This is a genomic window from Burkholderia pseudomultivorans, assembly GCF_902499075.1.
GTDB lineage: Bacteria > Pseudomonadota > Gammaproteobacteria > Burkholderiales > Burkholderiaceae > Burkholderia > Burkholderia pseudomultivorans.
The window spans coordinates 56,233-111,998 of record NZ_CABVPP010000013.1 but is presented as its reverse complement, the minus strand read 5'-3'; the positions used below and the strand labels follow the sequence as shown (position 1 = coordinate 111,998).

Here is a 55,766-nt window from a genome sequence, read left to right as displayed (position 1 = left end):
ATCCCCGCGTCGAGCAGGAAATCGCGACCGTAGACGGCCTTCGTCGCCATCCCGATCACCGGCAGATGAACCGCCGCGGCCATGTCCGCGAGGCCGAACGACTCGCCCAGCACGTACGGCGCGAACTTCGTCATCCGCTTGAATGCGTCGATCGCGCGCGGCAGGCGCTTCTCGACGTGCGCCTTCATCCCGTCGCTGACCTTGCCGCCGAAGAACGCTTCCGTATAGATCTCGCGCGCGGTCCATTCGAGATACAGCTCGAGCGTCTCGACGAGCTCGCGCACCTTCGCGGCCGCGAACGGCCCCGCCGGGAAAATGGCTTTCTCGGGATAGCGCGCCGCCAGGTACTCGATGATCACCTGCGACTCGAACAGCGCGCCTTCGTCGGTCTTCAGATACGGAATCTTGCCGAGCGGGGAATCGGCGAGCAGCGCCGGATCGCTGATCGGCAGGCTGCACGACCGCTCTTCGAACGGAATGTCGTGCTCGAGCAGCACGAACTTCACCTTGTTGTAATAGTTGGACAACGGAATACCGCACAGCTGTAGCATCGGAGTCTCCTTCCTTGCTGAAGCGCGGCCGCGACAGCGTCGGCCGCATCGGGATTCGTCGCGCTGAAAAGCACGTTCGTGCTAGTCTAAAACAGTTTCACGTCCGTCATGACAACATAGCATCCGCTGCGACGGCAGCCTCGCATGTCCGCGCATGACATGCGGCGCCACCGCCTCGCCAACCGCTGGAGACACACCGCATGAGCGCCGAACTGCTGGCCAGCCGCCCGCCCGAGAGCGAATCGACCCTCGTCCTCACGATATCCAATCCCGGCGCACGCAACGCGCTGCATCCCGACATGTATGCGGCCGGCGTCGAAGCGCTCGCCACCGCCGAGCGCGATCCGTCGATTCGCGCGGTCGTGCTCACCGGCGCCGATCGCTTCTTCTGCGCGGGCGGCAACCTGAACCGGCTGCTCGACAATCGCGCGAAGGATCCGTCGTACCAGGCCGACAGCGTCGACCAGCTCGGCGCGTGGGTCGCGGCGATCCGCGCATCGACCAAGCCCGTGATCGCGGCGGTCGAAGGTGCCGCAGCCGGCGCGGGCTTCTCGCTCGCGCTGGCCTGCGACCTGATCGTCGCCGCGCACGACGTGAAGTTCGTGATGTCGTATGCGCGCGTCGGCCTGACGCCCGACGGCGGCGGCTCGTGGTTCCTCGCCCGCGCGCTGCCGCGCGCGCTCGCGGCCGAGATCCTGTTCGAAGGCAAGCCCGTCGCGGCCGAGCGCCTGCATGCGCTCGGCGTCGTCAACCGCGTGACCGCACCCGGCGCCGCGCTGAGCGAGGCGCTCGCGTGGGCCGACACGCTCGCCGGCATCTCGCCGAACGCGCTCACGCGCATCAAGTCGCTGCTCGACGACGCGGTTGCGCAGCCGCTCGATACGCACCTCGTCACCGAGCGCAATCATTTCGTCGCGTCGCTGCATCACGCCGACGGTCTCGAAGGCATCACCGCGTTTCTCGAGAAGCGCCAACCCCGCTACAAGCGCTGACCCGCCATGCCCGCTTTCGACCTGCCCCGCCGGCGCCGCCTCTATCTGATGCGCCACGGCGACGTCACCTATTTCGACGACTCCGGACGCGCGATCGATCCCGACACCGTGCCGCTCAATGCACGCGGGCGCGAGCAGGCGAGCGCTGCGGGCCGCGTGTTCGCCGCGCAGCAGATCCGTTTCGATCGCGTGATCGCGAGCGGCCTGCCGCGCACGATCGAGACCGCGCAGCGCGTGCTCGCGGAAACCGGGCAGCGCATCGACATCGAAATCGAGCCGGCGTGGCGCGAGATTCGGGGCGGCCACCTGGCCGACATTCCGCCCGAGCAGCATCGCGACGCATTCCTGCGCGTGCTCGACGGCATCGTCCCCGAATCGACGCGCTTTCTCGGCGGCGAAACGATCGGTGAACTGATCGATCGCGTGCTGCCGCCGCTCGACGCGCTGCGCGCCGACCGCACCTGGGATACCGCGCTGCTGGTGCTGCACGGCGGCGTCAACTGCGCGCTGCTGTCGCACGCGACGGTGCCGGGCCAGCGCCTGTTCATCGGCCACCTGTCGCAGGAGACCGGCTGCATCAACGCGCTCGACGTCGGCGACGCGCCGCACGACTGGGTGATCCGCCTGCTCAACTATTCGCCGCCCGCGGCGCTGCATCGCGACACGCGCAACACGACGATGGAAGTGCTGTACCACCAGTATCTGCAGTCCGTCCGGCGCTGAGTGCCGGCGTCTGCAGCCTGCGTCGATCCATGCTCTAATGACCGCCTGTCGCGGCGCGCCGCCTGCGCCGCTTTCGCGCATGCAACGAAGGAGTGACGATGATCGACGTCTATAGCTGGGCGACCCCGAACGGCCACAAGGTCCACATCATGCTCGAGGAAACGGGCCTCGCGTATCGCGCGCATCCGATCGATATCGGCGCGGGCGACCAGTTCAAGCCCGAATTCCTGAAGATCAGCCCGAACAACAAGATCCCCGCGATCGTCGATCCGGACGGCCCCGGCGGCAAGCCGATCTCGCTGTTCGAATCGGGTGCGATCCTGATCTACCTCGCCGAGAAAACCGGCCGGTTCCTGCCGACCGACCCGGCCGCGCGCTATGCGACGCTCGAGTGGCTGATGTTCCAGATGGGCGGCGTCGGCCCGATGCTCGGGCAGGCGCACCACTTCCGCCTCTATGCGCCGGAGAAGATCGAGTACGCGGTCAACCGCTACACGAACGAGGCGAAGCGCCTGTACAACGTGATGGAAAAGCGCCTCGGCGAATCCGAGTATCTGGCCGGCGACACGTACACGATCGCGGACATCGCGACGTTCCCGTGGACGCGTTCGTGGCAGAACCAGGGCATCGTGCTCGACGAACTGCCGAACGTGAAGCGCTGGCACGAAGCGATCGCCGCGCGGCCGGCCGTGCAGCGCGGCGTCGAGGTGCTCGCGTCGTTGCGCAAGGCGCTGCAGGACGACAAGGCGCGCGAGGTGCTGTTCGGCGCGACGCAATACGCGAAGCACTGACGGAGCGGCCGGAGGGCGACGCGGCATCCGCCTCCGGCCCGCGCTTCAGAAGTAGTGCAGCGTGATGAACTCCGCCGCGCACACGAGCAGCGGCGCGCCGGGACGCTCGGCCTGGACCGACACCGACCACGTGACCTGCACGCCGCCCTGCGCGGCATCCGCCGTTTCCTTCACCGCGAACAGCGCGCGCACGCGCGCGCCGACCGGCACCGGCTTCAGGAAGCGCACGCGGTTCAGCCCGTAGTTCACGCCCATCTTCTGTTCGAAACGCATCGCGCCGTCCATCAGCGCGGGAATCAGCGACAGCGTCAGGAAGCCGTGCGCGATCGGGCCGCCGAACGGCGACTCGCGCCGCGCCCGCTCGGGATCGACGTGAATCCACTGGTGATCGTCGGTCGCGTCGGCGAAACCGTCGACGCGACGCTGGTCGATCGCGATCCAGCCGCTTTCGAGCGGCGCCTCGCCGACGCGCGCGTGCAGCGCCTGCGCCGACGCGATCAGCGGCAGCGTGACGTCCGTCATGCGCGCGCCCCATCCGGATCACGCAGCCCGAAGATCACCTTGGTCCGCACCGTGATCACCGTCTCGCCGCGATCGTTGGTGCCGATCCACTCGGTCGACACGATTCCGCGGTCGGGCTTGCTCGCCGATACGCGCTTGTCGTGGATCTTCTGGTGCATCGTGATCGTGTCGCCGGCGCGCACCGGCTTGATCCAGCGAATCTCGTCGATGCCGGGCGAGCCCATGCTGGTCGAGTCGGAGCCGAGATGACGCACCAGCAGGCTCATGAACACCGAACAGGTATGCCAGCCGCTCGCGACGAGGCCGCCGAACGGCGACGCCTTCGCGGCTTCTTCGTCGACGTGGAACGGCTGCGGGTCGTAGCGCCCGGCGAATGCCTTGATGTCGTCGGCCTCGAACGTATAGCGACCCACTTCGGTGGTGCTGCCGACCACCAGGTCTTCGTAACTGATGCTCACATGCGTCTCCTCGATGGGCGCGCGCGGATGCGCGGCGCCGTCATGCTGCGTCGGCCTGCGCGAAATCGGGCAGCGCCGCGATACGGGCCAGATGATGATCGGTGTCGCCAAGCGTCGTCTCGATGATCGACAGCCGCTTGAACAGATGGGCAGCCGCGACTTCGTTGGTCACGCCCATCCCGCCGTGCAGCTGCACGGCCTGCTGGCCGACGAAGCGCGCGGCCGCGCCGACCCGCGCCTTCGCGGCGGACACGGCCTTGCGGCGCGCATCGGCGTCGCCGCTCGCATAGCGCACCGCCGCCAGATACGTCAGCGAACGCGCCTGCTCGGCGTGGATCAGCATGTCGACCATCCGGTGCTGCAGCGCCTGGAAACGCGCGATCGGCACGCCGAACTGCTCGCGCGTCTTCGTGTATTCGACCGTCGCGCGGTTCAGCTCGTCGAGCGCGCCGACCGCTTCCGCGCACAACAGGAAGGTCGCGTAATCGGCGATCTGCTCGAGCGCGGCCGCATCGCGCGCGCCGCCGGTCAGCAGGCGCGCGGGCGTCGCGTCGAAGCCGATCGTCGCGGCACGCTGGCCGTCGATCGTCCGGTAGTCGGCGAGCGTCACGCCTGCCGCATCGCGCTCGACGACGAACAGGCCGATGCCTCCGCCGTCGACGCGCGCGGGTACGATCCACGCATCGGCCTGCGCGCCGTGCTGCACGACCGACTTGGTGCCGGTCAGCCGGTGCGCGTCGCCCTGCCCGCTTGCATGCGTATCGAGTTCGAACAGGTCGTAGCGCGCGTGCGGCTCGTGAAACGCGACCGCCACACGCTTCTGCCCTTGCGCGATTGCCTCCAGCAGCGCGGCATCGTCGCCCGCACCGGAACCGGCAATGCGCAGCGCCTCCGCGCCGACCGCCGTCGCCCAGTACGGCTCGACGACCAGCGCGCGGCCCAGCTCCTGCATGACGACCAGCATGTCGACCGGGCCGCCGCCGAAGCCGCCCTGCGCATCCGGCACGGGCAGCGCGGTCAGTCCGAGTTCCGTGAACGCGCTCCATTGCGCGTCCGACACGCCCGTGTCGCTGCGCACGATCGCCTGACGCGCATCGAATCCGTATTGCTCGCCGAGATAACGACGCAGCGCGTCGGCGAACTGCTGCTGCTCATCGGTAAAGGTGAAATCCATGCTTGTCTCCGATCCCGTTCCCGGTGCTCACAGCCCGAGAATCATCTGCGCGATGATGTTCTTCTGAATTTCGTTCGAGCCGCCGTAGATCGACGTCTTCCGATAATTGAAGTAGTACGCGGCCAGCGGCGCCGCGTCGTCGTCGCCCGCGCTGCTGTGCGCATGCTCGCCTTCGAGGAACGGCACGTCGAACGGCGCCGCGAGCGGGCCGATCGCCTCGAACATCAGCTCGGTCAGCGCCTGCTGCACCTCGGTGCCCTTGATCTTCAGCATCGACGCCTCGGGGCCCGGCCCCTTGCCGCTGGTCTCGCGGCTGACGACGCGCAGCACCGTCACCTCGAGCGCCATCAGCTCGACTTCGAGCGCCGCGACTTTCGCGGCAAACACCGGATCGGCGAGCAGCGGCTTGCCGTTCTTGCGCTGATTCGACGCGACGCGCTTCAGGAACGCGAGCTCGCGCTTCGACGCGCCGACGCGCGCGATGCCCGTGCGCTCATGGCCGAGCAGGTATTTCGCATAGGTCCAGCCGCGGTTCTCGTCGCCGACGAGATTCTCGACGGGCACCTTCACGTCCTCGAAGAACACCTCGTTGACTTCATGATCCTCGTCGAGCGTGATGATCGGGCGCACCGTGATGCCGGGCGTCCTCATGTCGATCAGCAGGAACGAGATGCCCTCCTGCTTCTTCGCGGCCGGGTCGGTGCGCACCAGGCAGAACATCATGTCGGCGTACTGGCCGAGCGTCGTCCAGGTCTTCTGGCCGTTCACGACGTAGTGATCGCCGTGGCGCTCGGCGCGCGTGCGCAGCGACGCGAGATCGGATCCGGAGCCCGGCTCCGAATAGCCCTGGCACCACCAGTCGGTGCCGTCGAGAATGCGCGGCAGATAGTGACGCTTCTGCGCTTCGCTGCCGTATTTCATCAGCACCGGCGCGACCATCGACACGCCGAACGGCAGGACGGTCGGCGCGCCGATCCGCGCGCATTCCTCGTCCCAGATATGCCGCTGCGTCGCGTTCCATCCGGGGCCGCCGTATTCGGTCGGCCATGCGGGCGCGGACCAGCCGCGCTGGCCGAGAATCCGGTGCCAGCTCGCGTAGTCGTCGCGGTCGAGACGTTTGTGATCGAGAACCTTGGCGCGCAGCGCCCGAGGCAGGTTGGCCTCGAGCCAGGCGCGAATGTCGGCGCGGAATGCGTCGTCGGCGGGGGAATAATCCAGATCCATGCGCTGTGTCTCCTGTCGACCAGAGTTATCGCTTTAGCGATTACTCTGGTCCCATGCTTCGCGATCGACCGGAGTGAGCGCTTCAGCGCCTGCTCCGGCCCCATGGCTTGCCGCGGCCCTCCGGCCGCGACAGGGAGACACGCTGCGCAGCTTATTGCAGCGGTTCTTTCAGCGCGGCAGGAATCGGCAGCGGCATCACGTCGATGCCTTCTTCGACCAGGGCTTGCGCATCCTGCGGCGTCGTGACGCCACGAATGCTGCGCGCGGGCGCCTCGTTGTAATGAATGCGCCGCGCTTCCTCGGCGAAGCGCTCGCCCACGTTCTCGGTCTTCTCCAGTACCTCGCGCAGCGCACGCATGACCTGCGCCTGCAGCGCATGCGGATCGGCCGGCTGCGCCTGCGTCGCACCCGACAGGTTCAGGCGCGGCGCGGACGGCATACGGCTGATCTCGGTCGCCCCGCATACCGGACATTCGACCAGCTTGCGGGACAACTGCGCTTCGAATTCATCGGCGGAAGCGAACCAGCCTTCGAACCGATGACCATGCGGGCACTGTAAATCGAGGACCTTCATGCTGAATCAGGGCGTGTGACGAGTGTAGCGCAAAAAGCGGTTTTGTGAACGATCGTGCTAAATCCGGTCGGGCGCGCAGCGGCGCCGCCGCGTGTCACCGGATTGTAACGCGGCGTTCCGCCCGCCGCCGGCGCTGCCTTCAGGGCGTCAGGACCGGGCCGAGCGGCCATGCGCCGGACAGCACGCGGTCCAGCCACATCGTGCCGATGATGGTCTTTACGTCGCTGATCTGGCCGGTGCGCACCCATTCGAGCAGGTCGGGCAGCGTCGCCGTGAAGGTTTCGAGGAATTCGCCTTCGTCGAGCTTGCGCTCGCCGGCGGTCAGGCCGCGCGCGAGATACAGGTCGATGAATTCGGTCGAGTAGGAAATGATCGGGTGAATCCGGGCCAGGAACACATATTCGCGGGCCGTGTAGCCGGTTTCCTCGCGCAGTTCGCGCACCGCGCAGGCGAGTGCGCCTTCGTCCGGGTCGAGCTTGCCGGCCGGGAATTCGGCCATCACCTTGCCGATCGGATAGCGGTACTGGTTTTCCATCAGCACGCGGCCGTCGTCGAACAGCGGGATCACCATCACCGCGCCCGGGTGCTGGACGTATTCGCGCGTGGCCTGCTTGCCGTCAGGCAGGCGGACGGTATCGCGCTTGAGCTTGAGGAACGAGCCTTCGAAGATCGCTTCGCTTTCGAGGCAGGTTTCGGTCAGTGCGGCGTCGTGATTGGGCAATTCGGCCATCGGCGGCTCCTGGATGAGCGTGACGGCCGAAGCCGTCAGCGTCGTTTGACGAGATACTGGAACGTGAAGCCGGGAAACGCGAACACGACGAAGAGACTGAAGGTGATCGCGTAAAACTGCCAGCCCTGTTCGAAGCGGTTGCCGGCGCGCGACTCGAGCCAGAAGCCGAGCGCGCCGACGATGAAATACAGCACGATCAGTTCGCCGATCCGGATCCACGCGCCCTTCTTCGCCGCGCCGATCGGCACGACGGCGAACAGGCGCTGGTTCAGGAACGGCAGGTTGGCGCCGACGAGCGCCAACAGCACGATAAACCAGCCCGCGGCCGACATTACAGCGTCGGCAGCGAGTGACGGATCGCGTCGAGGCAAACCGTCAGCAGCGGGCTCGGGATCAGGCCGAGCACGACGACCGCGAGGCCGTTCAGCACGAGGATCGTGCGCTTGCAGAAATCGCCGCCGATCGGCGTGGAATCCTGCGGTGCGTCGAAGTAGATCAGCTTGACGATGCGCAGATAGTAGAACGCGCCGAACAGCGAGGTGATCACGGCCAGCACGGCCAGCCACGTGAGGCCCGCGTTGACGGTCGCCTCGAGCACCGCGAGCTTCGCGTAGAAGCCGACGGTCGGCGGAATGCCGGCCAGCGAGAACATCATGACCATCATCACGAACGCGAACACCGGGCTGCGCTTGTTGAGGCCCTTGAAGTCGTCGATCGTTTCCGCTTCGAAGTCGCGGCGGGCGAGCAGCATCACCACGCCGAACGAGCCGAGCGTCGTGATCAGGTAGACGATCGCGTAGAACATCGCCGAGCTGTAGGCGTTCGCCGGCGCTGCCGCGTCGCCCTTCACGATGCCCGCGAGCAGGCCGAGCAGCACGAAGCCCATGTTCGAGATCGCCGAATACGCGAGCATCCGCTTGATGTTGCGCTGGACGATACCGGTGATGTTGCCGACGATCAGCGACAGCGCGGCGAGAATCACCAGCGCGGTCTGCCAGTTCTGCGCGAGCGGCAGCAGGCCCATCACCAGGAAACGCAGGCCCCACGCGAATGCGGCCACCTTCGGGCCGCCGCCGACGAACAGCGTCATCGCGGTCGGCGCGCCCTGGTAGACGTCCGGCACCCACATGTGGAACGGCACGGCGCCGAGCTTGAACGCGATACCGGCGACGATGAAGATCACGCCGAACATCAGCACCGCATCCTCGGTGCCGCCGCTGCTGACCGCCTTGTACACCTCGCCGAGTTCGAGCGAACCCGAGGTCGCGCCGTAGAGCATCGAGATGCCGTACAGCACGAAGCCCGACGCGAGCGCGCCCAGCACGTAGTACTTCATCGCAGCTTCGCTCGACACGGTGCCGTCGCGACGCAGCGCGATGACCGCGTACAGCGACAGCGACATCAGTTCCAGGCCGAGATACAGCGTCAGGAAGTTGTTGCCCGAGATCATCACGAGCTGGCCGAGCAGCGAGAACATGCCGAGCAGGAACACGTCGCCGCGAAACAGGTCGCGATCTTCGAGGTAGCGGCGCGAGTAGACGAGCGACACCGCGAAGCCGAGCGCCACCACCGCCTTCATCGCGCTGGCGAACGAGTCGACGACGACCATCCGCGAGAAGAAGTAGTAATGCTGCGGATCGAGCGCCTGCACCGCGAACCAGACGCCGGCGACCACCGACGAGATCACCGCGATCAGGTAAGTGAGGCGGCGGCCGGAGGCGCCGGTAAAGGTGTCGTTCAGCCATGCGACGATGATGGCGGCCATCACCAGCGCGTCAGGCAACAGGACATTCATAGGAGCGTTCATGATCTTGAGTTCCTCCGCTCGCGATTACTGGGCCAGCGGCAGCTTCGACTGCGCGACATGGGAGAGGAGGTTTTCCACGGAAACGTGCATCACGTCGGTGAAGGGCTTCGGATATAGGCCCATCAGCAGCGTGAACGCGGCAAGCACGGCCAGCATCAGGAATTCGCGGCGGCCGATGTCCTTCAGCTTCGCGACGTGGTCGTTCGCGACCGCGCCGAAGTACACGCGCTTGTACATCCACAGCGTGTAGGCTGCGCCGAGGATCAGCGTGAACGCCGCGCCGAATGCGATCCAGAAGTTGTACTGGACGGCCGCGAGAATCACCATGAACTCGCCGACGAAACCGGACGTACCCGGCAGGCCGCAGTTGGCCATCGAGAACAGCATCGCGAACGCCGCGAACTTCGGCATCACGTTGACGACGCCGCCGTAGTCGGCGATCTGGCGCGAGTGCACGCGGTCGTACAGCACGCCGATACAGAGGAACATCGCGCCCGACACGAAGCCGTGCGAGATCATCTGCACGATCGCGCCTTCGACGCCGAGCTGATTGAAGATGAAGAAGCCGAGCGTGACGAAGCCCATATGCGCGATCGACGAATACGCGACCAGCTTCTTCATGTCGGCCTGCACCATCGCGACGAGACCGATGTAGATCACCGCGATCAGCGACAGCGTGATCACGACGGGCGCCAGGAAGTGGCTCGCGTCAGGCGTGATCGGCAGCGAAAAGCGCAGGAAACCGTATGCGCCGAGCTTCAGCATGATCGCGGCCAGCACGACCGAGCCGCCCGTCGGCGCTTCCACGTGCGCGTCCGGCAGCCAGGTGTGCACCGGCCACATCGGCACCTTCACCGCGAACGCAAGGAAGAACGCAATGAACAGCAGGATCTGCGGCGTCATCGCGATCTTCGCGTTCTGCCACGTCGCGAGGTCGAACGAATGCGTCTGCGTGTACAGGTAGATCAGCGCGACCAGCATCAGCAGCGAGCCGGCCAGCGTGTACAGGAAGAACTTGAACGCTGCGTACACGCGGTTCGGGCCGCCCCACACGCCGATGATGATGTACATCGGAATCAGGGTTGCCTCGAAGAACACGTAGAACAGCAGGCCGTCGGCCGCCGAGAACACGCCGATCATGATCCCGGACAGGATCAGGAATGCGGCGAGGTACTGCGCGACGTTCTCGGTGATCACTTCCCATGCGGCGATCACGACGATCACCGTGATCAGCGCGGTCAGCACGACGAACCACATCGAGATGCCGTCGACGCCGAGGTGATACGAGATGTCGAAGCGCTCGATCCAGGTCGAATGCTCGACGAACTGCAGCGCGGCCGTGCTCGAGTCGAAGCCCGTGATCAGCGGGATCGTGACCGCGAGCCCGAGCAGCGAGCCGATCAGCGCGACCCAGCGCGCCGTCCCCGGATTTTTGTCGTTACCCACCGCGAGCACGAGGAGGCCGAAAACGATCGGCAGCCAGATCGCGGTACTGAGAATCGGAAAAGCGTGCATTAGTTTTGTCCCCCCGCCTTATTTGCCGCCGAGCGTTACAAACAGGGTCAGGAGCCCCAGCATGCCGATGATCATGGCGAACGCGTAGTGATAGATGTAACCGGATTGGAGGAAGCGGATCACACCGGCGAACCAGCCGATGAACTTGGCGCTGCCGTTGACGAGGCCGTCGATCACCACGACGTCGCCCTCCTTCCACAGGCCGCGGCCGATCGCCACCGAACCGCGGGCGAACACCACTTCGTTGATCTTGTCCATGTAGTACTTGTTGTCCAGCAGCGTGTAGATCGGGCCGAACGCGCGGCGGATCGACGCCGGCAGATCCGGACGCTTCAGGTACAGGAACCACGCGACGACGACGCCGGCGAGCGCGAGCCAGACCGGCAGGCCCGACACCGAGTGCAGGCCCATGCCGACCCAGCCGTGGAACTCCTCGGCCATCTCGGCGAGCGCCGGATGGTTGTCGCCGATGAAGATCACCTTGTCGAACGCAACGCCGTGCTGGAAGAAGTCGCCGAACAGCATCGGGCCGATCGCGATCGCACCGATGATCACCGACGGAATCGCCAGCAGGACCAGCGGCACCCACACGACCCACGGGGTCTCGTGCGGCTCGTGCGCGTGGTCGTCATGGCCGTGGCCATGGCCGTGATCGTCGTGGCCGTGTGCGGCCGCCATGCCCATCGGCGATTCCGGATGCTTCGGCTTGCGGAAGCGCTCCTCGCCGTGGAACACCAGGAAGTACATGCGGAACGAGTACAGCGCCGTGACGAACACGCTCGCGACGACCGCGAAGTACGCAAAGCCCGAACCCGGCAGGTGCGACAGCTTCACCGCGTCGATGATCGAGTCCTTCGAGTAGAAACCCGAGAAGAACGGCGTGCCGATCAGCGCGAGCGAGCCGACCAGCGACGTGATCCAGGTAATCGGCATGTACTTGCGCAGGCCGCCCATGTTGCGCATGTCCTGATCGTGGTGCATGCCGATGATCACCGAGCCTGCGCCGAGGAACAGCAGTGCCTTGAAGAACGCGTGCGTCATCAGGTGGAACACGGCGACCGGGTACGCGGACACGCCGAGCGCGACGGTCATGTAGCCGAGCTGCGACAGCGTCGAATAAGCGACGACGCGCTTGATGTCGTTCTGGACGATCCCGAGGAAGCCCATGAACAGCGCCGTGATCGCGCCGATCACCGTGATGAACGACAGCGCGGTGTCCGACAGCTCGAACAGCGGCGACATGCGCGACACCATGAAGATGCCGGCCGTCACCATCGTCGCCGCGTGAATCAGCGCCGAGATCGGCGTCGGGCCTTCCATCGAGTCAGGCAGCCACACGTGCAGCGGGAACTGCGCCGACTTGCCCATCGCGCCGATGAACAGGCAGATACAGGCAACGGTCAGCAGGCCCCAGTCGGTGCCCGGGAAGTGCAGGCTCGCGAGTTCCGCGCGCTTCGCGAACACTTCGCCGTAGTTCATCGAGCCGGCGAACGCGAGCAGCAGGCCGATGCCGAGCAGGAAGCCGAAGTCGCCCACGCGGTTCACGAGGAACGCCTTCATGTTCGCGTAGATCGCGCTCTCACGCGTGAAGTAGAAGCCGATCAGCAGGTACGACACGAGGCCCACCGCTTCCCAGCCGAAGAACAGCTGCAGGAAGTTGTTGCTCATCACGAGCATCAGCATCGAGAACGTGAACAGCGAGATGTACGAGAAGAAGCGCTGGTAGCCGTCCTCTTCCGACATGTAGCCGATCGTGTAGATGTGCACCATCAGCGACACGAAGGTCACGACGACCATCATCATCGCGGTCAGCGAATCGACCAGGAAGCCGACTTCGAGCTTCAGCGACCCGACGTGCATCCATTCGTAGACGGTCGCGTTGAAGCTCGCGCCGCCCATCACGTCGAGGAAGACTTTCGCCGACAGGAGGAACGCGATCAATACGCCGAGGATCGTGATCCGGTGTGCGCCCTTGCGCCCGACTGCGTTCCCGAACAGCCCCGCAATCAGCGAGCCGGCCAGCGGAGCGAGCGGAATCGCCAGCAGCAGGTTTTCATTGAGTGTCGTTGACATAACAGCGTTGCCTGAAATTAACCTTTGAGCTGATCGAGATCCTCGACATTGATCGTGTCGAGCTTACGGAACAGGGTCACCAGAATCGCGAGACCGATCGCGGCTTCCGCTGCGGCGACGGTCAGCACGAAGAACACGAAGATCTGGCCGTGTACATCGCCGAGGTAATGCGAAAACGCGACGAAGTTGGTATTCACCGCGAGCAACATCAGTTCGATCGCCATCAGGATGATGATGATGTTGCGGCGGTTCAGGAAAATCCCGACGATCGCGATCGCAAACAGGATCGCGCCGAGCACGAGGTAGTGAGCAAGAGTCAACATGGTTTTCTTTTCCTCCGCTTAGCCGTTGGTGCCCGAACCGGCTTCGCTCTGCGCCGTTTCCGGCTGCGGCTTTTCCGCTTCCATCTTCACGAGGCGCACGCGGTCGTCGCGGCGCACCTTGACCTGATCCGACACGCGTTGGCGCTTGCTGTCCTTGCCCTTGCGCTCGGTCAGCCCGATCGCGGCGATGATCGCGACCAGCAGCACGAGGCCGGCGATTTCGAACGCGAAGATGTAGTCGGTATAGATCACCTTGCCGATCAGGCGCGTGTTCGACCAGTCGGCCATCGCGCCGGTCGCCATCGCGTGCGCCGCGTGCGTGTCGCCGTAGCCGCGCCACAGGATCAGCGCGGTTTCGATCACGATGATCGCGCCGACCACGGTCGCCATCGGCACGAAGCGCTTGAAGTCGCGCCGCAGGAAGTCGATGTTGATGTCCAGCATCATCACGACGAACAGGAACAGCACCATCACGGCGCCCACGTAGACCAGCACCAGCAGGATCGCGAGGAACTCCGCTTCCAGCAGCATCCAGATCGCGGCGGCGTTGAAGAACGCCAGCACAAGGAAAAGCGCAGACGCCACCGGGTTGCGCGAAGTGATCACCTTCAGCCCTGATACCACCAGGAGCAGCGCGAAGATGTAGAACAGTACGGTCGTGAATTCCATGATTACCGGTTCATCGTTAGGCCATAGTCAGGCGCGTATCGCGCCCGTCGCGGCGGCTCGGCCCGTGCTTCGGGCCGGCGCTGGAAACTCGATCAACGATACGGCGCGTCGGCAGCCTTCGCCGCTGCGATGTCCTTCTCGTAGCGATCGCCCACCGCGAGCAGCATTTCCTTCGTGAAATACAGGTCGCCGCGCTTTTCGCCGTGGTACTCGAGAATCTGCGTCTCGACGATCGAATCGACCGGGCAGCTCTCTTCGCAGAAACCGCAGAAGATGCACTTCGTCAGGTCGATGTCGTAGCGCGTCGTGCGGCGCGTGTTGTCCGCGCGCGTTTCCGATTCGATCGTGATCGCCATCGCGGGGCACACGGCCTCGCACAGCTTGCACGCGATGCAGCGCTCTTCGCCGTTCTCGTAGCGGCGCAGCGCGTGCAGCCCGCGAAAGCGCGGCGAAATCGGGGTCTTTTCTTCCGGGAACTGCACGGTGAACTTGCGCTTGAACGTGTAACGACCGGTCAGCGCGAGCCCCTTCAGCAGCTCGGTCAGGAAGAAGGTCTTAAAGAAGTGTTGGATAGCCGTCATGATTTCGTCCGATCTTTACTTCACCCAGATGTTGAGCGGCGACATCATCCAGAAGCCGACCACGACCACCCAGATCACCGTGACGGGCAGGAACACCTTCCAGCCCAGGCGCATGATCTGGTCGTAACGGAAGCGCGGGAACGTCGCGCGAACCCAGATGAACACCGACAGCAGCGCGAATACCTTCAGCACGAGCCAGAAGATGCCCGGGATGAACGACAGGAATTCGAACGGTGCATCCCAGCCGCCGAGGAACAGCGTCGCGGCCAGTGCCGAGATCACGATCATGTTGATGTACTCGGCGAGGAAGAACAGCGCGAACGCCATGCCCGAGTAGTCGATCATGTGACCCGCGACGATTTCCGATTCGCCTTCCACCACGTCGAACGGGTGACGGTTCGTTTCGGCGATGCCCGAGATGAAGTAGACGACGAACGCCGGCAAGAGCGGCAGCCAGTTCCACGACAGGAAGTTCACGCCGTGGCCGGCGAAGAAGCCGTGCTGCTGCGAACCGACGATTTCCGACAGGTTCAGGCTGCCGGCCGTCATCAGCACGAGCACCAGCGCGAAGCCCATCGAGATTTCGTACGACACCATCTGTGCCGCGGCACGCATCGCGCCGAGGAACGCGTACTTCGAGTTCGACGCCCAGCCGGCGAGAATCACCGCGTACACGCCGATCGACGAAATCGCCATCGCGTACAGCAGGCCCGCGTTCACGTTCGCGAGCACCGCCTCGGCCTGGAACGGGATCACCGCCCACACCGCGAACGCCGGCACCACCGTCATCACCGGTGCGACCAGATACAGCCAGCGGCTGGCAGCGGACGGCTGGATGACTTCCTTCAGCAGCAGCTTCAGCACGTCGGCGATCGGCTGCAGCAGGCCGCCGGGGCCGACGCGGTTCGGGCCGAGACGCACGTGCATCCAGCCGATCAGCTTGCGCTCCCACAGAATCAGGTACGCCACGCACAGCAGGATCACGACGGCGACGACGAGGATGCGCACGAGTGCCCACACCGTCGGCCATGCGAACCCGAGAAGCTGGGCTCCGCCCGAGTTGATCGTATCGAACAAGCTCATTTACGCCTTCTCCACCACCAGTTCACCGGACAGGCTGCCGAGCGCTGCGCCGGCAGGCGTCGCCGCCGACACGCGAACGACCGTCTCCGCAAGATTCTCGTCACGCACGGCCGGCAACTGCACCGTACGCTCGCCCTGACGCACGCGAACCGCGTCGCCATCCTTCAGGCCCAGCTTGTCGAACAGCGCGGCCGGCAGGCCGGCGGCGTTCGCAGCCTTCGCGGCGGCCGTCAGGTGCAGCGCACCCGCGCGGCGCACCAGCGCGTCGGCGTGATAGATCGGCACGTCGGCCAGGCGCTCGAAGCTGCCGTTGGCAGCCGGCGCGGCGACGCGTGCCGGTGCGACCGTCGTCTTGTTCGACAGGCGGCCGGCGATGCCTGCGTCGCCCAGTGCGGCGAGGCGCACTTCTTCCGCCGTTTCGTATTCGAAGTTCGGCAGGCCCAGCAGGCTGCCGAGCACGCGCAGCACCTTCCAGGCCGGACGCGTGTCGCCGAGCGGGCGCACCACGCCGTTGAAGCTCTGCACCGTGCCTTCCGCGTTGACGAAGGTGCCGGCCGTTTCGGTGAACGGCGCGATCGGCAGCAGCACGTCGGCGTAGTCGAGGCCGTGCTTGAACGGCGACATCACGACGACCATTTCCGCCTGGTTCAGCGCGGCCAGCGCCTGTACCGGATCGACCGTGTCGAATTCCGGCTCGACGTTCAGCAGCACGTAGCCCTTGCGCGGCTGGGCGAACGCTTCGCGTGCATTCAGGCCGCCGTCGCCCGGCAGCGCGCCGACGACGTGCGCGCCGACCGTGTTCGCCGCTTCGGTCAGGAAACCGAACGTGGCGCCGGTGTTGTCGGCGATCCACTGCGCGATCGCGTGCAGCTTCGCGAATTCCGGATGACGGACGGCCGCGTTGCCGAGCAGCACCGCGCGGCGTTCGCCGTTCGCGAGCGCCTGGGCCACCGCCTGCGCGGCGGCCGAAGCCGTGACGCCGGCGAGCGTGTCGGGCAGCGCGACGCCGCGCAGCTGCGCGACGGCGGCGGCAACGCCGGCCAGCTCGTCGAGCCATGCCGACGGCGCGGCGACGATGCGCTGCGCGGTCGGGATCAGTGCGTCGTCGCCCGTCGCGTTCAGGAAGTGCAGCTTCGCGCCGTTCTTCGCTGCCTGGCGCAGACGCGAGGCGAACAGCGGATGGTCGCGGCGCAGCATCGAGCCGACGACGAACGCGGCGTTCAGCGTCGACAGGTCGGCGATCGGCATGCCGAGCCACGGCGCGCCCTGCACCGGCGCCGAGAAGTCCTGCTGACGCAGACGGAAATCGACGTTCGGCGTTTTCAGTTCGTGCGCGAGCTGCTTCACGAGGAACAGTTCTTCAGCGGTGCTGTGCGCGCTTGCGAGCATCGCCAGCGCGTTCGCGCCGTGATCGGCCGCGATGCCCTTCAGGCCCTTCGCGACGTATTCGAGCGCGGTCTGCCAGTCGGTCTCGATCCACTGGCCGCCCTGCTTCAGCATCGGCTTGGTCAGGCGCTCTTCGCTGTTCAGGCCTTCGTACGAGAAGCGGTCCTTGTCCGAGATCCAGCATTCGTTGATCGCTTCGTTCTCGAACGGCAGCACGCGCATCACGCGGTTGTTCTTCACCTGCACGACGAGGTTCGCGCCGACGGAATCGTGCGGGCTCACCGACTTGCGGCGCGACAGTTCCCAGGTGCGGGCGCTGTAGCGGAACGGCTTGCTGGTCAGCGCGCCGACCGGGCACAGGTCGATCATGTTGCCCGACAGCTCGGAATCGACCGTCTTGCCGACGAAGGTCGTGATTTCCGAATGCTCGCCGCGGCCCAGCATGCCGAACTCCATCACGCCGGCGATTTCCTGGCCGAAGCGAACGCAGCGCGTGCAGTGGATGCAGCGCGACATTTCTTCCATCGAGATCAGCGGGCCCACGTTCTTGTGGAACACCACGCGCTTCTCTTCCGAGTAGCGCGACGACGACTTGCCGTAGCCGACCGCGAGATCCTGCAGCTGGCATTCGCCGCCCTGATCGCAGATCGGGCAATCGAGCGGGTGGTTGATGAGGAGGAATTCCATCACCGACTGCTGCGCCTTCACGGCCTTGTCGGACTGCGTGCGCACGATCATGCCGGCCGACACGGGCGTCGCGCAGGCAGGCACGGCCTTCGGCATCTTCTCGACTTCGACGAGACACATCCGGCAGTTGGCCGCGACCGACAGTTTCTTGTGATAGCAGAAGTGAGGAATGTACGTATCCGCCTTGTGCGCAGCCTGGATCACCATGCTGCCTTCGGGCACCTCGACCTTCTTGCCGTCTATTTCAAGTTCAACCATGATGGTGAATGGTCCTTAACCTATTTCCGCCCGTTCGCGCATTCGCCCGACCGTGCGCTCAAATTCCGCAACCGGTTTCGCGTCAGGCCGCCGCCGCGTGCGCGTGGCCGCCGACCATGCAGTGCTTGTGCTCGACGTGGTACGCGAATTCGTCCCAGTAGTGCTTGAGCATCCCGCGCACCGGCATCGCCGCCGCATCGCCGAGCGCGCAGATCGTGCGACCCATGATGTTCTCGGCCACCGAGTTCAGCAGGTCCAGGTCTTCCTGGCGCCCTTCGCCGTGCTCGATGCGGTTCACGACGCGATACAGCCAGCCCGTGCCTTCGCGGCACGGCGTGCACTGGCCGCACGATTCCTCGTAGTAGAAGTACGACAGGCGCAGCAGCGAGCGCACCATGCAGCGCGTCTCGTCCATCACGATCACCGCACCCGAGCCGAGCATCGAGCCGACCTTCGCGATCGAGTCGTAGTCCATGTCGGTCTGCATCATGATGTCGCCCGGCACCACCGGCGCGGACGAGCCGCCCGGAATCACGGCCTTGATCTTCCTGCCGCCGCGCATCCCGCCGGCGAGCTCCATCAGCGTCGCGAACGGCGTGCCGAGCGGCACTTCATAGTTGCCCGGACGCTCGACGTCGCCCGACACCGAGAAGATCTTCGTGCCGCCGTTGTTCGGCTTGCCGATCTCGAGGTAGTTCTGCGGCCCGATGGCCAGCAGGAACGGCACCGCGGCGAACGTCTCGGTGTTGTTGATCGTGGTCGGCTTGCCGTACACGCCGAAGCTCGCCGGGAACGGCGGCTTGAAGCGCGGCTGGCCCTTCTTGCCTTCGAGCGACTCGAGCAGCGCCGTTTCCTCGCCGCAGATGTACGCGCCGTAGCCGTGGTGCGCATGGAGCTGGAACGAGAATTCCGAGCCCATGATGTTGTCGCCGAGGAAACCGGCCGCGCGCGCCTCGTCGAGCGCCGCCTCGAAGCGTCGATACACTTCGAAGATCTCGCCGTGGATGTAGTTGTAGCCGACCGTGATGCCCATCGCGTACGCGCCGATGGCCATGCCTTCGATCAGCGCATGCGGGTTCCAGCGCAGGATGTCGCGATCCTTGAACGTGCCCGGCTCGCCTTCGTCCGAGTTGCAGACGAGGTACTTCTGCCCCGGGAACTGGCGCGGCATGAAGCTCCACTTCAGGCCGGTCGGGAAGCCCGCGCCGCCGCGGCCGCGCAGACCCGACGCCTTCACGTCGGCGATCACCTGCTCGGGCGGGATCTTTTCTTCGAGAATGCGGCGCAGCTGCTTGTAGCCGCCGCGCGCAACGTAATCTTCGAGATGCCAGTTCTCGCCGTTCAGACCAGCGAGGATCAGCGGTTTGATGTGACGGTCGTGGAGGGACGTCATTTCGAAAGCTCCTCAAGCAGCTGGTCGATCTTCTCGCGGCTCATGAAGCTGCACATTCTGTGATTGTTCACCAGCAGCACCGGCGCATCGCCGCACGAGCCCATGCATTCGCCTTCCTTCAGCGTGAACTTGCCGTCGGGCGTGGTCTCGCCGAAGCCGATGCCGAGCTTCTGTTTCAGGTAGTCGGCGGTCGCTTCCGCGCCGCCGTGCGGGCCGAGCTGGCACGGCAGGTTCGTGCAGAGCGTGATCTTGTGCTTGCCGACCGGCTTCAGCTCGTACATCGTGTAGAACGTCGCGACTTCCTGCACGGCGACGGCCGGCATGCCGAGATAGTCCGCGACGAACTGCATCAGTTCGGGCGACAGCCAGCCGTGCTCTTCCTGAGCAACGGCCAACGCCGACATCACGGCGGACTGTTTCTGATCGGCGGGATACTTCGTCAACGCTCGATCGATTTCCTTCAGGCCTTCAGCTGAGATCATTTTCAGACACGACTCTTTCAATTCCTACCGAACGAACAACCTGCCGCACGGCGTGCGTAGACGGCAGACCTGGCGCTCACTGTTGACAGCTTGCGAAGCCGCGCCGGTTCAGCGCGCATCGCGTGTGACTTACTGCTCGCCGCCCGCTCGCGCGGGCGGTGTAACCATTAGCGATCGATTTCGCCGAACACGATGTCCTGCGTACCGATGATCGTGACGGCGTCGGCAATCATGTGGCCGCGCGCCATTTCGTCGAGCGACGCCAGATGCGCGAAGCCCGGTGCGCGAATCTTGAGACGGTACGGCTTGTTGGCGCCGTCCGACACGAGGTAGATGCCGAATTCGCCCTTCGGATGCTCGACCGCCGCGTACGCTTCGCCTTCCGGCACATGGAAACCTTCGGTGAAGAGCTTGAAGTGGTGAATCAAGTCTTCCATGTTGGTCTTCATGCCGACGCGCGACGGCGGTGCAACCTTGTGATTGTCCGTCATCACGGGGCCCGGATTCTTGCGCAGCCACTCAATACACTGTTTCGCGATGCGGATCGACTGACGCATTTCTTCGACGCGCACCAGGTAACGGTCGTAGCAATCGCCGTTCACGCCCACCGGCACGTCGAAATCGAGGCGATCGTACACTTCGTACGGCTGCTTCTTGCGCAAATCCCATGCGATGCCCGAGCCGCGCAGCATCGGGCCCGTCAGGCCCATCTGCAGCGCCCGCTCCGGGCTGACGACGCCGATCCCGACCAGACGCTGCTTCCAGATCCGGTTGTCGGTCAGCAGCGTTTCGTATTCGTCGACGCACTTCGGGAAGCGCGTGAAGAAATCGTCGATGAAGTCGAGCACCGAGCCGCTGCGCGCCTCGTTCATCTTCGCGAGCGCCTTCTCGTTGCGAATCTTCGACGCCTTGTATTGCGGCATTGCGTCAGGCAGGTCGCGATAGACGCCGCCCGGACGATAGTACGCCGCGTGCATCCGGGCACCGGACACCGCCTCGTACACGTCCATCAGGTCTTCGCGCTCGCGGAATGCGTACAGGAACACCGCCATCGCGCCGACGTCGAGCGCGTGCGCGCCGATCCACATCAGGTGGTTCAGCACGCGCGTGATTTCGTCGAACAGCACGCGGATGTACTGCGCGCGCTCCGGCACGTCGATGCCGAGCAGCTTTTCGATCGCGAGCACGTAGCCGTGCTCGTTGACCATCATCGACACGTAGTCGAGACGATCCATGTACGGCACGGACTGGATGAAGGTCTTGGATTCCGCGAGCTTTTCGGTCGCGCGGTGCAGCAGGCCGATATGCGGGTCGGCACGCTGGATGACTTCGCCGTCGAGCTCGAGCACGAGGCGCAGCACGCCGTGCGCTGCCGGGTGCTGCGGGCCGAAGTTGAGCGTGTAGTTCTTGATTTCTGCCATGACGCCCCCTTAATGTTTCAGACCGCCATAGCGATCCTCGCGGATCACGCGCGGCGTGATTTCGCGCGGCTCGATCGTCACCGGCTGGTAGACGACCCGCTTCTCTTCCGGGTCGTAACGCATTTCGACATAACCCGACACCGGGAAGTCCTTGCGGAACGGATGGCCGATGAAGCCGTAGTCGGTGAGGATGCGGCGCAGGTCGGGGTGGCCTTCGAACACGATGCCGTACAGGTCGAACGCTTCGCGCTCGTACCAGTTCGCGGAGGTCCAGATGTCGACCAGCGACGCCACGATCGGCAGGTCGTCGTCCGGCGCGAACACGCGCAGGCGCAGGCGCCAGTTGTTCGTGACCGACAGCAGGTGCGACACGGCCGCGAAGCGCGGGCCGTCGTAGGCGCCGTCGCCGAAGGTCTGGTAGTCGACGCCGCACAGGTCGATCAGCTGCTCGAAACGGAGCTTCGGATCGTCGCGCAAGGTCGTTGCGACTTCGAGGTAATCGCTCGCCTTCACGACGAGCGTCAGTTCACCGATCGCTTCGGTGAGGCTCACCACGCGCGCGCCGAGCGCGGCTTCGAGGTTGGCCTTGAGGGTCTCGATTTTGCTTGCCATATTGGGGGACGCTCGGGGCTTTATTGACGGGCGATGGTGTTGGTGCGACGGATCTTCGCCTGCAGCTGGATCACGCCGTAGACCAGCGCCTCGGCCGTCGGCGGACAGCCCGGCACGTAGACGTCGACTGGCACGATCCGGTCGCAGCCGCGCACCACCGAGTACGAATAATGGTAGTAGCCGCCGCCGTTCGCGCACGACCCCATCGAGATCACCCAGCGCGGCTCGGCCATCTGGTCGTAGACGCGGCGCAGCGCGGGCGCCATCTTGTTGCAGAGCGTGCCGGCGACGATCATCACGTCCGACTGACGCGGACTCGGACGGAACACGACCCCGAACCGGTCCAGATCGTAGCGGGCCGCGCCCGCATGCATCATCTCGACGGCGCAACACGCGAGCCCGAACGTCATCGGCCACAGCGAGCCGGTACGCGTCCAGTTGATCAGCTTGTCAGCCGTCGTGGTGACAAACCCTTCCTTCAAGACCCCTTCGATACTCATTTGCTTTCCACTCCAGACGGGCGACCGAGCGTGGCCACCCATGCAAACCGGCGATTAACCCATCACTCCCAGTCGAGGCCGCCTTTCTTCCAGATATAGGCAAAGCCCAGCAGGAATTCGAGCAGAAAAATCATCATAGCGATGAAACCGGGCCAGCCGATGTCCCGCAGCGCGACGCCCCACGGAAACAGGAATGCGGTTTCGAGATCGAAGATGATGAACAGGATGGCGACGAGGTAGTACCGGACGTCGAACTTCATCCGGGCGTCTTCAAAGGCTTCGAAGCCGCACTCGTACGGCGCGTTCTTCTCGACGTCCGGCTTGTTGGGACCAAGGAGCTTGCCGATACTGACCAGCGCTATACCTAAACCAGTGCCCACGAGGAGGAACAACAAGACGGGATAATAGGCTGCGAGGTTCAAGGCAATCCTCTATCGGTTGGTTCTGAGCGTCCGGAGAATACCACTATCCGGCGGAAGGAATCATTTCGGAGTGCGTGCGATCGCAAGACATCCGAAAGCGCACCCCACAAATGAAAAATGCCAGCCACTAGAAGCGGCTGGCATTGAGTAACTTTGGTGCCGACGGCGAGACTCGAACTCGCACAGCTTTCGCCACTACCCCCTCAAGATAGCGTGTCTACCAATTTCACCACGTCGGCACTGCATGCAACCGGGGTTGTAACTACTTGTTTCCCGCGAATCGCTTCAAGAATTAAATTCTAACCTGACTTCCAGAATTGTTCAACGCACAAACGCAAAAATTTTAACTTTTTATTTCGGGACGTCCTGGCCCGGTGCGCTCGCCGCCGAACCTGCCGCAGCGGAAGCCGCGACGGCCGGTGCCGACGCCGCGGACGATGCCGCCGGAGCCGTCGCTACGCCGCCGAGCACGCCGGCCGACGGCGTCGACTTGTACGAACCGAGATACGTCAACGCGAGCGTCGCGACGAAGAAAATCGTCGCCAGCACCGCCGTCGTGCGCGACAGGAAGTTCGCCGAGCCCGTCGCACCGAACAGGCTGCCCGACGCGCCGCTGCCGAACGCAGCGCCCATGTCCGCACCCTTGCCGTGCTGCAGCAGCACGAGACCAATCACACCGAGTGCAGACAACACCTGCACCACAATAATCAGCGTCTTGAATAACAGCATCACACCCACCCGATTGGATCAGGCGACCGGTTCGACCGGCCGCCGTCATGGTTCAATTCGATCGCGGACCGCTCAGCGCGCGGCCCGGCAGATCGCCAGGAAATCTTCCGCCTTCAGCGACGCGCCGCCGATCAGGCCGCCGTCGATGTCCGGCTGCGCGAACAGCTCTTCCGCGTTGTCCGGCTTCACGCTGCCGCCGTACAGCACGGACACGTCCGCCGCGCCCTTCGCCGCCAGGCGCGCCCGCAGGAACGCGTGCACGTCCTGCGCCTGCGCCGACGTCGCGCTCTTGCCCGTGCCGATCGCCCAGACGGGCTCGTACGCGACGACGATGCGCGCCGCCTCGTCGGCCGTCAACACGGCCAGCACCGCGTCGAGCTGCTCGCCCACGACCTGCTCGGTCGCGCCCGATTCGCGCTCGTCGAGCGTCTCGCCGACGCACACGACGGGCGTCAGACCCGCCGCCAGCGTACGCTGCGTCTTCGCCGCGACCGTCTCGTTGCGCTCGCCGTGATAGGCGCGGCGCTCCGAGTGGCCGACGATCGCGTAGCGCGCGCCGAATTCCGCGACCATCGCGGCCGCCACTTCACCGGTGAAGGCGCCCTGCTCGTGCGCGGACACGTCCTGCGCGCCCCACGCGACACGGCCGCCGTCGAGCTGCGCCTGGACCTGCGCGAGATACGGGAACGGCACGCACACGCCGATCGCCGTGTCGGCCGCCACCGCGCCCGCGCCCTGCACCACTTCGTTCAGCAACGCCTGGTTGCCGGCCAGCCGGCCGTGCATCTTCCAGTTGCCGATCACCCGCTTGGTTCTTTGTTTCGACATCGTGTCTGTCTCGTCATCGACGCGCCGTGCGAGCCGGGCGTCAGGATTGGTCTGGCGAAGCAAACCCGCGATTTTACTGCGCGCGGCTTGAACCGGTCAAACCGCGCATGTCAAGCCCGGCCGCGCGGGCCGTCACGCGTTCGCGCCCCAATCGAGCACGATCTTGCCGATATGCTCGCCGCTTTCCATCAGCGCATGCGCCTGCGCGGCGTCGGCCGCCGGCAGCACGCGATAGATCACCGGCTTGATGCGGCCGTCGGCGAGCAGCGGCCACACGCGCGCGTGCAGCTGCGCGGCGATCTTCGCCTTGAACTCGACCGGGCGCGGACGCAGCGTCGAGCCCGTGATCGTGAGCCGGCGCCGCAGGATCTCGTTGAGGTTGACCTCGGCCTTCGCGCCGCCGAGCAGCGCGATCAGCACGAGCCGGCCGCCGTCCGCGAGCGCGAACAGTTCGCGCGGCACGTACGAGCCCGCGACCATGTCGAGGATCACGTCGACGCCGCGATCGTGCGTCAGCGACTTGACGACCTCGACGAAGTCCTCGGTCTTGTAGTTGATCGCGCGTTCGGCGCCGAGCGCCTCGCACGCACGGCATTTGTCGGCGGTGCCGGCCGTCGCGAACACGCGAAAGCCGAGCGCGTGCGCGATCTGGATCGCCGTCACGCCGATGCCGCTCGAGCCGCCCTGCACGAGCAGCGTCTCGTGCTCGCCGCCCTCGCCCGCGCCGAGCTGCGCGCGGTCGAACACGTTGCTCCATACGGTGAAGAACGTTTCCGGCAGCGACGCGGCCTCGATGTCGGTCAGCGCGCCGGGCACCGGCAGACACTGCAGCAGCGGTACGACCGCGTATTCCGCATAGCCGCCGCCCGCAAGCAGCGCGCATACGCGATCGCCGAGCTTCAGCCCGAACGGGTTCAGCGCGGCGTCGGACAGGTCGCCGCCGACGATTTCGCCTGCGATCTCGAGGCCCGGCAGATCCGACGCGCCCGGCGGCGGCGCATAGGCGCCCTTGCGCTGGAACACGTCGGGTCGGTTCACGCCGGAAGCCGCCACCTTGACGAGCACTTCGCCGCGCTTCGGTTCGGGGCGCGGACGCTCCGCAAGCTTCAGCACGTCGGGGGCGCCGAATTCGGTGATTTCGATGGCTTTCATGGTCGTGGTCGCTCCTGAATCGGAATCGGATGGCACGCCCGCGCTGACGGCACGGGCGCCTTGCCGGCGCTGCTGCGCCGCACAACGATGCTACAGAAAAAACGGCCGGCACGCTTTCGCACTGCCGGCCGTTGGTCCGCCTGTCCGCTTACTGCTGCGGCGGCGCATCCGACTGCGACGCAGCCGCTGCTTCGTTCAGCAGCGCCTTCGCCGACAGACGCACGCGACCCTTTTCGTCCGTCTGGATCACCTTGACCTTGACCTGCTGACCTTCCTTCAGGTAGTCGTTGATGTCCTTCACGCGCTCGTTGACGATTTCGGAGATGTGCAGCAGGCCGTCCTTGCCCGGCAGCAGGTTCACGATCGCGCCGAAATCGAGCAGCTTCAGCACCGTGCCTTCGTACACCTGACCGACTTCGATCTCGGCCGTGATGTTCTCGATGCGCTTCTTCGCTTCGGCCATGCCTTCGCTGTTCGTGCTCGCGATCGTCACGACGCCGTCGTCGGAGATGTCGATGGTCGTACCCGTTTCTTCCGTCAGCGCACGGATCACCGAACCGCCCTTGCCGATCACGTCGCGAATCTTTTCCGGGTTGATCTTGATCGTGATCATGCGCGGCGCGAATTCCGACAGCTGCGTGTTCGCACCGGCCACGGCCGACGTCATCTTGCCGAGGATGTGCATGCGGCCTTCCTTCGCCTGCGCGAGCGCGACCTGCATGATTTCCTTCGTGATGCCCTGGATCTTGATGTCCATCTGCAGCGCGGTCACGCCGTCTGCCGTACCGGCCACCTTGAAGTCCATGTCGCCGAGGTGGTCTTCGTCGCCGAGGATGTCGGTCAGCACCGCGAACTTGTTGCCTTCGAGGATCAGGCCCATCGCGATACCCGCGACGTGCGCCTTCATCGGCACGCCGGCGTCCATCAGCGCGAGGCAGCCGCCGCACACCGATGCCATCGACGACGAACCGTTCGATTCGGTGATTTCCGACACGACGCGGATCGAGTAGCCGAATTCGTCGGCGCTCGGCAGGCACGCGACGAGTGCGCGCTTCGCGAGGCGGCCGTGGCCGATTTCGCGACGCTTCGGCGAGCCGACGCGGCCCGTTTCGCCGGTCGCGAACGGGGGCATGTTGTAGTGGAGCATGAAGCGCTCGCGGTACTCGCCTTCGAGCGCGTCGATGATCTGCTCGTCACCCTTCGTGCCGAGCGTCGCGACGACCAGCGCCTGCGTCTCGCCGCGCGTGAACAGCGCCGAGCCGTGGGTGCGCGGCAGCACGCCGGTGCGGATCTCGATCGGGCGCACGGTGCGCGTGTCGCGGCCGTCGATGCGCGGCTCGCCGTTCAGGATCTGGCCGCGGACGATCTTCGCCTCGAGGTCGAACAGGATGTTGCCGACCGTGGCCTTGTCGGCCGCGACCGTGCCGGCCGCCAGCGCCGCTTCCTCCAGCTTCGCCGAGGTCGCTGCGTACACTTCCTTCAGCTTCGTCGAACGCGCCTGCTTGTCGCGGATCTGGTAGGCCGCGAGCAGTTCCGGCTGCGCGAGTTCGGTCACGCGTGCGATCAGCGCCTCGTCCTTCGGCGCCGGCTGCCAGTCCCACTCGGGCTTGCCGCCTTCGCGCACGAGCTCGTGGATCGCGTCGATCGCCGTCTGCATCTGCTCGTGGCCGAACACGACCGCGCCGAGCATCACGTCTTCCGGCAGTTGATCGGCTTCCGACTCGACCATCAGCACCGCACGCTCCGTGCCCGCGACGACGAGGTCGAGGCGCGACGTCTTGAGCTGTTCGCGGGTCGGGTTCAGCACGTACTGGTCGTTCACGTAGGCGACGCGCGCGGCGCCGACCGGGCCGTTGAACGGCAGGCCCGACACGGCGAGCGCAGCCGACGCGCCGATCAGCGCGGGGATGTCCGCCGGGATTTCCGGGTTCACCGACAGCACGTGGATCACGACCTGCACTTCGTTGTAGAAGCCTTCCGGGAACAGCGGACGCAGCGGACGGTCGATCAGGCGCGAGGTCAGCGTCTCGTGCTCCGACGGACGGCCTTCGCGGCGGAAGAAGCCACCCGGGATCTTGCCGGCCGAGTAGGTCTTCTCGATGTAGTCGACGGTCAGCGGGAAGAAATCCTGGCCCGGCTTCGCCGACTTCGCGCCGACGACGGTCGCGAGCACGACGGTGTCTTCGACGTCGACGATCACGGCACCGCTCGCCTGGCGGGCGACTTCACCGGTTTCGAGGCGCACCTTGTGCTGGCCCCACTGGAATTCCTTCACGACCTTGTTGAACATGGACATGGTTGCTCCTTTGAATGCATTTCTATCATTCACCGCACCGGCCCTGCCGTGCGGCGGCGTCGCGACCGATTCACCCGGAGCAAGGTGTGTTTTTTATGCCATTCCAGCGCGGCGCTCGCAGAGCGGCGCGCTGGAATGACACAAATCCCGACCCCGGTATCAGCCGTTCCGACGGCCCGGCGCGAACGCGCCGGACAACCTGCGGTGCGCGTGACGCTACGCACCGCGCAAAAACAAAATGCCTGTATCAGCGGACTGACACAGGCATCTTGCTGGCGGCAATCGCCTCGATTACTTACGCAGACCCAGCTTCTCGATCAGCGCGCGGTAACGATCGGCATCCTTGCCCTTGAGGTAGTCGAGCAGCTTGCGGCGGCGGCTCACCATGCGCAGCAGGCCGCGGCGGCTGTGGTGATCCTTCGCGTGGGTCTTGAAGTGACCCGTCAGTTCGACGATACGTGCGGTCAGCAGTGCGACCTGGACTTCGGGCGAACCCGTGTCGTTGGTACCGCGGGCGAACTGAGCAACGACTTCCGACTTCTTGATATCTGCAACAGACATGTGATTTCCTTTCTAACTGAACAGGCGGACACGGAAGAATGGCCGTGCCGTGACTTACAACCGGGCGGCATTGTAGCACAACTCCGCAGCCCGCCTAAGCGGTCTCGACAATCGCCGTTACGGACGCGCCATCGAGCAGGTCGACGGCATCTCGGTGCGCGCCGCCGGCACCGCGAGCACGGTCCGGAACCCGTAGCCGGAACCCTCGTTGTCGAAGCGCACGCCCGGCGTGCCGAGCCGGTCCATTTCCATCACATAAAGGGGCTGGATCAGCTGGTGGTCCTGCGCGCGCATCCGCGCCGGATGGAAGCCGTCGTCGAACGACAGCCCCTCGAGCGCCCGCGCGACCGCGACCGGATCGGCCGAGCCGGCACGGCTCATCGCGGCCGCGAGCATCTCGATCATCAGACTCATGCGCCGCACCGGGTAGTCGTCCTGCGCGGCCGGGAAACGGGTGCGGAACGCGCGATAGAACGCGTCCGACTTCGCGCCGCCCGCGTTCGGATGCCAGTCCGCCACCGCCACGACGCGCCCGACGCCCGCGTCGCCGAGCGCGGCCGGCGCGCCGAGGCTGTTGCCGTAGAACGTGTAGAACTTCGCGTTCAGGCCTTGTTCGCGCGCGGCCTTCACGAGCAGCGTCAGGTCGTTGCCCCAGTTGCCCGTCACGACCGCGTCCGCGCCGCTCGCGCGGATCTTCGCGATATACGGCGAAAAATCCTTGATGCGGCCGATCGGATGGAATTCGTCGCCGACCACGCTCACGTCCGCTCGCCGCACGGCGAGCGCCTGCCGCGCCAGTGTGCTGACGTCATGGCCGAAGCTGTAGTCCTGGTTCAGCAGATAGACCTTGCGCAGCGCGCGGTCGCGCACCATCACGTCGGCGAGCGCGGCCATCCGCATCCCCGCATGCGCGTCGAAGCGGAAATGCCAGAAGCTGCAGCGCGCGCCGGTCAGCGCCGGGTCGTCGGCCGAATAGTTGAGGAACAGCATTCGGCTGTCCGGATCGCGCGCGTTCTGCTTGTCGAGCGCGCCGACGAGCGCGGCCGCGACCGCCGAGCTGTTGCCCTGCGCGACGAAGCCGATATGGCGGTCGGCCGCCGCGCGCAGTTGCACGAGCGCCTCTTCCGGGCTGCCCTTGCTGTCGAGCACGACCAGTTCGAGCGGATGCGCGCCGTCGCGCAGCTTTACGCCGCCCGCCGCATTGACCTGCTCGACGCCGAACCGCAGGTTGCGCTCGACCGCCGCCCCCGCATTCGCGAACGGCCCCGACATCCCTTCGATCAGCGCGATCCGCACCGGCTCGCCGCCCGCGAACGCGGACGACACCAGCATCCATCCCGCGCTCCACGCGAGCGCACACCGTTTCCACCCCTGCATCGGCCACCTGCCCTTCGATCATTCGCAGAAGCGCGGATCATAGGCCGGCCGGGCCACGGCCGGCAAGCGCGGCGGCCATCCGGCGATCCGCACCGATTTTTGCGCTGCGATGCGCCGGCGCGCGCCGTCCGTGATACAACTGGGCTGTTCCCGTGTTCTGGAGAATCCCGATGCGCATTCGCCTTCCCGCGCGCCTGTCGATGCTGACCGCCTGCGCGGCGGTGCTGCTGGCCGGTTGCGCACAACCGTGGCAGCAATACCAGGCCGGACAGGACGAATCGGCCATCGTCGCGCGGCTGGGCCCGCCGCGCGAGATCTACGACCTGCCCGGCGGCGGCAAGCGCCTGATGTGGCCGACCCAGCCGATGGGCGAAGTCACGATCGCGGCCGACGTCGATGCGGCCCACAAGATCGTCAACGTGCGTCAGGTGCTGCAGCCGAGCGAGTTCTATCGCGCGGAAATCGGCAAGTGGACCAGGACCGACGTCCTCGTCAATTTCGGCCGCCCGGTCGAAACCTCCTACTTCCCGCTGATGAAGCGCGAGGTGTGGACGTACCGGTATCTCGAGGACAACGTCTGGTACATGATGTACAGCTTCTATTTCGACCCGCAGGGCATCCTGCGCATGACGCAGAAAACGCCCGATCCGCTTCACGACCCCGATCGCCGCAACCTGTTCTGACCGGCAGCGCGTGATTCGCGCATTTTCCCGACGGCCATTCATGAATCGTTCGTGAATGGCCGTTTCCTTTATTGCGCCGCGCGATTCAATTCGGATACGCCGGCGACAGGCTTTTCCGGTCGATGACGCGACTGCGCCAACGCAGGTCATGCGTCGCCTTGGTGCGCCCGATGCACCGCGCGGCGTCAATTTGAAACAAATTGTTTCGACGCATACGGACCGCTAGGGCATACCCCTAATATCGGTTCCAATCCAACCTTTCAATTCAGAAAGCATTTCGCCGCACCCTTCCGGTCGATATTCATTCGCCTTTATCCAAAAGGAGTCCTCATGAATCGCCCCAAGAGCATGCTGGTCGCCAACATCGCCTGGGCCCGCGAGACGCACGAACGCACGCCCGGCTTCTTCGACGCGCTCGCGCGCGGCCAGAACCCGCGCGTGCTGTGGATCGGCTGCGCGGACAGCCGCGTACCGGCCGAAACCATCACGCACTGCGCGCCCGGCGAGCTGTTCGTCCATCGCAATATCGCGAACCTGTTCCATCCCGACGACGACAACGCGGCGAGCGTGCTCGAGTACGCGGTGCGCGTGCTGCAGGTCGATCACGTGATCGTCTGCGGGCACACCGGTTGCGGCGGCGTGCGCGCGTCGCTGCTGCCGCCGCCATCCGACCTGCCGCACGTCGCGCGCCGCATCGCGCCGCTCTGCGCGCTCGCGCGGCGCCATCGCGACACGCTCGCCGGCCTCGACGACGCGGCCGCCGCCGACCGCCTCGCCGAGCTGAACGTGCTCGAACAGGTGCGGCTGCTGCGCGCGTCGCCGATCGTGCGCGACCGCGAACGGCCGCCGCTCGTCCACGGCTGGATCTTCTCGCTCGCCGACGGCCGCCTCGTCGAACTCGACTCCGGCTATGCCGCGCAGCCCGTCGATGCCGAGCCCGCGCATGCCGCCGCGCTCGGCTGAGCCGCCCCGCCCTCATGTCCATGAAATCGTCCCGACCATGAAACTCAACGAGCGTCTGTCCACCCTGCCGCGCGACATCGTCGCCGGCATCGTCGTGTTCCTCGTCGCGCTGCCGCTCTGTCTCGGCATCGCCAATGCCTCCGGCGTCGAACCGTTCGCCGGGCTCGTGTCCGGCATCGTCGGCGGGATCGTCGTCGCACTGCTGAGCGGCTCGTCGCTGTCGGTCAGCGGGCCCGCCGCCGGTCTCGTCGTGATCGTCGTCGAAGGCATCGCGCAACTCGGCAGCTTCTCCGCGTTCCTGCTCGCGGTGCTGCTGTCCGGCGTGCTGCAGTTCGGCTTCGGCATGCTGCGCGCGGGCCGCTTCGCGGCCTACGTGCCGTCGCCCGTGATCAAGGGCATGCTCGCGGCGATCGGCCTGCTGCTGATCGTCAAGCAGATTCCGTTCGCGTTCGGCATCGGCGGCGCGGCCGCGCAAACGTTTTCGTCGTGGCCGGGCCTGCCGACCGCCTGGGCCGCGACGGCCATCGCGCTGGCATCGCTCGCGCTGCTGATCGCATGGGACACGCCCGCGCTGCGCCGCTTCGCGCTGGTGCGCGCGGTGCCCGCGCCGCTTGCGGTCGTGGTGCTCGGCATCGGCGCCACGCTGGTGCTCGGCCTCGTCGCGCCGTCGGTCGCGCCGGGCGCCGCCCATCGCGTCACGCTGCCCGAACTCGAATCGTTCGCGGCCTTCGCGGCATCGCTCAAGCATGCGGAGCTCGGGCCGAACTTCGCGCAACTCGTCAACCCGGACGTGTGGCGCGTCGCGATCACGCTCGCGGTCGTCGCGAGCCTCGAGACGCTGCTGAGCCTCGAAGCGGTCGAACAGATCGATCCGAAGCGCCGGCCGACGCAACCCGACCGCGAGCTGAAGGCGCAAGGGGTCGGCAACCTCGTCGCGGGTGCGATGGGCGGGCTGCCGATCACGTCGGTGATCGTGCGCAGCTCGGTCAACGTCCATGCGGGCGCGCAAAGCCGGCTCTCGGCGATCGTCCACGGGGTGCTGCTGCTCGCCAGCGTGTTCGCGCTGACCGGCCTGATCAACCTGATTCCGCTCGCGAGCCTCGGCGCGATCCTGATCCACACCGGCTTCAAGCTCGCGAAGCCGGCGCTGTTCCGCGCGGTGATGAAGCAAGGGCCGGCCGCGTTCGTGCCGTTCGCGGCGACGATCGCCGGCGTGCTTGCGGTCGACCTGCTGTTCGGTATCGCGCTCGGCCTCGCCTGCAGCGTGCTGTCGGTCGCCGTCGCGAACCTGAAGAGCCCCGTCACGCTCGCGCAGCACGACGATCACTTCCTGCTGTCGTTCCGCAAGGACGTGTCGTTCCTCGGCAAGGTGCAGGTCAAGCATCATCTGCGGCACATTCCGGATCGCGCGGCGGTGATCATCGACGCGACGCGCGCCGACTACATCGACCACGACGTGCTGGAGCTGCTCGACGCGTTCGTCGCCGATGCGCCGCGCCGCGGGATCGCCGTCGAGTTTCGCCGGCCGAGCCCGCCGCCGCGCGCGGCCGCGCGCCGCTGGCTGGTCCGCGCGCCGGCCGCCGAATGAGCGGTGCATGAAAAACGCCCCGGCGGCGCAGGGCCGCACGGGGCGTTTCGCGACATGCGCCGCGCTTACGAGCGCTGCGGGTTGAGCTTGTCGTCCTTCGAATGCAGCTTGTTCAGCGCCGCGATGTACGCCTTCGCGGATGCCGCGACGATGTCGGGATCGGTGCCGACGCCGTTGACGATCCGCCCGCTCTTCGACAGCCGTACGGTTACTTCGCCCTGCGCCTGCGTACCGGTCGTGATCGCGTTCACCGAATACAGCAGCAGTTCGGAACCGCTGCCGACCTCGCTCTCGATCGCGTTCAGCGTCGCGTCGACCGGACCGTTGCCGCGCGCTTCGCCGGTCACTTCCTTGCCTTCGACCGCGAACACGACCTTCGCGTGCGGCTGCTCGCCCGTTTCCGAATGCTGCGACAGCGACACGAACTTGTAGTGCTCCTGCTCCTGCGCGAGCGCGGACTCCTCGGAGACGATCGCGATGATGTCCTCGTCGAAGATTTCCGACTTGCGATCGGCCAGATCCTTGAAGCGCATGAACGCGGCATTCAGTTCGGCTTCGCTGTCGAGCGACACGCCGAGTTCCTGCAGGCGCTGCTTGAACGCGTTGCGGCCCGACAGCTTGCCGAGCACGATCTTGTTCGCGGTCCAGCCCACGTCTTCCGCGCGCATGATCTCGTACGTGTCGCGCGCCTTCAGCACGCCGTCCTGGTGGATGCCCGACGCGTGCGCGAACGCGTTCGCACCGACCACCGCCTTGTTCGGCTGCACGACGAAACCGGTGATCTGCGACACGAGCTTCGAGGTCGGCACGATCTGCGTGGTGTCGATGCCGACGTCGAGACCGAAGTAGTCCTTGCGCGTCTTCACCGCCATCACGATTTCCTCGAGCGACGTATTGCCCGCGCGCTCGCCGAGACCGTTGATCGTGCACTCGACCTGACGCGCGCCGCCGATCATCACGCCGGCCAGCGAGTTCGCGACGGCCATCCCGAGGTCGTTGTGGCAGTGCACCGAGAAGATCGCCTTGTCCGAGTTCGGAATGCGCTCGCGCAGCGTCTTCACGAGGTTGCCGTACATTTCCGGCACGCCGTAGCCGACCGTGTCGGTGATGTTGATCGTCGTCGCGCCTTCGGCGATCACGCCTTCCAGCACGCGGCACAGGAAGTCCATGTCGGAGCGGCTACCGTCTTCCGGCGAGAATTCGACATTGTCGGTGAACTTGCGCGCGAAGCGCACCGCGAGACGCGCCTGCTCGTACACCTGCTCGGGCGTCATCCGCAGCTTCTTTTCCATGTGCAGCGGCGAGGTCGCGATGAACGTGTGGATCCGGAAGCTGTTCGCCGGCTTCAGCGCATCGGCCGCGCGCTGGATGTCCTTGTCGTTGGCCCGCGCCAGCGAACAGATCGTGCTGTCCTTCACGAGACCGGCGATCGTGTGGATCGCGTCGAAGTCGCCGTTCGAGCTGGCCGCGAAGCCGGCCTCGATCACGTCGACCTTCATCCGCTCGAGGTTCTTCGCGATGCGGATTTTCTCTTCCTTCGTCATCGACGCGCCGGGCGATTGTTCGCCGTCACGCAACGTCGTATCGAAAATGATCAGCTTGTCTGTCATGGGGGGCTCCAGGGCTCTTTATACGGAAGTCAAACGTAACGAGATCGCGCCACCGCTGGCGACGCTCAACAACAGACGAGGCTTGACGGAGGGCGGGAACGGTCAGCGCGGCAGGCGCGCCAAAGCTAGCGCGCGTAGCGGCGCACCGGCTAGAAGGAGGGAGAGGCGGGAAAATGCAGTCATGCCGAAGACTATAGCGAGATTCCGCGACGCGCGCAATCGGACGCCGCCCGATGTTCCGGCCCGCGAGCGCCGAAAAAGGGACAAATAAAAACGGCGGCCGCGGGGCCGCCGTTTTGCGTGCCGATAGCGCGGCGCGTCAGTGATCGCGCTGCGACGAGCGCGCGGGGTTCGCGCGCCCGCGCACGGCCATGTAGGCCCAGAACACGTAGCCGGACAGCCCGTACAGTACGAACAGGCAAAACAGCATCAGCGGCGGATCGGACGACACCAGCACGAACGCGACGACCACCAGCAGGATCGCCGCGAACGGCACGCGATGCCGCACGTCGAGCGCCTTGCCGCTGTAGAACGGCGCGTTCGACACCATCGTCACGCCCGCGTAGATGGTCAGCACGAACGCGACCCACGGCAGCCAGCCGAGCTTCATCGGCACGCGGTTGTCGGTCGCGAGCCAGACGAAGCCCGCGATCAGCGCGGCGGCGGCCGGGCTCGGCAGACCTTGGAAGAAGCGCTTGTCGACCACGCCGATGTTCGTGTTGAAGCGCGCGAGACGCAGCGCGGCGCCCGAGCAATAGACGAACGCGGCGAGCCAGCCCCAGCGGCCGAGATCCTTCAGCACCCATTCGTACATCACGAGCGCCGGCGCGACGCCGAACGACACCATGTCCGACAGGCTGTCGAACTGTTCGCCGAACGCGCTCTGCGTATGCGTCATGCGCGCGACGCGCCCGTCCATTCCGTCGAGCACCATCGCGACGAAGATCGCGATCGCGGCGATCTCGAAGCGCACGTTCATTGCCTGCACGACCGCGAAGAAGCCGCAGAACAGCGCGGCGGTCGTGAACGCGTTCGGCAGCAGGTAGATGCCGCGCGTGCGCAGGAACCGCTGGCGCGCGGCACGCCGGCTTTCCAGCGGCGCCGGATCGGGCGCGAGCGCCTTGTTGCGGCGGAACGGGCGCGGCGGCTGGTTGACGCCGTTGCGCGGGCGGCGCGGTTTGAATGCGGCCATCGTGCGCCTCGCCGCTTACTGCTCGAGCTCGGCGAGGATCGTCGACGACGCGTAGACCTTCTCGCCGATCGACACCTTCGCGCGGCTGCCGAGCGGCAGGTACACGTCGACGCGCGAACCGAAGCGGATGAAACCGTAGCGCTGGCCGCGCGACAGCGGCTCGCCGGCGCGCACGTAGCAGAGGATCCGGCGCGCGACGAGGCCGGCGATCTGCACGGCGGTGACGGTCTTGCCGCTCGCCGTCTGGATCACGACCGCGTTGCGCTCGTTCTCGGTCGACGCCTTGTCGATCGCCGCGTTCAGGAACGCACCCGGGAAATACTCGACCTTGGTGATCGCGCCGTCGACCGGCGAACGCTGCGAGTGGACGTTGAAGACATTCATGAACACGCTGATCTTCAGCGCTTCGCGGTTCGCGTACGGATCCTGCGCGGTCTCGACCGCGACGATGCGGCCGTCCGCCGGGCACAGCACCGCGTTCGGCTGCGCCGGGATCGGGCGCTGCGGATCGCGGAAGAACTGGACGACGAAGACGAGCAGCAGCCAGAACGGCCACGCGAAGCCGAAGCCCCCGACCGCGTGGATCAACAACGCGATGACGGCTGCGATCGCGATGAACGGCCAGCCTTCGCGCGCGATGATCGGATGAGGATAGTTCATGGATTCGTTCTGTGTTCGGTGAATTGCAAAGCCCGTAGGATAGCAAAAGCCGCCCGGGGCACTGCTGCCTTCGGGCGGCTTTTTGATACCGACCCTTCGCTCGAAGGGCCGGAACAGCACGTTTTGCTTGCGGCGTGCTTAGTTCTTCGTCTGGTCGACGAGCTTGTTCTTCGCGATCCACGGCATCATCGCGCGCAGCTTCGCGCCGACCTGCTCGATCTGGTGGTCGGCCGTCAGGCGGCGGCGCGACTGCAGCGTCGGCGCGCCTGCCTTGTTCTCGAGAATGAAGCTCTTCGCGTACTCGCCCGTCTGGATGTCGGTCAGGCACTGCTTCATCGCCTTCTTCGTCTCTTCCGTGACGACGCGCGGGCCCGTCACGTACTCGCCGTACTCGGCGTTGTTCGAGATCGAGTAGTTCATGTTCGCGATGCCGCCTTCGTAGATCAGGTCGACGATCAGCTTCAGTTCGTGCAGGCACTCGAAGTACGCCATTTCCGGCGCGTAGCCCGCTTCGACCAGCGTCTCGAAGCCGGCCTTGATCAGCTCGACGGTGCCGCCGCACAGCACGGCCTGCTCGCCGAACAGGTCGGTTTCGGTCTCTTCACGGAAGTTCGTCTCGATGATGCCGGCACGGCCGCCGCCGTTGGCCGCCGCGTACGACAGCGCGATGTCGCGCGCCGCGCCCGACTTGTTCTGCGCAACCGCGATCAGGTGCGGCACGCCGCCACCCTGCGAGTACGTGCCGCGCACGGTGTGGCCCGGCGCCTTCGGCGCGATCATGATCACGTCGAGGTCGGCGCGCGGGATCACCTGGCCGTAGTGGACGTTGAAGCCGTGCGCGAATGCCAGCGCCGCGCCCTGCTTGATGTTCGCGTGCACTTCCTTCGCGTACACGTCGGCGATCTGCTCGTCCGGCAGCAGCATCATCACGACGTCGGCGCCCTTCACGGCTTCCGCGACTTCCTTCACCGACAGGCCGGCGTTCTCGGCCTTGCTCCACGACGCGCCGCCCTTGCGCAGGCCGACCGTCACGTTGACGCCGCTGTCCTTCAGGTTCAGCGCGTGTGCATGGCCTTGCGAGCCGTAGCCGATGATCGTGACTTGCTTGCCCTTGATGAGGGAGAGGTCGGCGTCTTTGTCGTAGAAAACGTTCATGATGGTTCCTTCGCTAATTCAAAAATTCAACAATTCGTTCAGTTGGAGTACTGCGGGCCGGGACATGACGGCGCACCCGGCGTGCCTTTCGGCATCACACCTTCAGGATGCGCTCGCCGCGTCCGATGCCGGAGCTGCCGGTGCGCACGGTCTCGAGGATCGCGCCCGCGTCCAGCCCCTGGATGAATGCGTCGAGCTTGTCGCTCGCGCCCGTCAATTCGATCGTGTAGGTCTTCTCGGTCACGTCGATGATGCGGCCGCGGAAAATGTCCGACATCCGCTTCATCTCTTCGCGCTCCTTGCCCACTGCACGGACCTTGATCAGCATCAGCTCGCGTTCGATGTGTGCACCGTCGGTCAGGTCCACCACTTTCACCACCTCGATCAGGCGGTTCAGATGCTTCGTGATCTGTTCGATCACGTCGTCGGAGCCAATGGATACGATGGTGAGCCGCGACAGCGATTGGTCTTCGGTCGGCGCCACCGTCAAGGTTTCAATGTTGTAGCCGCGTGCGGAAAACAGACCGACCACGCGCGACAGCGCGCCCGGTTCGTTTTCCAGCAGGACGGAAATGATGTGTCTCATGTTCGCTTCTTCCAGAATGTGTCCGTGTCGATTCACTCGCGCCGCGCGCCGCCGCGTGCCGCACCGCCCTTCGTGAAGGCGGCCGCAACGGCCGGCGCGCGCGTCGCGCCGTTACAGATCTTCCGATCCGAGCAGCATCTCGGTGATGCCCTTGCCGGCCTGGACCATCGGCCAGACGTTTTCGGTCGGATCGGTCTGGAAGTCGAGAAACACGGTGCGGTCCTTCAGGCGCAGCGCTTCCTTCAGCGCCGGCTCCACATCCGAAGTCTTTTCGATCCGCATGCCGACATGGCCGTACGCTTCGGCGAGCTTCACGAAATCGGGCAGCGCATCCATGTACGAATGCGAATAGCGCTTGCTGTATTCGATCTGCTGCCACTGGCGAACCATGCCGAGGTAGCGGTTGTTCAGCGAAATGATCTTCACGGGCGTGTCGTACTGCAGGCAGGTCGACAGTTCCTGGATGCACATCTGGATCGAGCCTTCGCCCGTGATGCACAGCACGTCGTCGTCCGGGTGCGCCATCTTGACGCCCATCGCCGCCGGCAGGCCGAAGCCCATCGTGCCGAGGCCGCCGGAGTTGATCCAGCGACGCGGCTTGTTGAATCGGTAGAACTGCGCGGCCCACATCTGGTGCTGGCCGACGTCCGAGCACACGAACGCGTTGCCGTCCGTCAGCTCCCACGCCTTCTCGACCACGTACTGCGGCTTGATGATCTCGCTGTCGCGGTCGTACTTCAGGCAGTCCTTCGCGCGCCAGCTCTCGATGTCCTTCCACCATTGCGCGAGCGCCTCGGTGTCGGGGCCGTGCTCGGCCGTCTGCAGCTGCTCGATCAGTTCCTTCAGCACTTCCTTAACGTCGCCGACGATCGGGATGTCGACTTTCACGCGCTTCGAGATCGACGACGGGTCGATGTCGATGTGGATGATCTTGCGCGGGCGCGACGCGAAGTGCGCCGGATCGCCGATCACGCGGTCGTCGAAGCGCGCGCCGATCGCGATCAGCACGTCGCAGTGCTGCATCGCCATGTTCGCTTCGTAGGTGCCGTGCATGCCGAGCATGCCGAGGAACTTCTTGTCCGACGCGCGATAGCCGCCGAGGCCCATCAGCGTGTTGGTGACCGGGTAGCCGAGCAGGTCGGCGAACTGGTTCAGCTCGCGCGACGCGTCGGCGAGGATGATGCCGCCGCCGGTGTAGATGTACGGGCGCTTGGCCGACAGCAGCAGCGACACGGCCTTGCGGATCTGGCCCGAATGGCCCTTGGTGACGGGGTTGTACGAACGCAGCGACACGCTCTTGACGGGCTCGTACTGGCACGGCGTCTTCGAGACGTCTTTCGGGATGTCGATCAGCACCGGGCCCGGACGGCCGGTGCGGGCGATGTAGAACGCCTTCTTGACGGTTTCCGCGAGGTCGCGCACGTCCTTCACGAGGAAGTTGTGCTTCACGCACGGACGCGTGATGCCGACGGTGTCGCACTCCTGGAACGCGTCCTGGCCGATCGCGGCAGTCGGCACCTGGCCGCTGATCACGACCATCGGGATCGAATCCATGTAGGCCGTGGCGATGCCGGTCACCGCGTTGGTGACGCCGGGGCCCGACGTCACGAGGCAGACGCCGACCTTGCCGGTGGAACGCGCATACGCATCGGCTGCGTGCACGGCCGCCTGTTCGTGGCGCACCAGCACGTGCTGAATCTTGTCCTGCTTGTACAGCTCGTCGTAGATGTAGAGAACCGAGCCGCCGGGATAACCCCAGATGAATTCGACGTTTTCATCGGCCAGTGCCTTCATGAGCACGGTGCCGCCGATGGAGTCGCTATCGGGAGGGGAAAGGGGTTCCGACGTGGAGAATTCCGCGCTGGGCATGTTCATTTTGACCTTTCGAATTTTCGGCAAAAAATTGATCGGGTGCTCTCTGCCGGGCTTGTGGCTCGGGTTCAAGCGGCGCGTCCAGTTGAAGGGCGGGCTTCTTGGGCCAGCCTCAAATGAGACCATCACTTCATGTTGCGAATCGCCGACGATAGCCGCTCGCGCAGGCGCCGTCAAGCAAAATATCCCGCAGCGCATCATGGCCGGCGTCCGGCGCCCCGCCCGCGCGGCTCGCGCGCAACGCGCGGGACCGGTACCGGTGCCAAGCGGCCCGAAAATTTGTTAGCATCCGCGGGTTTTACGAAATTTTTCGACCTTTCACACCACGCCGCAGTCCGCAGCGCATACCTTCACGGAATGGCATCAGACAAGGAACTCGCCGACTTTCTGGCGGGCGTCGAAAGGCGCGCGTTCAAGCAGGCTGCGTACGCCGTGCGTGACGACGATGCGTCGCTCGACATCGTGCAGGACGCGATGATCAAGCTGGCGGAGAAATACGGCGACCGGCCGGCGGCCGAGCTGCCGCTGCTGTTCCAGCGGATCCTGCAGAACGCGATCCACGACTGGTTCCGCCGCCAGAAAGTCCGCAATACATGGGTGACGCTGTTCTCGTCGCTCAACAGTACCGACGACGAGGACTTCGACCCGCTCGAAACGCTCGAGGCCGCGGACGACAACCCGGGTGTCGAGAGCAGCGAGCACCGTCTCGAACGGGAACAGGTTCTGGCCCTGATCGACGAAGAAATCCAGAAACTTCCGGCACGTCAACGGGAAGCGTTCCTGATGCGTTACTGGGAAGATATGGATGTTGCCGAGACTGCCGCCGCAATGGGGTGCTCCGAAGGCAGTGTCAAGACACATTGCTCGCGAGCCACCCATACCCTGGCACACGCGCTCAAGGCCAAAGGAATCACGCTATGAGCTCCGCTCCCGCAAACCGAGAACACGAATTCGCGCTGAAGGTGCGCCGCGCGCTCGACGAGCGTACGGCTGCGCTGCCTGCCGCCACCACCGACCGGCTGGCCGCCGCGCGCCGGGCCGCGCTCGCGCGCAAGAAACCCGAAGCCGCGACGGCGCCGGTGTTCGTGCCCGCGTTCGCCGGCGCGGCAGGTAGCTACGGCCCGGCACGCACCCCGGGCCGGCCGCCGGTGTCGTTCGCGCGCCGCCTGCTGCGCGCGTGGCCGCTCGCCCTGCTGCTCGCGGGGCTGGTGGGCATCGCGTACTGGGAAGACATGCAGCGCACCGCCGAACTCGCCGACATCGACGCGGCGATGCTCAGCGACGACCTGCCGCTCAACGCGTATCTCGACCACGGGTTCAACGCGTATCTTTCGCACGCTCGCTAACAAACCAATAACGAGGGGATCGCACGGGTGAGTCAAAAGCGCGGCCTGGCCGTATTTTTCGGATGCGTGATCGCGGCCGCCGTCGCCTACGTCGCCACGTACCCGCGATTCCACCCGCCTGCCGAGACGGCCGCCGTCGCGACCAGCAGCGCGGTCGCGCCCGCCTCGAGCGCGGCCGCGCTGACCGCCGACCTCGCCCCGCTGCCGTTGCCGCTGCCCGCCGCCACCGGCCCGCTGTCGTGGTCGCGCCTCACGCCCGCGCAGCATGCGGCGCTCGCGCCGTTCGCCGACCAGTGGGACGGCTTCAGCGACGCACGCAAGCGCAAATGGCTGAAGATCGCATCGCGTTTCCAGAAGATGACGCCTGATGCACAAAAGCGCCTGCAGGAACGGATGACCGAATGGGCGCGGATGACGCCCGAGCAGCGCCGCGTCGCCCGCGAGAATTACCAGAGCGCGAAGGAGCTGTCCGCGCAGGCGCGCGAGCGTGCGTGGAAGGCCTACCAGCAACTCCCCGAAGAGCAGAAGGAACGCCTCGCGGCGGCCGAGCGCCGGCGCCGGCCGAGCGTCGTCAGCGCGCCGCCGACCGGCGCCGACCGCGACGTGCGCCGCCTCGTCAATGCGCACGAGCGTCCGGCCAGCGGCGCGGCCGCCGCACCGTCGCCGGCGTCGACCGGTGCTGCGGCGCCGCCCGCCGTCGCGTCGTCCACGGCGGGCGCGGCGTCCGTGCCCGCCACCGTGACGCCGGTGTCGCCCGCCGACGCGCCGTCGCTGTTCAAGGGCTCCTGAACGGCCGTGGCGAACGCGCCCCAGGCTCAGGCCGCCGCCCTCGCGCCGTCGATCCGACGGCGTCTCGCCGCGCTGCTCTACGAAGGCGTGCTGCTGTTCGGCGTCGTGTTCTTCGCCGGGCTCGCGTTCGGTCTCGCGATGCAGCAGCGCAACGGCCTCGTCCACCACAACCTCCTCGCCGCCTGGATCGCGCTCGTGGTCGGCGCGTATTTCGTGTGGTTCTGGACGCACGGCGGCCAGACGCTGCCGATGAAGACCTGGCGGCTGCGGCTCGAAGCCGCGAGCGGCCGGCCGCTCAGCGCGGGTCATGCGCTGATCCGCTACGCGCTCGGCTGGCTGTGGTTCCTGCCGCCGCTCGCGCTGCATCCGCTGCTCGGCCTGTCGGTGCCCGTCACGCTCGCGCTCGCCGCCGCGTGGATCGTCGTCTGGGCCGGCGCCGCGCGGCTGCACGCCGACCGCCAGTTCCCGCACGACCGGCTCGCGCGCACGCGCGTGGTCGCGATCCCGCGCTGACGCGCCCTCAATCGATCAGACAAAAACGACGCGCAACGCCTGCTGCGCGCGCCGCAGCGCATGCCGTCGGGCTTACACGAGAACGTCCGAACGCTCGGTGCGGAAGATGACACAACACGGCACGATTCACTGCTAAACGCCGTTCGACAGTCGTAATAAGAACGTCTCGTGACTGTCACGGCACAGTCACGCCCGCATGGCGCAATGCCGGTAATGTCAACCGGCGCGAGTCATGCATGGGCCAGAAAACGTCCGCGACCTCCCTGTTCCGTCACCCTCTCGGCGCCCGCGCCGCCACCGCCTTCCTGTCCGGCTCGGCTGCAACCGATGCACGCTCGCCGCAAGAACCGCCTGCCGAGCACGTCACGCGACACGACGAGCACGAGCCGTCCACCCATCGCTACCGCACCATCTGGCTGTCCGACATCCACCTCGGCTCGAGCGGCTGCCAGGCGCCGTACCTGCTCGACTTCCTGCGCCACAACGACTCGGAATACCTGTACCTGGTCGGCGACATCATCGACGGCTGGCAGCTGAAGAAGGGCTGGTACTGGCCGCAGGCGCACAACGACGTCGTGCAGAAGATCCTGCGCAAGGCGCGCAAGGGCACGCAGGTCGTCTACATCCCCGGCAACCACGACGAGGGCGCACGGCAGTTCTGCGACCTCGCGTTCGGCGACATCCAGGTGCGCGGCGAGGCGTTCCACACGACGCTGGCCGGCAAACGTTTGTGGATCGTGCACGGCGACCTGTTCGACGGCGTGATCCAGCACGCGAAATGGCTCGCGTATCTCGGCGACACGCTGTACACGCTGATCCTCGTGCTGAACCGCTGGTTCAACCGGATCCGCAGCCGGCTCGGCTTCCAGTACTGGTCGCTGTCGCAGTACCTGAAGCACCAGGTGAAGAACGCAGTCAACTTCATCTCGCAGTTCGAGACCGTGATGACCGACGAGGCGCGTCGCCGCGGCTGCGACGGCGTCGTGTGCGGTCACATCCACAAGGCCGAGATCCGCGACATCGACGGCGTGCTGTACTGCAACGACGGCGACTGGGTCGAAAGCCTGTCCGCGCTGGTCGAAACGATGGAAGGCGAACTGAAGATCGTCTACTGGACGGTGATGCGCACCGCACCGTCCGCGCCCGCGGCGCGCAAGACCCGTGCAACCGCCTGACACCCCTACTTACAGGACACATGCCGCGATGAAGATCATGATCGTTACCGATGCGTGGGAACCGCAGGTCAACGGCGTCGTGCGCACGCTGAAGAGCACGTCGCGCGAACTCGCCGCGCTCGGCCATCGCGTCGAACTGCTGACCCCGCTCGAATTCCGCACGGTGCCCTGCCCGACCTACCCCGAGATCCGCCTGTCGATCCTGCCGTACCGCAAGCTGCGCGCGCGGATCGACGCGTTCGGGCCCGATGCGCTGCACATCGCGACCGAAGGCCCGCTCGGCCTGGCCGCGCGCCGCTATGCGCGCGCCCGCAAGCTGCCGTTCACGACCGCGTATCACACGCGCTTTCCCGAATACGTGCAGGCGCGCTTCGGGATCCCGCTGGCCGCGACCTACCGCTTCCTGCACTGGTTCCACGGCCCGTCGCGCGCGGTGATGGCGCCGACGCCGGTGGTCAAGGCGGACCTCGAAAAGTACGGATTCACGAACGTCGTGCTGTGGACGCGCGGCGTCGATCTCGAGATCTTCCGGCCGATGGAGTCGAAGGTGCTCAACACCGTGCGGCCGATCTTCCTGTACGTGGGCCGCGTCGCGATCGAGAAGAACGTCGAGGCGTTCCTGCGCCTCGACCTGCCCGGCTCGAAATGGGTCGCGGGCGAAGGCCCGGCGCTCGCCGAACTGAAGTCGCGCTATCCGGAAGCGAACTATCTCGGCGTGCTGTCGCAGGCCGAGCTCGCAAAGGTGTATGCTGCGGCCGACGTGTTCGTGTTCCCGAGTCGCACCGACACGTTCGGCCTCGTACTGCTCGAGGCGCTCGCCTGCGGCACGCCGGTCGCCGCGTATCCGGTCACCGGCCCGATCGACGTGCTCGCCGGCGGCAGCGCCGGCGCGATGAACGAGGATCTGCAGGAAGCCTGTCTCGAAGCGCTGAAGATCGAGCGCTCGACCGCGCGGGAATGGGCGGAGCGCTTCTCGTGGCGCGCGGCCTCCGAACAGTTCGCATCGCATCTGCAGCCGCTGCCGAAAAACGCGTACTCGCCTGCCGAAGGTGCCGCCGTTTGAAACGTGACCTGAACCACAAGCCCCCGCTCCCCGCCACGTCACCACGGCACCGGCCGTTCGACGAGGAAGACGCGCATGCCGAGGCGGACGGCCATGCGCACGAACCGCTCGGCCCCGACGATCCGCTGTCGCCGCTGCCGCCGAACCCGTACAAGCGCCACCGCGGCATCACGCGCGCGTGGTACGCGCTCAAGCATTCGCTGAACGGCTTTCGCGTCGCGATCCGCGAAGAGAGCGCGTTCCGGCAGGAGCTGACGCTCGCCGCGCTGATGCTGCCGATCGGCGCGTTCGCGCCGGTGCCGGCCGCGTCGCGCGCGCTGCTGATCGCGTCGGTGCTGCTGGTGCTGATCGTCGAACTGCTGAATTCGAGCGTCGAGGCCGCGATCGACCGCATCTCGCTCGAACGCCACGAACTGTCCAAGCGCGCGAAGGATCTCGGCAGCGCCGCCGTCACCGTCGCGCTGTTCGCCTGCGTGACGACCTGGGGCTTCGTGCTCGGGCCCGTCGTCGCGCGCTGGCTCGGCTTCTAGCGCGGCTTCTCGTCCGCTTCGCGCCGCCCGCCTGCGGCGCTGCACCATCCGTCGCAGCGCCCGCCGTCACGAAATGCGCCCGATGTGACGAAACCCCGGTTTATAATCGTCCGCTAGACTTAAGAACAGCAACCCGCGCCGGACGAATCTCGCAGCATCTGCAGCGCTCGCCAGTCCGGCGCATACAGGGCCGGACGACATGGAAGCGAAACCTCCCCGCCGCACCCGCGAACGGATTCTCGAGTTGTCGTTGAAACTCTTCAACGAAATCGGCGAGCCGAACGTCACGACCACGACCATCGCCGAGGAAATGGAAATCAGTCCAGGCAACCTGTACTACCATTTCCGCAACAAGGACGACATCATCAACAGCATCTTCGCGCAGTTCGAGCAGCAGATCGAACGGCGGCTGCGCTTCCCCGAAGATCATCGTCCGACGATCGACGAAACCTGGTCGTACCTGCAGTACATGGCCGATTTCATGTGGACCTACCGGTTCCTGTATCGCGACCTGAACGACCTGCTCGCGCGCAACCGCACGCTCGAGACGCACTTCAAGCAGATCATCAGCCACAAGGTGCGCTTCGCGCGCGAGATGTGCGAACTGCTCGTGTCCGATGCCGAGATGGTCGCGACGCCGGCCGAAATCGAAGTCATCGCGACCAACATGGCCGTGATCTCCACGTACTGGCTGTCGTATCAGTATGTGATGCACCCGCGCAAGTACAACGACCAGGATGCGATCCGAGAGGAGCTGCACCAGGTCAGCATGCACGTGATCTCGGTGATGGCGCCGTACCTGCGCGGCCGCTCGCGCCAGCTGTTCGACGATCTCGTGTCCGGCAAGCTGCCCAAGCGCCAGTTCGCCGACTACCTGCCGCCGCGCGACGGCTCGCCGCGCACGGCGTCCCCCGCCACGAAGGATACGAAGCAATGAAGGCCGTTTGCGTCTACTGCGGGTCCGCGCCCGGTGCGCGCCCCGTCTATACCGAAGCGGCGCGCGCGTTCGGCCGCGCGCTCGTCGACGCGGGCCTCACGCTGGTCTACGGCGGCGGCCGCGTCGGCCTGATGGGCGTGATCGCCGACGAAGTGATGGCGGCCGGCGGCCGTGCGGTCGGCGTGATTCCCGAACTGCTGGTCGACAAGGAAGTCGGCCATACGGGGCTGTCGGAACTGCACGTCGTGCCCGACATGCACCACCGCAAGAAGATGATGGCCGACCTCGCCGACGCGTTCGTCGCGATGCCCGGCGGCGCCGGCACGCTCGAGGAATTCTTCGAGGTCTACACGTGGGCGCAGCTCGGCTATCACCGCAAGCCCGTCGCGCTGTACAACATCGATTCGTTCTACGATCCGCTGATCGCGTTGCTGCGCCATACGGTCGACGAAGGCTTCATGCGCCCGGCCTATTTCGACGCGCTGTGCATCGACGCCGAACCGGTCGCGCTGATCGACCGGCTGCGCGCCTACCAGCCGCCCGCCCGCGACAAATGGGCTTCCGACGCAGCGAAGTGAACCCGACCGGGAGCCGCAAGCGATGAACGCATCGTCCGCACGCAAGGCCGTCCTCATCACCGGCGCGAGCCGCGGCATCGGCCGCGCGACCGCCGTGCTGGCGGCCGCGCGCGGCTGGGACGTCGGCATCAACTACGCGCGCGACGCGGCGGCGGCCGAGTCGGTCGCGCAAGCCGTGCGCGACGCGGGCGGCCGTGCGTGCGTCGTGGCCGCCGACGTCGCGAACGAGGCCGACGTCATCGCGATGTTCGACACCGTCGCGACCGCGTTCGGCCGCCTCGATGCGCTCGTCAACAATGCGGGCATCGTCGCGCCGTCGCTGCCGCTCGCCGACATGCCGGCCGACCGACTGCGGCGGATGTTCGACACCAACGTACTCGGCGCCTACCTGTGTGCGCGCGAAGCCGCGCGGCGGCTGTCTACCGACCGCGGCGGCCATGGCGGCGCGATCGTCAATGTGTCGTCGATCGCCGCGCGGCTCGGCTCGCCGAACGAATACGTCGATTACGCGGGCTCGAAGGGCGCGGTCGATTCGCTGACGATCGGCCTCGCGAAGGAACTCGGCCCGCATGGCGTGCGCGTCAACGCGGTGCGCCCGGGCCTGATCGAAACCGAAATCCACGCGAGCGGCGGCCAGCCGGGCCGCGCCGCCCGGCTCGGCGCGCAGACGCCGCTCGGCCGCGCCGGCGAGGCGCACGAGATCGCCGAGGCGATCCTGTGGCTGCTGAGCGACGCCGCGTCGTACACGACAGGCACCCTGCTCGACGTCGGCGGCGGCCGCTGAACGCCCGTCCGCCATGCGCAGCGCATCGAATCGTCACGACACCACAAATCTCCACAATTCCGTGACGAATTCAGTAAACATCCGTAACAATTTCATGGTCTACTAGCGGCCGATTCGACAGACGGTCCTGCCGTCTCTCCGCTGCCACCGAGGCAGTCCTTTATCGGCCCGGCCCATGTCGCCGGACCGGCACGACCCAACCGAGATCTTTTCCATGCCTGGAACCGCAGCGCCCAGCCGGCGACGCACGTCCGTGCCCGCCCCGGCCCCGCACGCCCGCTCGATCGCCGATGCCGAACGCGTCGCCGCCACGCGCGAGGCCGGCGCCTCCGCGATGAGCGGCGGCGCTGCGACGACCGCGTCGCGCGGCCGCGTCGCGCTGCTGCTTGGCTGGCGGGCCTGGCTGCTGGCCGCCGCGCTGTTCTGCGCATATGCGCTGCCGGGCGTGCTCGGCCACGACCCGTGGAAGCAGGACGAAACCTATACGTTCGGCATCATCCAGCACATGCTGGAAACGGGCGACTGGGTCGTGCCGACCAATGCCGGCCAGCCGTTCATGGAAAAACCGCCGCTCTACGCGTGGGTCGCCACCAGCCTCGCATGGCTGCTGCAGCGCGTGATGCCGCTGCACGACGCGGCGCGGCTCGCGAGCGCGCTGTTCGCGATGCTCGCGTTCGGCTGCGTCGCGCGTGCGGCGCGCGCCGCGAGCCGCGCGGACAGCTGGTTCGACCTGCGCGTGATCGGGCCGGTCGTGCTGAGCGCGAGCACGCTGGTCGTCATCAAGCACGTGCACGACATGATGACGGACGTCGCGCTGTTCGCCGGCACGGCGATGGGATTCTGCGGGCTGCTCGAACTCGTGATGCACCACGTCGCGCGCGCACGGCAGTTGCGGCACGGGCTGCCGGTGCGGCCGTCGAACCGCTGGGCCGCGCCGCTGTTCGGCGCGGGCGTCGGCATCGCGCTGATGGCCAAGGGGCTGTTCGTGCCGCTCGTGTTCGCGGCCACGCTCACGGCCGTGCCGGTGCTCTACCCGGCCTGCCGCACCCGTGCGTTCGCGCGCGCGCTCGGCGTCGCCGCGCTCGTGTTCGCGCCGTTCGCGCTGATCTGGCCGACCGCACTGTTCATGCGCTCCGAAACGCTGTTCCTCGCGTGGTTCTGGGACAACAACGTCGGCCGCTTCTTCGGCTTCTCGGTGCCCGAACTCGGTTCGGAAAACGACAAGCCGTTCTTCATCCTGCGCGCGTTCGTCGGCGTCGGCTTCCCCGTAGCGCCGCTCGCGATCGTCGCGCTCGCACGCGGCGCATGGCGCGACTGGCGCACGCCGCGCATCGCGCTGCCGGTGCTGTTCGCCGGCATCGGCCTCGCGGTGCTGCAAATATCCGCCACCTCGCGCCAGCTCTACATCCTGCCGTTCTTCGCGCCGCTCGCGCTGGTCGCCGCGCAGGCCATCGACCGCCTGCCGCACGGGCTGCATCGTGCATGGGATTACCTGAGCCGCGCGTTGTTCGGCGCCGTGGTCGTGCTGGCCTGGGCGGTCTGGTCGGTGATGGCCGACCCGACGATGTCGCGCGCGCATCTCGCGCCGCTCGGCCGCTGGCTGCCGCTCGACTGGACGATGCCGATCGAGCCGGGCCTCGTGCTCGGCGCGCTCGCGCTGACGCTCGGCTGGCTGTGGCTGCTGCCGAAGCTGCGCACGACCGGTCGCTGGCGCGGCGCGCTGTCGTGGGGCGCGGGCGCGCTGGTCGCGTGGGGGCTCGTCTATACGCTGCTGCTGCCGTGGCTCGACGTCGCGAAGAGCTACCGGTCGGTGTTCGACGACCTGAACGCGCATCTCGCGCTCGAATGGAACGACGGCGACTGCATGGCCAGCCTGCACGGGCTCGGCGAGTCGGAAGCGCCGATGCTGTACTACTTCTCGGGCATCCAGCACGTGCCGATCGACGACGCGAAATCGACCCGCTGCACGTGGATGATCGTCCAGGGTGTGCGGGCCGTCGATCCGGCGCCCGGCCGCGAATGGCAGCTGTACTGGTCGGGCGCGCGGCCCGGCGACAACGACGAACTGCTGCGCGTCTACGTGCGTACGCCGGAGCAGCACGCGCCCTGACGCGAGGCGGCGTGGCGCATCAGCGCTGCCGCCTTGATCCCCTTCCCTCTCGATGACGGCACCCCGGCGCGACATGCGCGGGGCCGCCCTCCATCCTCAGAACGACGAACCCGGCTCGCGCATAAACGCGGCTTCGTCGTCGGTCGACGCGCGGCCGAGGATCGCATTCCGGTGCGGAAAGCGGCCGAAGCGTTCGATCACGGCCGCGTGCCGCAGCGCGAAGTCGTGATAGCCGTCGCAACCGGCCTCGGCGCGAATCCCCGCGCACAGGCGCACCGCTTCGCGCTGGCTCGCGGCCGACTCGTCGTGCTCGAACGGCAGGTACGCGAACGCACGGTGATGCCCGCTCGGCAGCTGCGCGTCCCAGCCGGCCGCGACGACGCGCCGCGCGAGCGCGAGCGCCTTCGGATCGGCCGCAAACGCGCGCGGCGTGCCGCGATGGATATTGCGCGAGAACTGGTCGAGCACGACGATCAGCGCGAGCGCGCCGAGCGGCGATTCGGCCCAGTGATCGCATGCGCCGTCGCACGCGGCATCGAGCAGCGCGCCGTAATGCGCGCGCAACGACGCGTCGAACGCCGCGCCGCCGCTGAACCAGACCTTGCGTTTCCGCCCGAATTCGGCCGAACCCGGCGCGCCGAACCAGAAATCGAGGATCTCGCGTGCCTGCGGATCGAGCGTTGCCGCGCCGTGCGCCGGTAATGCGTTCGTCATGCAAACTCCAGTACGAGGCGCCGCGTGCGCGCACTCTTCTTTTCCAGTTTCGCGACCCGCAGCGCGCCGATCTCCGACGTATTGCGCACGTGCGTGCCGCCGCACGGCTGCAGGTCGACGCCTTCGATGCGCAGCAGCCGCACGCGGCCGAGCCCCATCGGCGGCTTCACGCTCATCGTGCGCACGAGCTCGGGCCGCGCGGCCATCTCGTCGTCGGTGATCCATTCGGTCGCGACCGGATGCGCGCCGCCGACCAGTTCGGCGAGACGCCGCTCGACAGCATCGCGGTCGATCGCGTCGGACGTCGCGAAGTCGAGCCGCACGTAGTCGGCCGTCACGCTGCAGCCGTCGACCGGATACGGCAGCACCGCGCACATCAGGTGCGCGGCCGTATGCAGGCGCATGTGCCGATAGCGGCGCGTCCAGTCGATCGTCGCGACCACGCGCGCGCCGGGCGCCAGCGCCGCCAGGCCGGCCTCCTGCCCGGCCGCCGGCACGTGCACGGCGTCGTCGGGCGTCGCGCCGTCGAACTTCGCCTTGCGCGTGTCGGCGATCGCGATCGTGCTGCCGTCGGCCAGCGTCAGCGTGCCGCTGTCGCCGGCCTGGCCGCCGCCGAGCGGATAGAACACCGTGCGGTCGAGCCGGAGGCCGTCGTCGCCGACGGCCTCGACGACCGCGTCGCAGTGCGTGAGATACGCGTCTTCGCGAAACAGGGCTTGTGTCGTCATCGGGCGGAACTCGTATCGAGGGAGGAAACGGCCAGTGTCGCGCCGCGCGGCGCGCGCGCCCAGCGCAGCTCGCCCGGCGTGCGGGCAGCGGCGTATCGGTCGATCAACCGGGCCGGTTGCGCATCCAGTCGGCCGTATCGTAGAACGAATGCATCAATCGCTCGCGCAGCGGCTCCGGCAGGCCGACATCCTCCATCGCCCACGCCATGCAGCGCAGCCACTGGTCGCGCTCGACCGACGCGATCGGGAACGGCAGGTGCCGCGCCCGCAGCCGCGGATGGCCGAACCGGCCGATGTAGTGATCGGGGCCGCCGAGCCAGCCGCACAGGAACCAGAACAGCTTGTCGCGGGAACCGTCGAGCGACGCCGGATGCAGCGCGCGAATCTGCGCGAACTCGGGCTCGAGATCCATCAGGTCGTAGAAGCGGTCCACCATTTCGCGCACGCGGGCTTCGCCGCCTACGAGTTCGAACGCCGTCGGCTGCGACGGCGCATCGTCATTCACATCGGTCATACGGATATCGGTATCAGGGTGTGAGGGGCCGCCGGCGACGCTCACGCGTCGCGCAGCGACTGCAGCGCGGGGCGCCGCAGCACATTATGCAGGCTCAGCCAGCCGGCCGCACCCGCGCATGCGATGCCGGCCGCGATGCCCGCCGGCACCAGCCACGGATCGACTGCGAGCCGGAAGTCGAACACGCGCGACGCAAGCACCCAGCCGACCGCGATCGCGCCCGCCGACGCCAGCGTGCCGGCCAGCGCGCCGACCACCACGAACTCCGCGCGCTGCACCGCATTGACCTGCGCGCGCGACGCGCCGAGCGCGCGCAGCAACGCGGCCTCGCGCACGCGCTCGTCGCGCGAGCCGGCCAGCGCCGTGTACAGCACCAGCACGCCGGCCGCGAGCGTGAACGCAAACAGGAACTGGACCGCGCCGATCACCTGCAGCATCATCCGCTGCAACTGCGCGAGGATCGGCGCGACGTCGATCGCGGTCAGGTTCGGATAGCGCGCGATCAGCGGATCGAGCAGCGCGGCGTCCGACGCCGGCAGATGGAAGCTCGTCAGATAGACGGCCGGAAAATCCTTCAGCACGGCGGGCGGCATCAGCACGAAGAAGTTCACGCGGAACGTGCCCCAGTCGAGCTTGCGCACGCTCGTGATCGGCGCATCGACGGTCAGCCCGGTCACGTCGAAGCGCAGCCTGTCGCCGGGCTTCACGTTGAGCGTCTTCGCGAGGCCGGCCTCGATCGAGATCTGCGGCGTCGATGCGGTGCCGAACCAGTCGCCTGCGACGACCCGGTTGTCCGGCGGCAGCTCGGTCGTATACGACAGATTGAACTCGCGGTCGACGAGCCGGCGCGCCTCGTCGGACGGATACGCATCGGGATTGACCGGCTTGCCGTCGATCGCGACGAGGCGGCCGCGCACCATCGGCGCCGGCACCGCGTCGCGTACGCCGTGCGCGGCCAGGTAGGCCGCGACGTCGTCGCGCTGGTCGGGCTGGATATCGATCAGGAACTGGTTCGGCGCATCGGGCGGCGTCGACTCGCGCCAGCCGGCGACCAGGTCGTTGCGCGTGATCGCGATCAGCAGCAGGCACATCAGGCCGAGCGCGAGCGCGGTGATCTGCAGCGCGCTCGCGGTGCCGCGCCGGTGCAGCGACGCAAGCGCATAGCGCCAGCCGACGCCGGCGGCGACCCGCGCGTTGCGCACCGCGCGCGCGGCCGCGAACAGCACGAGCCGCGCGATCAGCGCGAAGCCGACCAGCGCGCCGGCGAAGCCGCCCGCGACGATCAGGCCGAGCTTCAGGTTGCCGGCGGCGACGATCAGCAACCCCGCGAACAGCACGACGCCGAGCGCATAGGCTGCCCACGCGGTGCGCGACGCGTCGCCCCACTCGCGCCGCAGCACGCGCACCGGCGGCACGCGCGTGAGCGGCGCAAGCGGCGGCAGCGCGAAGCCGAGCAGCAGCACGAGCGCCGCGCCGACGCCGATCAGCGCGGGCCACGGCGTCGGCGGCGGCAGCACGACGTCGATCAGTCCGCCGAGCGCCGACAGCAGCGCCCAGTGGCCGCCATAGCCGAGCGCCGCGCCGGCGATGCCGGACACGATGCCGATCCCGGTGAATTCGAGCGCGAACAGCGCGCCGAGCGTGCGGCGGCTCACGCCGAGGCAGCGCATCGTCGCGCAGCCGTCGAGATGGCGCCGCATATAGCGCTGCGCGGCCATCGCGATCGCGACCGCCGCGAGCAACGCCGTCAGCAGTGCGACGAGCGTCAGGAAATGACGGGCGCGATCGAGCGTCTGCCGCACCTGCGGCTGCCCTTCCTGCAGCGACTCGAGGCCGACGCCGCGCAGCTTGCCGCCGTCGACGCGCGCGTGCGCATAGGCCTCGAAGCGCGCGACGGCCGGCGCGTCGCCGGCGACCAGCAGCCGATAGGTGACGCGGCTGCCGTAGCCCGTGAGCCCCGTCGCCGCCAGCTCATCGGCGCGCATCATCAGCCGCGGCGAGAAATTGACGAACGAGAAGCCGCGGTCGAGTTCGCGGGTGATCGATGCGGCGACCGTAAACGTGCGCAGCCCGACGCGCACGGTATCGCCTGCCTTCAGGTGCAGCGCGTCGAGCAGCGCGGGATCGGCCCACACGGTGCCGGGCGCGGGGATCGCGGTCGCCTTGCGCGCGGCGGCGGCACCGGCCGGCTGGATCTCGACCGCGCCGCGCAGCGGATAGCCGGGCGACACGGCCTTCACGGCCGCGAGGCGCGCAGGCGCGGCACCGCTTTGCTCGTCGACGGTCGACGCGATCATGCTCGGGAAGATCGCGGTCGTCGCAGTGCGCAGGCCGAGCGCGCGCGCCTCGCGGTCGAACGACGGATCGACCGGATGATCGGCGCGCACGACAAAATCGGCGCCGAGCATCTGGCGCGCGTCGCGTTCGAGCCCCTGGCGCAGCCGGTCGGCGAGAAAGCCGACGCTGGTCAGCGCGGCGACCGCGAGCACCAGCGCCAGCACGAGCAGCGTCAGTTCACCCGCGCGCCAGTCGCGCGCGGTCATCCGCGCGGCCTGCCGGATCAGGTCGCGCCAGCCGAAGCGGCCGGCATGCGCGGGCGGAGCACGGTCGGGACGCCCGACGACGGTCGGCTGCTGGCTCAATCGCGCTTGCCTCCGATCGCGTTGATGCGTGACACCATGTGATTCGCCATCCCGCGAAAACCGCCCGACACGCCGCGCCACAGGCGCGGCAGCGCCCACGCCGAAGCGGCGATGAACGCAGCGAGCAGCACCAGGAACACGAGCGGCACGAAAAACGCGAGCGCGAGCCCGCCGAATACGAGGCCGTCCTCGGTGGACGATGCGACCCAGTTGGAGACCGGTTCGGGAGACAGGTTGATCAGCGCGCGGGTGCCGGCCTTCGCGACATGCGCGGCGCCGGCGAGCGAGCCGCCGGCAAGCCCGGCGATCGCGAGCACGGTCGGATCGGCATGGCCGAGCGCGCCGGCCGCGAGCACCGCGCCGGCCGGGATGCGGATGAACGTATGCACGGCATCCCACAGCGAGTCGAAGGCGGGAATCTTGTCGGCGAGGAATTCGGTGACGGCCAGCACGGCCGCGGCGCCGATGACCCACGGCGACGTGAGGACCGCCAGCGTATCGGGCAGATGGAGCCAGCCAAAGCGCGCCAGCACGCCGGCGATCAGCACCGTCAGGTACAGACGCAGGCCGCTCGCCCATGCGAGCCCCGCGCCGAGCGAAATGGCTTCGATCATGGCCCTCTCCTTGCACGTGCCGTGCGCTTTGCCGATCGACCGGACCGAATCGGCACGTGTGGGTCGCGCGGCGCGTGGCGACCGGTGCCGGGTGCCGCCTCGCCCGCGTCTCGCGGTGCAACGGCATTCAGACCCGAATGCGTTCCATTATAGACAGGGTGGCGGGCCGGCCGGCGCAATTCCGCGGCGCCGCGCCCCGACGCAGACGCATTCGGGGCCGGCCCGCGGCCTTACGCGGCCGACGACAGTTTCAGGCCGATCAGTCCCATCACGATCAGCACGGCGCTCGCGACGCGCGCAACGGTCAGCGCCTCGCCCATCATCACGATGCCGAACACGAACGCGCCGACCGCGCCGATGCCGGTCCACACCGCATACGCAGTGCCGAGCGGCAGCTGGCGCATCGCGACCGCGAGCAGCCCGAAGCTCGCCAGCGCCGTGACGATCGTAAACACCGACGGCCCGAGCCGCGTGAAACCCTCCGACGATTTCATGCCGGCCGCCCAGGCCACTTCCAGCAAACCGG

The 55,766-nt window shown here is 66.7% G+C and carries 57 protein-coding genes and 1 tRNA gene (2 of these 58 only partly in view); 17 read left to right on the top strand and 41 right to left on the bottom strand.

The features are described from left to right. A protein-coding gene (locus BST28156_RS12115) for a glutathione S-transferase family protein (protein ID WP_060240788.1) crosses the window boundary here: on the bottom strand, window positions 1-551 show its 5' portion. Its footprint begins 106 nt before the window's first position; only the first 551 of its 657 coding nucleotides appear in the window; the start codon lies at window positions 549-551; its stop codon lies off the left edge, out of view. A 200-nt stretch (window positions 552-751) separates the two neighbouring features. Between BST28156_RS12115 and BST28156_RS12110 the strand changes: the two genes are divergently transcribed. From BST28156_RS12110 to BST28156_RS12100, 3 genes are all read left to right on the top strand, one after another. Further along, window positions 752-1,543 (top strand): oxepin-CoA hydrolase, alternative type, encoded by a 792-nt coding sequence (locus BST28156_RS12110; protein ID WP_060240789.1) that lies wholly within the window; start codon window positions 752-754, stop codon window positions 1,541-1,543. Between the two features lie 6 nt (window positions 1,544-1,549). Further along, window positions 1,550-2,266, top strand: a complete 717-nt coding sequence (locus BST28156_RS12105; RefSeq protein ID WP_040127848.1) for a histidine phosphatase family protein — start codon at window positions 1,550-1,552, stop codon at window positions 2,264-2,266. A gap of 98 nt (window positions 2,267-2,364) precedes the next feature. Then, on the top strand, window positions 2,365-3,057 hold the full coding sequence (locus BST28156_RS12100) for a glutathione binding-like protein (RefSeq protein WP_174902272.1): 693 nt from the start codon (window positions 2,365-2,367) through the stop codon (window positions 3,055-3,057). A gap of 45 nt (window positions 3,058-3,102) precedes the next feature. Here BST28156_RS12100 and BST28156_RS12095 read toward each other — a convergent pair whose 3' ends face one another. The 28 genes from BST28156_RS12095 to BST28156_RS11960 all read right to left on the bottom strand — a co-directional run bounded on the left by BST28156_RS12095 (window position 3,103) and on the right by BST28156_RS11960 (window position 29,894). Next, window positions 3,103-3,579 (bottom strand): MaoC family dehydratase, encoded by a 477-nt coding sequence (locus BST28156_RS12095; protein ID WP_060240790.1) that lies wholly within the window; start codon window positions 3,577-3,579, stop codon window positions 3,103-3,105. After that, the gene (locus tag BST28156_RS12090) at window positions 3,576-4,037 is read right to left on the bottom strand and encodes a MaoC family dehydratase (RefSeq protein ID WP_060240791.1); all 462 of its coding nucleotides are present in this window, start codon (window positions 4,035-4,037) and stop codon (window positions 3,576-3,578) included. The genes BST28156_RS12095 and BST28156_RS12090 overlap by 4 nt, the downstream gene beginning before the upstream one ends. 40 nt (window positions 4,038-4,077) lie before the next feature. Next, window positions 4,078-5,211, bottom strand: coding sequence for an acyl-CoA dehydrogenase family protein (locus tag BST28156_RS12085; RefSeq protein WP_174902271.1), 1,134 nt, complete (start codon window positions 5,209-5,211; stop codon window positions 4,078-4,080). Window positions 5,212-5,238: 27 nt separating this feature from the next. Beyond that, window positions 5,239-6,435, bottom strand: a complete 1,197-nt coding sequence (locus tag BST28156_RS12080) for an acyl-CoA dehydrogenase family protein (RefSeq protein ID WP_174902270.1) — start codon at window positions 6,433-6,435, stop codon at window positions 5,239-5,241. Window positions 6,436-6,586: 151 nt separating this feature from the next. Beyond that, on the bottom strand, window positions 6,587-7,009 hold the full coding sequence (locus BST28156_RS12075) for a DUF1178 family protein (protein ID WP_009691273.1): 423 nt from the start codon (window positions 7,007-7,009) through the stop codon (window positions 6,587-6,589). Window positions 7,010-7,148: 139 nt separating this feature from the next. Further along, the gene (locus BST28156_RS12070; protein ID WP_009691272.1) at window positions 7,149-7,739 is read right to left on the bottom strand and encodes an NUDIX domain-containing protein; all 591 of its coding nucleotides are present in this window, start codon (window positions 7,737-7,739) and stop codon (window positions 7,149-7,151) included. 35 nt (window positions 7,740-7,774) lie between these two features. After that, entirely contained in the window at window positions 7,775-8,071 is a 297-nt protein-coding gene (locus tag BST28156_RS12065) for a DUF2818 family protein (RefSeq protein ID WP_009691271.1), read from the bottom strand. Further along, window positions 8,071-9,534 (bottom strand): NADH-quinone oxidoreductase subunit NuoN, encoded by a 1,464-nt coding sequence (gene nuoN, locus BST28156_RS12060; RefSeq protein WP_174902279.1) that lies wholly within the window; start codon window positions 9,532-9,534, stop codon window positions 8,071-8,073. The genes BST28156_RS12065 and nuoN overlap by 1 nt, the downstream gene beginning before the upstream one ends. Window positions 9,535-9,570: 36 nt before the next feature. Continuing rightward, window positions 9,571-11,061, bottom strand: a complete 1,491-nt coding sequence (locus BST28156_RS12055; RefSeq protein ID WP_009691269.1) for an NADH-quinone oxidoreductase subunit M — start codon at window positions 11,059-11,061, stop codon at window positions 9,571-9,573. A gap of 18 nt (window positions 11,062-11,079) precedes the next feature. Then, entirely contained in the window at window positions 11,080-13,134 is a 2,055-nt protein-coding gene (nuoL, locus tag BST28156_RS12050) for an NADH-quinone oxidoreductase subunit L (protein ID WP_174902269.1), read from the bottom strand. Window positions 13,135-13,151: 17 nt separating this feature from the next. Continuing rightward, complete coding sequence (gene nuoK, locus BST28156_RS12045) at window positions 13,152-13,457, bottom strand: NADH-quinone oxidoreductase subunit NuoK (RefSeq protein WP_004185739.1); 306 nt, start codon at window positions 13,455-13,457, stop codon at window positions 13,152-13,154. An 18-nt stretch (window positions 13,458-13,475) separates the two neighbouring features. Then, window positions 13,476-14,126: an NADH-quinone oxidoreductase subunit J gene (locus tag BST28156_RS12040; protein ID WP_059519515.1), complete on the bottom strand. Its 651-nt coding sequence runs from the start codon at window positions 14,124-14,126 to the stop codon at window positions 13,476-13,478. A 92-nt stretch (window positions 14,127-14,218) separates the two neighbouring features. After that, entirely contained in the window at window positions 14,219-14,707 is a 489-nt protein-coding gene (nuoI, locus tag BST28156_RS12035; RefSeq protein WP_009691265.1) for an NADH-quinone oxidoreductase subunit NuoI, read from the bottom strand. A gap of 15 nt (window positions 14,708-14,722) precedes the next feature. Continuing rightward, entirely contained in the window at window positions 14,723-15,790 is a 1,068-nt protein-coding gene (gene nuoH, locus BST28156_RS12030) for an NADH-quinone oxidoreductase subunit NuoH (RefSeq protein WP_060240797.1), read from the bottom strand. Beyond that, a complete protein-coding gene (gene nuoG / locus BST28156_RS12025) occupies window positions 15,791-18,121 on the bottom strand; it encodes an NADH-quinone oxidoreductase subunit NuoG (RefSeq protein ID WP_174902268.1) in 2,331 nt (776 codons plus the stop codon). It abuts the gene before it with no gap. A gap of 82 nt (window positions 18,122-18,203) precedes the next feature. Next, on the bottom strand, window positions 18,204-19,514 hold the full coding sequence (gene nuoF, locus BST28156_RS12020; RefSeq protein ID WP_009694122.1) for an NADH-quinone oxidoreductase subunit NuoF: 1,311 nt from the start codon (window positions 19,512-19,514) through the stop codon (window positions 18,204-18,206). Further along, window positions 19,511-19,996 carry an NADH-quinone oxidoreductase subunit NuoE gene (gene nuoE, locus BST28156_RS12015; RefSeq protein ID WP_006478266.1) on the bottom strand — a complete coding sequence of 162 codons (486 nt, stop codon included), beginning with the start codon at window positions 19,994-19,996 and terminating at the stop codon, window positions 19,511-19,513. Before nuoE ends, nuoF begins: the two co-directional genes overlap by 4 nt. A gap of 167 nt (window positions 19,997-20,163) precedes the next feature. Next, window positions 20,164-21,417 carry an NADH-quinone oxidoreductase subunit D gene (locus BST28156_RS12010; RefSeq protein WP_009694120.1) on the bottom strand — a complete coding sequence of 418 codons (1,254 nt, stop codon included), beginning with the start codon at window positions 21,415-21,417 and terminating at the stop codon, window positions 20,164-20,166. A gap of 9 nt (window positions 21,418-21,426) precedes the next feature. Next, the gene (locus BST28156_RS12005) at window positions 21,427-22,029 is read right to left on the bottom strand and encodes an NADH-quinone oxidoreductase subunit C (RefSeq protein WP_009694119.1); all 603 of its coding nucleotides are present in this window, start codon (window positions 22,027-22,029) and stop codon (window positions 21,427-21,429) included. A gap of 20 nt (window positions 22,030-22,049) precedes the next feature. After that, complete coding sequence (locus tag BST28156_RS12000) at window positions 22,050-22,529, bottom strand: NuoB/complex I 20 kDa subunit family protein (protein WP_006398799.1); 480 nt, start codon at window positions 22,527-22,529, stop codon at window positions 22,050-22,052. 62 nt (window positions 22,530-22,591) lie between these two features. Beyond that, complete coding sequence (locus tag BST28156_RS11995; RefSeq protein ID WP_006398798.1) at window positions 22,592-22,951, bottom strand: NADH-quinone oxidoreductase subunit A; 360 nt, start codon at window positions 22,949-22,951, stop codon at window positions 22,592-22,594. 154 nt (window positions 22,952-23,105) lie between these two features. Further along, window positions 23,106-23,190: transfer RNA gene (locus BST28156_RS11990), tRNA-Leu, on the bottom strand. A gap of 112 nt (window positions 23,191-23,302) precedes the next feature. Further along, window positions 23,303-23,680: a preprotein translocase subunit SecG gene (gene secG, locus BST28156_RS11985; RefSeq protein WP_174902267.1), complete on the bottom strand. Its 378-nt coding sequence runs from the start codon at window positions 23,678-23,680 to the stop codon at window positions 23,303-23,305. A gap of 72 nt (window positions 23,681-23,752) precedes the next feature. Further along, entirely contained in the window at window positions 23,753-24,508 is a 756-nt protein-coding gene (tpiA, locus tag BST28156_RS11980; RefSeq protein WP_174902266.1) for a triose-phosphate isomerase, read from the bottom strand. Window positions 24,509-24,640: 132 nt separating this feature from the next. Continuing rightward, entirely contained in the window at window positions 24,641-25,660 is a 1,020-nt protein-coding gene (locus tag BST28156_RS11975; protein WP_174902265.1) for an NAD(P)H-quinone oxidoreductase, read from the bottom strand. Window positions 25,661-25,808: 148 nt separating this feature from the next. Next, the gene (pnp, locus tag BST28156_RS11970; protein WP_174902264.1) at window positions 25,809-27,956 is read right to left on the bottom strand and encodes a polyribonucleotide nucleotidyltransferase; all 2,148 of its coding nucleotides are present in this window, start codon (window positions 27,954-27,956) and stop codon (window positions 25,809-25,811) included. A 291-nt stretch (window positions 27,957-28,247) separates the two neighbouring features. Next, the gene (gene rpsO / locus BST28156_RS11965; RefSeq protein WP_006398792.1) at window positions 28,248-28,517 is read right to left on the bottom strand and encodes a 30S ribosomal protein S15; all 270 of its coding nucleotides are present in this window, start codon (window positions 28,515-28,517) and stop codon (window positions 28,248-28,250) included. Window positions 28,518-28,634: 117 nt separating this feature from the next. Then, window positions 28,635-29,894: a branched-chain amino acid ABC transporter substrate-binding protein gene (locus BST28156_RS11960; protein WP_174902263.1), complete on the bottom strand. Its 1,260-nt coding sequence runs from the start codon at window positions 29,892-29,894 to the stop codon at window positions 28,635-28,637. Between the two features lie 170 nt (window positions 29,895-30,064). On the opposite strand from BST28156_RS11960, the gene BST28156_RS11955 reads away from it, so the two are divergent. The 3 genes from BST28156_RS11955 to BST28156_RS11945 all read left to right on the top strand — a co-directional run bounded on the left by BST28156_RS11955 (window position 30,065) and on the right by BST28156_RS11945 (window position 33,128). Continuing rightward, on the top strand, window positions 30,065-30,577 hold the full coding sequence (locus BST28156_RS11955; RefSeq protein ID WP_060240805.1) for a hypothetical protein: 513 nt from the start codon (window positions 30,065-30,067) through the stop codon (window positions 30,575-30,577). Window positions 30,578-30,907: 330 nt separating this feature from the next. Then, the gene (locus BST28156_RS11950) at window positions 30,908-31,540 is read left to right on the top strand and encodes a carbonic anhydrase (protein WP_040127858.1); all 633 of its coding nucleotides are present in this window, start codon (window positions 30,908-30,910) and stop codon (window positions 31,538-31,540) included. Between the two features lie 37 nt (window positions 31,541-31,577). Beyond that, the gene (locus BST28156_RS11945) at window positions 31,578-33,128 is read left to right on the top strand and encodes a SulP family inorganic anion transporter (RefSeq protein ID WP_174902262.1); all 1,551 of its coding nucleotides are present in this window, start codon (window positions 31,578-31,580) and stop codon (window positions 33,126-33,128) included. Between the two features lie 65 nt (window positions 33,129-33,193). Here the strand turns inward: BST28156_RS11945 and BST28156_RS11940 are convergent, their stop codons facing one another. From BST28156_RS11940 to BST28156_RS11915, 6 genes are all read right to left on the bottom strand, one after another. Continuing rightward, on the bottom strand, window positions 33,194-34,738 hold the full coding sequence (locus tag BST28156_RS11940; RefSeq protein WP_009688217.1) for a 2-isopropylmalate synthase: 1,545 nt from the start codon (window positions 34,736-34,738) through the stop codon (window positions 33,194-33,196). Between the two features lie 319 nt (window positions 34,739-35,057). Then, window positions 35,058-35,930, bottom strand: a complete 873-nt coding sequence (pssA, locus tag BST28156_RS11935) for a CDP-diacylglycerol--serine O-phosphatidyltransferase (RefSeq protein WP_060240808.1) — start codon at window positions 35,928-35,930, stop codon at window positions 35,058-35,060. Between the two features lie 15 nt (window positions 35,931-35,945). Continuing rightward, window positions 35,946-36,590 carry a phosphatidylserine decarboxylase gene (locus tag BST28156_RS11930; protein ID WP_031401923.1) on the bottom strand — a complete coding sequence of 215 codons (645 nt, stop codon included), beginning with the start codon at window positions 36,588-36,590 and terminating at the stop codon, window positions 35,946-35,948. A 138-nt stretch (window positions 36,591-36,728) separates the two neighbouring features. Then, window positions 36,729-37,745, bottom strand: a complete 1,017-nt coding sequence (ilvC, locus tag BST28156_RS11925; protein WP_174902261.1) for a ketol-acid reductoisomerase — start codon at window positions 37,743-37,745, stop codon at window positions 36,729-36,731. Between the two features lie 94 nt (window positions 37,746-37,839). Next, on the bottom strand, window positions 37,840-38,331 hold the full coding sequence (ilvN, locus tag BST28156_RS11920; protein WP_006398781.1) for an acetolactate synthase small subunit: 492 nt from the start codon (window positions 38,329-38,331) through the stop codon (window positions 37,840-37,842). Between the two features lie 111 nt (window positions 38,332-38,442). Next, window positions 38,443-40,206, bottom strand: a complete 1,764-nt coding sequence (locus BST28156_RS11915; RefSeq protein ID WP_009688213.1) for an acetolactate synthase 3 catalytic subunit — start codon at window positions 40,204-40,206, stop codon at window positions 38,443-38,445. Between the two features lie 354 nt (window positions 40,207-40,560). Between BST28156_RS11915 and BST28156_RS11910 the strand changes: the two genes are divergently transcribed. The 11 genes from BST28156_RS11910 to BST28156_RS11860 all read left to right on the top strand — a co-directional run bounded on the left by BST28156_RS11910 (window position 40,561) and on the right by BST28156_RS11860 (window position 50,028). Beyond that, on the top strand, window positions 40,561-41,124 hold the full coding sequence (locus BST28156_RS11910; RefSeq protein ID WP_009688212.1) for an RNA polymerase sigma factor: 564 nt from the start codon (window positions 40,561-40,563) through the stop codon (window positions 41,122-41,124). After that, complete coding sequence (locus BST28156_RS11905) at window positions 41,121-41,549, top strand: DUF3619 family protein (RefSeq protein WP_174902260.1); 429 nt, start codon at window positions 41,121-41,123, stop codon at window positions 41,547-41,549. Before BST28156_RS11910 ends, BST28156_RS11905 begins: the two co-directional genes overlap by 4 nt. 27 nt (window positions 41,550-41,576) lie before the next feature. Next, window positions 41,577-42,338, top strand: coding sequence for a DUF3106 domain-containing protein (locus BST28156_RS11900; protein ID WP_174902259.1), 762 nt, complete (start codon window positions 41,577-41,579; stop codon window positions 42,336-42,338). Between the two features lie 6 nt (window positions 42,339-42,344). After that, entirely contained in the window at window positions 42,345-42,851 is a 507-nt protein-coding gene (locus tag BST28156_RS11895) for an RDD family protein (RefSeq protein WP_174902258.1), read from the top strand. A gap of 236 nt (window positions 42,852-43,087) precedes the next feature. Continuing rightward, a complete protein-coding gene (locus tag BST28156_RS11890) occupies window positions 43,088-44,026 on the top strand; it encodes a UDP-2,3-diacylglucosamine diphosphatase (protein ID WP_060240815.1) in 939 nt (312 codons plus the stop codon). A 28-nt stretch (window positions 44,027-44,054) separates the two neighbouring features. Then, window positions 44,055-45,089, top strand: coding sequence for a glycosyltransferase family 4 protein (locus BST28156_RS11885; RefSeq protein ID WP_060240816.1), 1,035 nt, complete (start codon window positions 44,055-44,057; stop codon window positions 45,087-45,089). Further along, window positions 45,086-45,619 (top strand): diacylglycerol kinase, encoded by a 534-nt coding sequence (locus BST28156_RS11880; RefSeq protein WP_174902257.1) that lies wholly within the window; start codon window positions 45,086-45,088, stop codon window positions 45,617-45,619. The genes BST28156_RS11885 and BST28156_RS11880 overlap by 4 nt, the downstream gene beginning before the upstream one ends. 199 nt (window positions 45,620-45,818) lie before the next feature. Then, entirely contained in the window at window positions 45,819-46,556 is a 738-nt protein-coding gene (locus BST28156_RS11875) for a TetR/AcrR family transcriptional regulator (RefSeq protein ID WP_009695432.1), read from the top strand. Then, window positions 46,553-47,134 carry an LOG family protein gene (locus BST28156_RS11870; protein WP_060240818.1) on the top strand — a complete coding sequence of 194 codons (582 nt, stop codon included), beginning with the start codon at window positions 46,553-46,555 and terminating at the stop codon, window positions 47,132-47,134. Before BST28156_RS11875 ends, BST28156_RS11870 begins: the two co-directional genes overlap by 4 nt. 22 nt (window positions 47,135-47,156) lie before the next feature. Continuing rightward, window positions 47,157-47,918, top strand: a complete 762-nt coding sequence (locus BST28156_RS11865; protein WP_174902256.1) for an SDR family oxidoreductase — start codon at window positions 47,157-47,159, stop codon at window positions 47,916-47,918. Window positions 47,919-48,132: 214 nt separating this feature from the next. Continuing rightward, a complete protein-coding gene (locus BST28156_RS11860) occupies window positions 48,133-50,028 on the top strand; it encodes an ArnT family glycosyltransferase (protein WP_174902255.1) in 1,896 nt (631 codons plus the stop codon). 96 nt (window positions 50,029-50,124) lie between these two features. Here BST28156_RS11860 and BST28156_RS11855 read toward each other — a convergent pair whose 3' ends face one another. The 6 genes from BST28156_RS11855 to sugE all read right to left on the bottom strand — a co-directional run. Continuing rightward, entirely contained in the window at window positions 50,125-50,742 is a 618-nt protein-coding gene (locus tag BST28156_RS11855; RefSeq protein WP_174902254.1) for a DUF924 family protein, read from the bottom strand. Next, window positions 50,739-51,470: an alanyl-tRNA editing protein gene (locus tag BST28156_RS11850; protein ID WP_060240821.1), complete on the bottom strand. Its 732-nt coding sequence runs from the start codon at window positions 51,468-51,470 to the stop codon at window positions 50,739-50,741. The genes BST28156_RS11855 and BST28156_RS11850 overlap by 4 nt, the downstream gene beginning before the upstream one ends. 103 nt (window positions 51,471-51,573) lie before the next feature. Then, window positions 51,574-51,984 (bottom strand): group II truncated hemoglobin, encoded by a 411-nt coding sequence (locus BST28156_RS11845; RefSeq protein ID WP_060240822.1) that lies wholly within the window; start codon window positions 51,982-51,984, stop codon window positions 51,574-51,576. 41 nt (window positions 51,985-52,025) lie between these two features. Next, entirely contained in the window at window positions 52,026-54,527 is a 2,502-nt protein-coding gene (locus BST28156_RS11840; protein ID WP_254596370.1) for an ABC transporter permease, read from the bottom strand. Window positions 54,528-54,622: 95 nt separating this feature from the next. Next, window positions 54,623-55,240 carry a DUF4126 domain-containing protein gene (locus tag BST28156_RS11835; protein WP_060240824.1) on the bottom strand — a complete coding sequence of 206 codons (618 nt, stop codon included), beginning with the start codon at window positions 55,238-55,240 and terminating at the stop codon, window positions 54,623-54,625. Window positions 55,241-55,470: 230 nt separating this feature from the next. Further along, window positions 55,471-55,766, bottom strand: partial view of a quaternary ammonium compound efflux SMR transporter SugE gene (gene sugE / locus BST28156_RS11830; protein WP_060240825.1) — the 3' portion only. The gene runs 25 nt beyond the window's last position; 296 of the gene's 321 nt are visible here — the last part of the coding sequence; the start codon falls outside the window, past its right edge — the gene reads right to left on this strand; its stop codon occupies window positions 55,471-55,473.

What these genes read in the sequence shown, in the direction of transcription:
- BST28156_RS12110 (WP_060240789.1), top strand. Translation starts at nt 752, where the DNA reads ATGAGCGCCGAACTGCTGGCCAGCCGCCCGCCCGAGAGCGAATCGACC.
- BST28156_RS12105 (WP_040127848.1), top strand. Translation starts at nt 1,550, where the DNA reads ATGCCCGCTTTCGACCTGCCCCGCCGGCGCCGCCTCTATCTGATGCGC.
- BST28156_RS12100 (WP_174902272.1), top strand. Translation starts at nt 2,365, where the DNA reads ATGATCGACGTCTATAGCTGGGCGACCCCGAACGGCCACAAGGTCCAC.
- BST28156_RS12095 (WP_060240790.1), bottom strand. Translation starts at nt 3,579, where the DNA reads ATGACGGACGTCACGCTGCCGCTGATCGCGTCGGCGCAGGCGCTGCAC.
- BST28156_RS12085 (WP_174902271.1), bottom strand. Translation starts at nt 5,211, where the DNA reads ATGGATTTCACCTTTACCGATGAGCAGCAGCAGTTCGCCGACGCGCTG.
- BST28156_RS12080 (WP_174902270.1), bottom strand. Translation starts at nt 6,435, where the DNA reads ATGGATCTGGATTATTCCCCCGCCGACGACGCATTCCGCGCCGACATT.
- BST28156_RS12075 (WP_009691273.1), bottom strand. Translation starts at nt 7,009, where the DNA reads ATGAAGGTCCTCGATTTACAGTGCCCGCATGGTCATCGGTTCGAAGGC.
- BST28156_RS12070 (WP_009691272.1), bottom strand. Translation starts at nt 7,739, where the DNA reads ATGGCCGAATTGCCCAATCACGACGCCGCACTGACCGAAACCTGCCTC.
- BST28156_RS12065 (WP_009691271.1), bottom strand. Translation starts at nt 8,071, where the DNA reads ATGTCGGCCGCGGGCTGGTTTATCGTGCTGTTGGCGCTCGTCGGCGCC.
- nuoN (WP_174902279.1), bottom strand. Translation starts at nt 9,534, where the DNA reads ATGAATGTCCTGTTGCCTGACGCGCTGGTGATGGCCGCCATCATCGTC.
- BST28156_RS12055 (WP_009691269.1), bottom strand. Translation starts at nt 11,061, where the DNA reads ATGCACGCTTTTCCGATTCTCAGTACCGCGATCTGGCTGCCGATCGTT.
- nuoL (WP_174902269.1), bottom strand. Translation starts at nt 13,134, where the DNA reads ATGTCAACGACACTCAATGAAAACCTGCTGCTGGCGATTCCGCTCGCT.
- nuoK (WP_004185739.1), bottom strand. Translation starts at nt 13,457, where the DNA reads ATGTTGACTCTTGCTCACTACCTCGTGCTCGGCGCGATCCTGTTTGCG.
- BST28156_RS12040 (WP_059519515.1), bottom strand. Translation starts at nt 14,126, where the DNA reads ATGGAATTCACGACCGTACTGTTCTACATCTTCGCGCTGCTCCTGGTG.
- nuoI (WP_009691265.1), bottom strand. Translation starts at nt 14,707, where the DNA reads ATGACGGCTATCCAACACTTCTTTAAGACCTTCTTCCTGACCGAGCTG.
- nuoH (WP_060240797.1), bottom strand. Translation starts at nt 15,790, where the DNA reads ATGAGCTTGTTCGATACGATCAACTCGGGCGGAGCCCAGCTTCTCGGG.
- nuoG (WP_174902268.1), bottom strand. Translation starts at nt 18,121, where the DNA reads ATGGTTGAACTTGAAATAGACGGCAAGAAGGTCGAGGTGCCCGAAGGC.
- nuoF (WP_009694122.1), bottom strand. Translation starts at nt 19,514, where the DNA reads ATGACGTCCCTCCACGACCGTCACATCAAACCGCTGATCCTCGCTGGT.
- nuoE (WP_006478266.1), bottom strand. Translation starts at nt 19,996, where the DNA reads ATGATCTCAGCTGAAGGCCTGAAGGAAATCGATCGAGCGTTGACGAAG.
- BST28156_RS12010 (WP_009694120.1), bottom strand. Translation starts at nt 21,417, where the DNA reads ATGGCAGAAATCAAGAACTACACGCTCAACTTCGGCCCGCAGCACCCG.
- BST28156_RS12005 (WP_009694119.1), bottom strand. Translation starts at nt 22,029, where the DNA reads ATGGCAAGCAAAATCGAGACCCTCAAGGCCAACCTCGAAGCCGCGCTC.
- BST28156_RS12000 (WP_006398799.1), bottom strand. Translation starts at nt 22,529, where the DNA reads ATGAGTATCGAAGGGGTCTTGAAGGAAGGGTTTGTCACCACGACGGCT.
- secG (WP_174902267.1), bottom strand. Translation starts at nt 23,680, where the DNA reads ATGCTGTTATTCAAGACGCTGATTATTGTGGTGCAGGTGTTGTCTGCA.
- tpiA (WP_174902266.1), bottom strand. Translation starts at nt 24,508, where the DNA reads ATGTCGAAACAAAGAACCAAGCGGGTGATCGGCAACTGGAAGATGCAC.
- BST28156_RS11975 (WP_174902265.1), bottom strand. Translation starts at nt 25,660, where the DNA reads ATGAAAGCCATCGAAATCACCGAATTCGGCGCCCCCGACGTGCTGAAG.
- pnp (WP_174902264.1), bottom strand. Translation starts at nt 27,956, where the DNA reads ATGTCCATGTTCAACAAGGTCGTGAAGGAATTCCAGTGGGGCCAGCAC.
- rpsO (WP_006398792.1), bottom strand. Translation starts at nt 28,517, where the DNA reads ATGTCTGTTGCAGATATCAAGAAGTCGGAAGTCGTTGCTCAGTTCGCC.
- BST28156_RS11960 (WP_174902263.1), bottom strand. Translation starts at nt 29,894, where the DNA reads ATGCAGGGGTGGAAACGGTGTGCGCTCGCGTGGAGCGCGGGATGGATG.
- BST28156_RS11955 (WP_060240805.1), top strand. Translation starts at nt 30,065, where the DNA reads ATGCGCATTCGCCTTCCCGCGCGCCTGTCGATGCTGACCGCCTGCGCG.
- BST28156_RS11950 (WP_040127858.1), top strand. Translation starts at nt 30,908, where the DNA reads ATGAATCGCCCCAAGAGCATGCTGGTCGCCAACATCGCCTGGGCCCGC.
- BST28156_RS11945 (WP_174902262.1), top strand. Translation starts at nt 31,578, where the DNA reads ATGAAACTCAACGAGCGTCTGTCCACCCTGCCGCGCGACATCGTCGCC.
- BST28156_RS11940 (WP_009688217.1), bottom strand. Translation starts at nt 34,738, where the DNA reads ATGACAGACAAGCTGATCATTTTCGATACGACGTTGCGTGACGGCGAA.
- pssA (WP_060240808.1), bottom strand. Translation starts at nt 35,930, where the DNA reads ATGGCCGCATTCAAACCGCGCCGCCCGCGCAACGGCGTCAACCAGCCG.
- BST28156_RS11930 (WP_031401923.1), bottom strand. Translation starts at nt 36,590, where the DNA reads ATGAACTATCCTCATCCGATCATCGCGCGCGAAGGCTGGCCGTTCATC.
- ilvC (WP_174902261.1), bottom strand. Translation starts at nt 37,745, where the DNA reads ATGAACGTTTTCTACGACAAAGACGCCGACCTCTCCCTCATCAAGGGC.
- ilvN (WP_006398781.1), bottom strand. Translation starts at nt 38,331, where the DNA reads ATGAGACACATCATTTCCGTCCTGCTGGAAAACGAACCGGGCGCGCTG.
- BST28156_RS11915 (WP_009688213.1), bottom strand. Translation starts at nt 40,206, where the DNA reads ATGAACATGCCCAGCGCGGAATTCTCCACGTCGGAACCCCTTTCCCCT.
- BST28156_RS11910 (WP_009688212.1), top strand. Translation starts at nt 40,561, where the DNA reads ATGGCATCAGACAAGGAACTCGCCGACTTTCTGGCGGGCGTCGAAAGG.
- BST28156_RS11905 (WP_174902260.1), top strand. Translation starts at nt 41,121, where the DNA reads ATGAGCTCCGCTCCCGCAAACCGAGAACACGAATTCGCGCTGAAGGTG.
- BST28156_RS11890 (WP_060240815.1), top strand. Translation starts at nt 43,088, where the DNA reads ATGGGCCAGAAAACGTCCGCGACCTCCCTGTTCCGTCACCCTCTCGGC.
- BST28156_RS11885 (WP_060240816.1), top strand. Translation starts at nt 44,055, where the DNA reads ATGAAGATCATGATCGTTACCGATGCGTGGGAACCGCAGGTCAACGGC.
- BST28156_RS11875 (WP_009695432.1), top strand. Translation starts at nt 45,819, where the DNA reads ATGGAAGCGAAACCTCCCCGCCGCACCCGCGAACGGATTCTCGAGTTG.
- BST28156_RS11870 (WP_060240818.1), top strand. Translation starts at nt 46,553, where the DNA reads ATGAAGGCCGTTTGCGTCTACTGCGGGTCCGCGCCCGGTGCGCGCCCC.
- BST28156_RS11865 (WP_174902256.1), top strand. Translation starts at nt 47,157, where the DNA reads ATGAACGCATCGTCCGCACGCAAGGCCGTCCTCATCACCGGCGCGAGC.
- BST28156_RS11860 (WP_174902255.1), top strand. Translation starts at nt 48,133, where the DNA reads ATGCCTGGAACCGCAGCGCCCAGCCGGCGACGCACGTCCGTGCCCGCC.
- BST28156_RS11855 (WP_174902254.1), bottom strand. Translation starts at nt 50,742, where the DNA reads ATGACGAACGCATTACCGGCGCACGGCGCGGCAACGCTCGATCCGCAG.
- BST28156_RS11850 (WP_060240821.1), bottom strand. Translation starts at nt 51,470, where the DNA reads ATGACGACACAAGCCCTGTTTCGCGAAGACGCGTATCTCACGCACTGC.
- BST28156_RS11845 (WP_060240822.1), bottom strand. Translation starts at nt 51,984, where the DNA reads ATGACCGATGTGAATGACGATGCGCCGTCGCAGCCGACGGCGTTCGAA.
- BST28156_RS11840 (WP_254596370.1), bottom strand. Translation starts at nt 54,527, where the DNA reads ATGACCGCGCGCGACTGGCGCGCGGGTGAACTGACGCTGCTCGTGCTG.
- BST28156_RS11835 (WP_060240824.1), bottom strand. Translation starts at nt 55,240, where the DNA reads ATGATCGAAGCCATTTCGCTCGGCGCGGGGCTCGCATGGGCGAGCGGC.